48 protein-coding genes and 1 pseudogene (2 of these 49 cut by a window edge) are annotated in these 56,571 nt (G+C 72.6%); 22 read left to right on the top strand and 27 right to left on the bottom strand.

Annotated elements, in window-relative coordinates; translation table 11 throughout:
- The 7 genes and pseudogenes from ACIGQF_RS06305 to ACIGQF_RS06275 form a co-directional block, all read right to left on the bottom strand.
- On the bottom strand, positions 1 to 1,023 hold the 5' end (the start) of the coding sequence (locus tag ACIGQF_RS06305; RefSeq protein WP_399706150.1) for a lipopolysaccharide biosynthesis protein. The gene continues 2,994 nt to the left of window position 1, outside the view; 1,023 of the gene's 4,017 nt are visible here — the first part of the coding sequence; the start codon lies at positions 1,021 to 1,023; its stop codon lies off the left edge, out of view.
- Positions 1,024 to 1,103: 80 nt separating this feature from the next.
- Positions 1,104 to 1,874: a polysaccharide deacetylase family protein gene (locus tag ACIGQF_RS06300; protein WP_399706399.1), complete on the bottom strand. Its 771-nt coding sequence runs from the start codon at positions 1,872 to 1,874 to the stop codon at positions 1,104 to 1,106.
- Positions 1,875 to 2,176: 302 nt separating this feature from the next.
- A pseudogene (locus ACIGQF_RS06295) lies at positions 2,177 to 3,148 on the bottom strand (glycosyltransferase family 2 protein); the annotation flags it as partial.
- Positions 3,145 to 3,966, bottom strand: coding sequence for a glycosyltransferase family 2 protein (locus ACIGQF_RS06290; protein ID WP_399706148.1), 822 nt, complete (start codon positions 3,964 to 3,966; stop codon positions 3,145 to 3,147). The gene ACIGQF_RS06290 and the pseudogene ACIGQF_RS06295, both read right to left, overlap by 4 nt.
- Positions 3,967 to 4,281: 315 nt before the next feature.
- Positions 4,282 to 5,427 carry a GNAT family N-acetyltransferase gene (locus ACIGQF_RS06285; RefSeq protein WP_399706145.1) on the bottom strand — a complete coding sequence of 382 codons (1,146 nt, stop codon included), beginning with the start codon at positions 5,425 to 5,427 and terminating at the stop codon, positions 4,282 to 4,284.
- 2 nt (positions 5,428 to 5,429) lie between these two features.
- Positions 5,430 to 5,843, bottom strand: a complete 414-nt coding sequence (locus ACIGQF_RS06280) for a hypothetical protein (RefSeq protein WP_399706143.1) — start codon at positions 5,841 to 5,843, stop codon at positions 5,430 to 5,432.
- 237 nt (positions 5,844 to 6,080) lie between these two features.
- Positions 6,081 to 7,316 carry a S8 family peptidase gene (locus ACIGQF_RS06275; RefSeq protein WP_399706141.1) on the bottom strand — a complete coding sequence of 412 codons (1,236 nt, stop codon included), beginning with the start codon at positions 7,314 to 7,316 and terminating at the stop codon, positions 6,081 to 6,083.
- A gap of 302 nt (positions 7,317 to 7,618) precedes the next feature.
- Between ACIGQF_RS06275 and ACIGQF_RS06270 the strand changes: the two genes are divergently transcribed.
- Entirely contained in the window at positions 7,619 to 8,425 is an 807-nt protein-coding gene (locus ACIGQF_RS06270) for an SGNH/GDSL hydrolase family protein (protein ID WP_399706138.1), read from the top strand.
- Between the two features lie 48 nt (positions 8,426 to 8,473).
- Here ACIGQF_RS06270 and ACIGQF_RS06265 read toward each other — a convergent pair whose 3' ends face one another.
- Entirely contained in the window at positions 8,474 to 10,309 is a 1,836-nt protein-coding gene (locus ACIGQF_RS06265; RefSeq protein WP_399706135.1) for a serine/threonine-protein kinase, read from the bottom strand.
- Positions 10,310 to 10,654: 345 nt separating this feature from the next.
- Here ACIGQF_RS06265 and ACIGQF_RS06260 point away from each other — a divergent pair, with 345 nt between their 5' ends.
- Positions 10,655 to 10,915, top strand: coding sequence for a hypothetical protein (locus ACIGQF_RS06260; protein WP_030252229.1), 261 nt, complete (start codon positions 10,655 to 10,657; stop codon positions 10,913 to 10,915).
- Positions 10,916 to 11,272: 357 nt separating this feature from the next.
- Complete coding sequence (locus tag ACIGQF_RS06255; RefSeq protein WP_399706132.1) at positions 11,273 to 13,015, top strand: amidohydrolase; 1,743 nt, start codon at positions 11,273 to 11,275, stop codon at positions 13,013 to 13,015.
- 40 nt (positions 13,016 to 13,055) lie between these two features.
- On the opposite strand, the gene ACIGQF_RS06250 is transcribed toward ACIGQF_RS06255, so the two are convergent.
- The 3 genes from ACIGQF_RS06250 to hmgA all read right to left on the bottom strand — a co-directional run bounded on the left by ACIGQF_RS06250 (position 13,056) and on the right by hmgA (position 16,485).
- Positions 13,056 to 14,264, bottom strand: a complete 1,209-nt coding sequence (locus ACIGQF_RS06250; protein WP_399706129.1) for a type ISP restriction/modification enzyme — start codon at positions 14,262 to 14,264, stop codon at positions 13,056 to 13,058.
- Positions 14,265 to 14,381: 117 nt separating this feature from the next.
- Positions 14,382 to 15,131 carry a GntR family transcriptional regulator gene (locus tag ACIGQF_RS06245; RefSeq protein WP_399706127.1) on the bottom strand — a complete coding sequence of 250 codons (750 nt, stop codon included), beginning with the start codon at positions 15,129 to 15,131 and terminating at the stop codon, positions 14,382 to 14,384.
- A gap of 19 nt (positions 15,132 to 15,150) precedes the next feature.
- Positions 15,151 to 16,485 carry a homogentisate 1,2-dioxygenase gene (gene hmgA / locus ACIGQF_RS06240; protein ID WP_399706124.1) on the bottom strand — a complete coding sequence of 445 codons (1,335 nt, stop codon included), beginning with the start codon at positions 16,483 to 16,485 and terminating at the stop codon, positions 15,151 to 15,153.
- A gap of 137 nt (positions 16,486 to 16,622) precedes the next feature.
- Between hmgA and ACIGQF_RS06235 the strand changes: the two genes are divergently transcribed.
- The 6 genes from ACIGQF_RS06235 (at position 16,623) to ACIGQF_RS06210 (ending at position 24,437) form a co-directional block, all read left to right on the top strand.
- Positions 16,623 to 17,228 (top strand): TetR/AcrR family transcriptional regulator, encoded by a 606-nt coding sequence (locus ACIGQF_RS06235; RefSeq protein WP_399706121.1) that lies wholly within the window; start codon positions 16,623 to 16,625, stop codon positions 17,226 to 17,228.
- A 173-nt stretch (positions 17,229 to 17,401) separates the two neighbouring features.
- Entirely contained in the window at positions 17,402 to 18,844 is a 1,443-nt protein-coding gene (locus ACIGQF_RS06230) for a CitMHS family transporter (RefSeq protein WP_399706118.1), read from the top strand.
- 42 nt (positions 18,845 to 18,886) lie between these two features.
- Positions 18,887 to 20,149 carry an MFS transporter gene (locus ACIGQF_RS06225; protein WP_399706115.1) on the top strand — a complete coding sequence of 421 codons (1,263 nt, stop codon included), beginning with the start codon at positions 18,887 to 18,889 and terminating at the stop codon, positions 20,147 to 20,149.
- Positions 20,150 to 20,249: 100 nt separating this feature from the next.
- A complete protein-coding gene (locus ACIGQF_RS06220; RefSeq protein WP_399706112.1) occupies positions 20,250 to 21,668 on the top strand; it encodes an aldehyde dehydrogenase family protein in 1,419 nt (472 codons plus the stop codon).
- A gap of 94 nt (positions 21,669 to 21,762) precedes the next feature.
- On the top strand, positions 21,763 to 22,842 hold the full coding sequence (locus tag ACIGQF_RS06215) for a Zn-dependent alcohol dehydrogenase (RefSeq protein WP_399706111.1): 1,080 nt from the start codon (positions 21,763 to 21,765) through the stop codon (positions 22,840 to 22,842).
- Positions 22,843 to 23,054: 212 nt separating this feature from the next.
- Complete coding sequence (locus tag ACIGQF_RS06210; RefSeq protein ID WP_399706109.1) at positions 23,055 to 24,437, top strand: MFS transporter; 1,383 nt, start codon at positions 23,055 to 23,057, stop codon at positions 24,435 to 24,437.
- Here the strand turns inward: ACIGQF_RS06210 and ACIGQF_RS06205 are convergent.
- Both ACIGQF_RS06205 and ACIGQF_RS06200 read right to left on the bottom strand, forming a co-directional pair.
- The gene (locus tag ACIGQF_RS06205; RefSeq protein WP_399706106.1) at positions 24,412 to 25,416 is read right to left on the bottom strand and encodes an urea transporter; all 1,005 of its coding nucleotides are present in this window, start codon (positions 25,414 to 25,416) and stop codon (positions 24,412 to 24,414) included. The genes ACIGQF_RS06210 and ACIGQF_RS06205 overlap by 26 nt on opposite strands.
- A gap of 139 nt (positions 25,417 to 25,555) precedes the next feature.
- Positions 25,556 to 26,188, bottom strand: coding sequence for a TetR/AcrR family transcriptional regulator (locus tag ACIGQF_RS06200; protein WP_399706104.1), 633 nt, complete (start codon positions 26,186 to 26,188; stop codon positions 25,556 to 25,558).
- A gap of 115 nt (positions 26,189 to 26,303) precedes the next feature.
- Between ACIGQF_RS06200 and ACIGQF_RS06195 the strand changes: the two genes are divergently transcribed.
- Entirely contained in the window at positions 26,304 to 27,461 is a 1,158-nt protein-coding gene (locus ACIGQF_RS06195; RefSeq protein WP_399706101.1) for an acyl-CoA dehydrogenase family protein, read from the top strand.
- A 171-nt stretch (positions 27,462 to 27,632) separates the two neighbouring features.
- Positions 27,633 to 28,262, top strand: coding sequence for a TetR/AcrR family transcriptional regulator (locus ACIGQF_RS06190; protein WP_399706099.1), 630 nt, complete (start codon positions 27,633 to 27,635; stop codon positions 28,260 to 28,262).
- A 7-nt stretch (positions 28,263 to 28,269) separates the two neighbouring features.
- On the opposite strand, the gene ACIGQF_RS06185 is transcribed toward ACIGQF_RS06190, so the two are convergent.
- The gene (locus ACIGQF_RS06185; protein WP_399706096.1) at positions 28,270 to 28,731 is read right to left on the bottom strand and encodes a MaoC family dehydratase; all 462 of its coding nucleotides are present in this window, start codon (positions 28,729 to 28,731) and stop codon (positions 28,270 to 28,272) included.
- A gap of 81 nt (positions 28,732 to 28,812) precedes the next feature.
- On the opposite strand from ACIGQF_RS06185, the gene soxR reads away from it, so the two are divergent.
- Entirely contained in the window at positions 28,813 to 29,319 is a 507-nt protein-coding gene (gene soxR / locus ACIGQF_RS06180) for a redox-sensitive transcriptional activator SoxR (protein WP_399706398.1), read from the top strand.
- Between the two features lie 155 nt (positions 29,320 to 29,474).
- On the opposite strand, the gene ACIGQF_RS06175 is transcribed toward soxR, so the two are convergent.
- Positions 29,475 to 30,839 (bottom strand): OFA family MFS transporter, encoded by a 1,365-nt coding sequence (locus tag ACIGQF_RS06175; protein WP_361563473.1) that lies wholly within the window; start codon positions 30,837 to 30,839, stop codon positions 29,475 to 29,477.
- Positions 30,840 to 31,068: 229 nt separating this feature from the next.
- Positions 31,069 to 31,680: a hypothetical protein gene (locus ACIGQF_RS06170; protein WP_399706093.1), complete on the bottom strand. Its 612-nt coding sequence runs from the start codon at positions 31,678 to 31,680 to the stop codon at positions 31,069 to 31,071.
- A 210-nt stretch (positions 31,681 to 31,890) separates the two neighbouring features.
- Between ACIGQF_RS06170 and ACIGQF_RS06165 the strand changes: the two genes are divergently transcribed.
- The gene (locus ACIGQF_RS06165) at positions 31,891 to 34,710 is read left to right on the top strand and encodes a penicillin acylase family protein (protein ID WP_399706092.1); all 2,820 of its coding nucleotides are present in this window, start codon (positions 31,891 to 31,893) and stop codon (positions 34,708 to 34,710) included.
- Between the two features lie 72 nt (positions 34,711 to 34,782).
- Here the strand turns inward: ACIGQF_RS06165 and ACIGQF_RS06160 are convergent, their stop codons facing one another.
- The 3 genes from ACIGQF_RS06160 to ACIGQF_RS06150 all read right to left on the bottom strand — a co-directional run bounded on the left by ACIGQF_RS06160 (position 34,783) and on the right by ACIGQF_RS06150 (position 38,962).
- Positions 34,783 to 36,111, bottom strand: coding sequence for a serine-threonine protein kinase (locus ACIGQF_RS06160; protein WP_399706090.1), 1,329 nt, complete (start codon positions 36,109 to 36,111; stop codon positions 34,783 to 34,785).
- A gap of 126 nt (positions 36,112 to 36,237) precedes the next feature.
- Positions 36,238 to 37,569: an MFS transporter gene (locus ACIGQF_RS06155; RefSeq protein ID WP_399706395.1), complete on the bottom strand. Its 1,332-nt coding sequence runs from the start codon at positions 37,567 to 37,569 to the stop codon at positions 36,238 to 36,240.
- A 115-nt stretch (positions 37,570 to 37,684) separates the two neighbouring features.
- Positions 37,685 to 38,962 (bottom strand): exo-beta-N-acetylmuramidase NamZ domain-containing protein, encoded by a 1,278-nt coding sequence (locus ACIGQF_RS06150; protein ID WP_399706088.1) that lies wholly within the window; start codon positions 38,960 to 38,962, stop codon positions 37,685 to 37,687.
- A 168-nt stretch (positions 38,963 to 39,130) separates the two neighbouring features.
- Here ACIGQF_RS06150 and ACIGQF_RS06145 point away from each other — a divergent pair, with 168 nt between their 5' ends.
- From ACIGQF_RS06145 to ACIGQF_RS06135, 3 genes are all read left to right on the top strand, one after another.
- Positions 39,131 to 39,904, top strand: a complete 774-nt coding sequence (locus ACIGQF_RS06145; RefSeq protein ID WP_399706085.1) for an SDR family oxidoreductase — start codon at positions 39,131 to 39,133, stop codon at positions 39,902 to 39,904.
- Positions 39,905 to 40,041: 137 nt separating this feature from the next.
- Complete coding sequence (locus ACIGQF_RS06140; RefSeq protein ID WP_399706082.1) at positions 40,042 to 41,703, top strand: AMP-binding protein; 1,662 nt, start codon at positions 40,042 to 40,044, stop codon at positions 41,701 to 41,703.
- Positions 41,704 to 41,747: 44 nt separating this feature from the next.
- Entirely contained in the window at positions 41,748 to 42,341 is a 594-nt protein-coding gene (locus tag ACIGQF_RS06135; RefSeq protein WP_399706080.1) for a TetR/AcrR family transcriptional regulator, read from the top strand.
- 50 nt (positions 42,342 to 42,391) lie between these two features.
- Here ACIGQF_RS06135 and ACIGQF_RS06130 read toward each other — a convergent pair whose 3' ends face one another.
- Entirely contained in the window at positions 42,392 to 43,606 is a 1,215-nt protein-coding gene (locus tag ACIGQF_RS06130) for an acyl-CoA dehydrogenase (RefSeq protein ID WP_399706077.1), read from the bottom strand.
- Positions 43,607 to 43,614: 8 nt separating this feature from the next.
- Positions 43,615 to 44,655, bottom strand: coding sequence for a phosphotransferase family protein (locus tag ACIGQF_RS06125; protein WP_399706074.1), 1,041 nt, complete (start codon positions 44,653 to 44,655; stop codon positions 43,615 to 43,617).
- Between the two features lie 243 nt (positions 44,656 to 44,898).
- Between ACIGQF_RS06125 and ACIGQF_RS06120 the strand changes: the two genes are divergently transcribed.
- On the top strand, positions 44,899 to 45,714 hold the full coding sequence (locus ACIGQF_RS06120; protein ID WP_399706072.1) for an alpha/beta fold hydrolase: 816 nt from the start codon (positions 44,899 to 44,901) through the stop codon (positions 45,712 to 45,714).
- Positions 45,715 to 45,795: 81 nt separating this feature from the next.
- On the opposite strand, the gene ACIGQF_RS06115 is transcribed toward ACIGQF_RS06120, so the two are convergent.
- The 5 genes from ACIGQF_RS06115 to ACIGQF_RS06095 all read right to left on the bottom strand — a co-directional run bounded on the left by ACIGQF_RS06115 (position 45,796) and on the right by ACIGQF_RS06095 (position 48,767).
- Positions 45,796 to 46,140, bottom strand: coding sequence for a DUF202 domain-containing protein (locus ACIGQF_RS06115; protein ID WP_399706069.1), 345 nt, complete (start codon positions 46,138 to 46,140; stop codon positions 45,796 to 45,798).
- Between the two features lie 2 nt (positions 46,141 to 46,142).
- Complete coding sequence (locus tag ACIGQF_RS06110; RefSeq protein WP_399706067.1) at positions 46,143 to 46,553, bottom strand: YidH family protein; 411 nt, start codon at positions 46,551 to 46,553, stop codon at positions 46,143 to 46,145.
- Between the two features lie 10 nt (positions 46,554 to 46,563).
- Positions 46,564 to 47,157 carry an NUDIX hydrolase gene (locus ACIGQF_RS06105; protein ID WP_399706064.1) on the bottom strand — a complete coding sequence of 198 codons (594 nt, stop codon included), beginning with the start codon at positions 47,155 to 47,157 and terminating at the stop codon, positions 46,564 to 46,566.
- A 186-nt stretch (positions 47,158 to 47,343) separates the two neighbouring features.
- A complete protein-coding gene (locus ACIGQF_RS06100) occupies positions 47,344 to 48,108 on the bottom strand; it encodes a glucose 1-dehydrogenase (RefSeq protein ID WP_361563513.1) in 765 nt (254 codons plus the stop codon).
- A 26-nt stretch (positions 48,109 to 48,134) separates the two neighbouring features.
- Complete coding sequence (locus tag ACIGQF_RS06095; protein WP_399706060.1) at positions 48,135 to 48,767, bottom strand: TetR/AcrR family transcriptional regulator; 633 nt, start codon at positions 48,765 to 48,767, stop codon at positions 48,135 to 48,137.
- 273 nt (positions 48,768 to 49,040) lie between these two features.
- On the opposite strand from ACIGQF_RS06095, the gene ACIGQF_RS06090 reads away from it, so the two are divergent.
- Genes ACIGQF_RS06090 through ACIGQF_RS06080 form a run of 3 tightly spaced genes read left to right on the top strand, consistent with a single transcriptional unit; the run spans position 49,041 to position 53,594 of the window.
- The gene (locus ACIGQF_RS06090; protein ID WP_399706058.1) at positions 49,041 to 50,000 is read left to right on the top strand and encodes a hypothetical protein; all 960 of its coding nucleotides are present in this window, start codon (positions 49,041 to 49,043) and stop codon (positions 49,998 to 50,000) included.
- 31 nt (positions 50,001 to 50,031) lie between these two features.
- Positions 50,032 to 51,594, top strand: coding sequence for an APC family permease (locus ACIGQF_RS06085; protein WP_399706055.1), 1,563 nt, complete (start codon positions 50,032 to 50,034; stop codon positions 51,592 to 51,594).
- A gap of 59 nt (positions 51,595 to 51,653) precedes the next feature.
- The gene (locus ACIGQF_RS06080; RefSeq protein WP_399706053.1) at positions 51,654 to 53,594 is read left to right on the top strand and encodes a primary-amine oxidase; all 1,941 of its coding nucleotides are present in this window, start codon (positions 51,654 to 51,656) and stop codon (positions 53,592 to 53,594) included.
- An 82-nt stretch (positions 53,595 to 53,676) separates the two neighbouring features.
- Here ACIGQF_RS06080 and ACIGQF_RS06075 read toward each other — a convergent pair whose 3' ends face one another.
- The gene (locus ACIGQF_RS06075; RefSeq protein WP_399706050.1) at positions 53,677 to 54,081 is read right to left on the bottom strand and encodes a (2Fe-2S) ferredoxin domain-containing protein; all 405 of its coding nucleotides are present in this window, start codon (positions 54,079 to 54,081) and stop codon (positions 53,677 to 53,679) included.
- Between the two features lie 98 nt (positions 54,082 to 54,179).
- On the opposite strand from ACIGQF_RS06075, the gene ACIGQF_RS06070 reads away from it, so the two are divergent.
- Together ACIGQF_RS06070 and ACIGQF_RS06065 are read left to right on the top strand one after the other, a co-directional pair.
- Positions 54,180 to 55,574 (top strand): cytochrome P450, encoded by a 1,395-nt coding sequence (locus ACIGQF_RS06070; RefSeq protein WP_399706047.1) that lies wholly within the window; start codon positions 54,180 to 54,182, stop codon positions 55,572 to 55,574.
- 389 nt (positions 55,575 to 55,963) lie between these two features.
- On the top strand, positions 55,964 to 56,571 hold the start of the coding sequence (locus ACIGQF_RS06065) for an ABC-F family ATP-binding cassette domain-containing protein (protein ID WP_399706044.1). The gene runs 1,036 nt beyond the window's last position; only the first 608 of its 1,644 coding nucleotides appear in the window; its start codon is at positions 55,964 to 55,966; the stop codon falls past the right edge of the window.

Here is a 56,571-nt window from a genome sequence, read left to right as displayed (position 1 = left end):
CGCGCACACGAAGAGGAAGAGGCACACCGGCAGCATGATGCGGGCCATCCGGCGCAGCGCGGCGCGGGTGTTCTCCGCCAGCCGGGCCGGGTCGTGCGAGCCCTCCACGGTCAGCGAGGCGCCCATGTTGATGGCGAGCAGGTTGACCGTGCCGCCGATCGTGGTGGTGATGTAGAAGTACGCGTTGTCGGCCGCGCTGACCTGCGAGGCGACCAGGACGGGTACGAGGTAGACCACCGCGAGCGAGAAGAGGGAGCCGGTGTAGTCGCCGGCCAGGAAGCGGCCCATCTCGTGCAGGGAGGGCGGCCGTGCGGTGTGTGCGGTGGCCGCCTCGTGCCGGGGCACCAGCCGCCGGAACACCAGCCAGCCCAGCGGGATCACGGACACCGCGATGGCCGCGACCCAGGACACGAAGACGCCCGCGGTGGGGATCGCCGCCGCCATGAAGATCAGGAGGCCCAGCTTCACGGTGGAGAAGGCGAGGTTGCCCAGCGGTACCCACACCGCGCTGCGCAGCCCGGTCAGCACCCCGTCCTGGAGCGTCAGCAGCGACCACGCGATCACCGCCACGATGAAGCCCAGGCCGTTCAGCGTGCCGTGCAGGAAGCGGTAGGACGGGCCCCACAGGTCCAGCGTCAGCAGGAACACGCACGCGGCCAGCGCGACGATCACCGAACTGCCCGCGTACGTGCGCAGCACCAGCCGGCCGGTGTGCCGCCCGGCGACCGGGATGAAGCGGGCCAGCGCACCGGTCAGGGTCACCGCGGTCAGCCCGGCCAGCAGCTTCATCGCGGCGATCGCCGCCGAGCCCTGGCCGACCGCGGACTCGGTGTAGTAGCGCGCGGCGACCAGCCAGAATCCGAGGCCCAGCAGCCCGGAGATGCCCGTGTTGAGCATCAGGGCGTAGGCGTTGCGGAAGAGGGGCGTGCCACCGCCCCCGCTCCCGGGGAACCGCAGCTTGCGCCCGCCCGTCGCCCGCTCGTCCTGGGTACGCTCCTCGGTGCGGGTGGTCGTGTCAGACACTGGCTCGGTTCCCTTTCCTGAGGCCCGGCACTGTGTCACCGGGCCCCACTGACGGCCTTTCATCGGCGCTGCGCGCGGGGTCAGTCCCCGGGAGCGCAGCGCCTGATCGCCTGGCGCGATCTGCGGAGCACGGCGTACCCCTTGGTGAGCGCACGGTCCTTGGCGAAGGCGCGCCCGAGGGCCTCTCCGGCGACGATCCGCCGGAACTCCGCCAGTTCCGTGCTGCGCCGCACGGTCAGCCTGCGCAGTGCGTACGGGCCCTGCCGGAAACCGGCCAGGCCGTTGCCGACGGCCAGCGACTGCCGGAAGCCGGCGGCGCGCACCGTCCGCCGCACCCGGCGGTCGGAGTAGCCGTAGGGGTAGGCGAAGGACACCGGGGCCGCGCCCAGCTGCTCGGCGACGATCCCCTTGCAGCGCAGTACCTCGGACCAGAGCGCGTCGTCGGAGAGCTGGTCCAGCTCGGGGTGGGTGTGGCTGTGGCCGCCGATCTCCACGCCGGCGGCGGCCAGCTCCCGTACCTGGTCCCAGCCGAGCATGGTGTCCAGCGCGCCGCCGGCGTCGTACGGGCCGGGCAGCCAGCCGGTCGACACGAACAGGGTGGCCGGGAAGGCGTACTTGGCCAGTACGGGCAGGGCGTAACGGTGCACGCCCTCGTAGCCGTCGTCGAAGGTGATGAGGACGGGGCGGCCGGGCAGCGGGGCGCCCTCCCGCCAGGCCGCTGCCAGGGCCGCGGTGGTCAGCGGGTGGTAGCCCTCGTCGTGCAGGACCGCCATCTGCTCGGCGAACGCGCCGGGGGAGACGGACAGGCCGTGCGTCGCGGGGGCCGGCTTGTGGGCCACCGCGTGGTACATCAGGATCGGCACGGGCTCCGGGGGGTAGGCGGCGGTGTTCACGCGACCGCCCCCTCGCCGCCGTGCAGCACCGTCTCGCCGGGCAGGCCGCCGTCGCCGCGCACCGGCTTCTCGGCCCGCGCGGCCAGCCGTACGGGCTCCACCGGGGGACGGCCGGCGGCGGCCACCGGCTCGGCCGGCGGGCGGTCGGCGGCCACGGGGGGCACGGGAGGACGGCCGGCGGGGACGGGCGCCACGGGCGGGCGTTCCGCCGCCACGGGGTCCGCGCCCCATGCCGCGGTGTCGTCCGGTACGGGCGTCGGCCCCGGCACCGCGGCGATCACGAACGAGCCGCCCGAGCGGCGGGTACGGGCCGTGCCGACCAGATAGCCGCCGGCCGCCGCCGCCACGCCCGCCACGATCGCACCCGCCCGGCCCGCGCCGCCCGGCCTGCGCAGCAGCGCGTCGCGCAGGCCGCGCGCCACCCCCGCCGGCAGGACGCGGGTGGTGTAGCGGCGCTCCGTGGCCAGCCCCTCCTGCGCGCCGACGCTGCGCGCGACCAGGGCCTTGGACAGGCCCTCGGCGTAGGCGCGGGTACGGAAGTAGGAGAAGCGCTCGCGCCCCGCCGGTACCCGGTGGTGGATCACCGAGCGGTCGTCGATGAGCAGGACGGCGTCCGGGCAGGCGCGGGTGAGCCGGATGCACATCTCGGTCTCCTCGCAGCCCAGCGGCCGCTTGTCGCCGTCCCGGCCGATGCCGGTGGCGAACCCGCCGGCGATCTCGAACGCCTCGCGGCGGAACGAGGCGTTGCCGCCGAGGACGTTGCGCACCCGCGTCCGGCCCGGCGGCAGGCCGCGGTAAGTGCAGCCGACGACCCAGTCGAACTCCCGGGGGAACCAGTCGGGGCGGCGCCCGGAGGCCCAGACCGGCTCGGTACGGCCGCCGATGGCCATCACGTCGGGGTCGGCGTAGCCCTCGGCGAAGTGCAGCAGCCATTCGCGTTCGGCGACCGCGTCGTCGTCGAGGAAGGCGATGACCTCGCCGGTGGACTCCGCGACGCCGGTGTTGCGGCCCGCCGAGAGGCCTCTTGGACCGGCGTTCGGCAGCACGCCGATGTCGGTGGCCCCGGCGAACTGCGTGCGCAGCCGGGTGAGCAGGGCCGGGTTGTGGTCGACGACGAGCAGGATCTCGTGTGCCGGGTGGAGCTGGTCACGCACGGAGGCCGCCGCGGCGAGAATGTCGCCCCAGCGGTCCTCGGTGTACACGCAGATCACCACGGAGATGCGGATGCTCAAGACACCTCTCCCGTGATCATCGCGGGGCGCACCGCACGCTTGCGGGTGCCGCGTTCACGCAGGATGACCTTCAGGACGCGGATGCCGTCGCGGACCGCGCGCAGGTTGCTGACGCCGTGGATGCGGTTGTACTCGTGGCTGGGGATCTCCTGGACGCGTAAGCCGGCCTTGACGACGCGGATGTTCATCAGCGTCTCGACCTCGAAGCCCGCGCAGTCCAGCGCGATCTCGTCCAGGCAGTGCCGCCAGAAGGCGTTGTAGCCGTAGCACAGGTCGGTGTAGCGCGCGCCGAACTTGGTGTTGACCAGGGTGGTCAGCACGCGGTTGCCGAGCTTGCGGATCGGCGTCATGTCGTCGGTGCCGCCGCCGTTGGCGAAGCGGGAGCCCTTGGCGAAGTCGGCGCCGCCGACCAGCGCCGAGACGTACGAGACGATCTCGCCGCCGTCGGCCGAGCCGTCCGCGTCGATCATGACGATGATCTCGCCGGTGCACGCCGCGAAGCCGCTGATGAGGGCATCCCCCTTGCCCTTGCCGCGCTGCTTGACGACCGTGACGTCGGGGCGCAGGTCCTGGGCGACCCGCACCGTGTCGTCGGTGGAATTCCCATCCACCAGGACCACTTCATGGATCCAGTCCGGAAGTGTCTTGAAAACGTACGGGAGATTTTCCGCCTCGTTCATCGCCGGAATGACGACGCTGACCGGCGGAGCAATCGCCAGGTGCGATGAAACGGGTCGGTACTGCGCCTGCGCGGGTATCCGCGGGATGGCAGTTTTCGGGTCCGGTTCCGTTTTCGCAGGGCGAAGGAACGAGCTCATGAGTCTGTTTTCCCTCTCGTCCGGTGGACCGCCCACCCCCGGGCGGCCCGGATGTGTATCCGGTTCGAAAAGGGGGTTCACACCCTGTTCAGCACGGCAGGAAACACCGGGCGAACAGAGCGAGCTGGCATGCGTGAATCCGCGGCTCGTCACCCGACGCCGGCAAGCGCGTCGAGCACGGCACCCCCCTACCGCGCTCCGCCCCGGTCCTCGTCGCGGCTTCTGAGCCCTCCCCTAAAGCCGCTGAGTGACGATCCGGTGCGGATGGATTGTACGACGGTATTGATGAATGACACTCTATGGCAAGAGCTGGAACTACATATCCCCTTTTGTCTTTCCGATGGAAATGGAGCGGGCTGTTCCGTGATTTCCGGCACGGATTCGGCCCATCCGTTTGAGCAGCCGGTCGGCTGGTTCGAACAATTCCGGCCGGGTCACCACGGTGTTCCGCAGTGCTTTTACCGGCGCCCGTCGCGCGCGGTGCCCGATCGCCACCGGATGGCGCCGGGTCACCCACCCTTCCGACACCTGGATTTCGCGTGTCTTGAAGGAGTCCTTGTATTCCTTCTCGCCGCGCCCGAGGTCGAGATGGCTCATCCCGTCGGCGGCGGCCCCCTCGGCCATCCGCAGATGCAGGATCAGCCCCGGCGAGAACTTCGCGTACGCCGGGTCGTAGGCGGGGAACCAGCACGCCAGGATCCGCTCGGAGCGCAGTCCGAAGTGCGCGGCGACCGGCCGCTCGCCGGCGTACAGGACCGACAGCACGCCCGCGAACGAGTCGGTGCGGGTGTGGAACAGCTGCTCCACGAGGTGCGTGATCCAGGGCCGGGCGAAGCGGTCGCTGCGTCCCGTTCTTCGGTACTGCGCGGACTTCCAGTCGATGAGCGTCTGCAGGACGGCCGGATCCCGCTCGTCGTGGACGTACCGCACCTCGCCCACGTCCCGCCCGAGCTTGCGCTCCTTGGCGAGCGTGGTGCGGGTGAACTTCGGCGACTGCTTGCGGAGCCGGGCGAGGTAGGTCTCGAAGCCCTGGTCCACGTCGATCACCGGGGACGGGAACGTCTGCAGCGGGTGCTCCTCGAAGGGCTTCTGGCCCTCCACCAGGTGATCGAACTCCAGCACCGCGAGCCCGCAGGCGTACAGCAGCTCGCGCGAGTCCCACTGGAAGCCGGGCCGGTGCACCAGGCCCTGCGCGTCCGAGACGCCCAGGCCGATCGCCCGCCCGACGCCCAGCGCCGTCCGCTGGAAGGGCAGGAAGGCGGCCGGCTCGCCGTCCTCCTCCTTGATCACCGCGATGCGTACGCCTCGGCGGCAGCGGCCCACCGCGAGCGCGAACTCCGGTGCGAGGAAAGGGTTGCCCAGGTCCGGCGCGCCCAGGAGGTGCGCCTGGGACTGCACGGCGGTCCACGCCGCCCGGGCGGCGCCGCTCAGCTCGCCGGGGCGGTACACGCTGATGTCCACGTTCAGTCCGTCCGTGCATCTGGCGCGGACGCCCCCCGGCGCCGCACGCTCGCCAGCAGGAAGATGGTGCCGCTGATCACCGCGACGGCGAGGACCCCGCCGCGCACCGACCAGATGTGCAGCGACAGCATGGTCTGGGCGACCAGCAGATCGACGGCGAAGGCCCCGGTGCCCGCGACCACCGTGCGGCTGAGCGGGTCCAGGCGTCCCAGGGCGGCGGCGAGGGCGGCCGCGGGTGCGGCCAGCAGGAAGAAGAGCGCGAACGGAGCGCGCAGCGGCGAGGCGAGGTCCGCGAGCGCCAGCACGGCACCCACGCCGCCCACCGCGACGGCCGCACCCGCGAGCAGTGGTGTCGACTCCCGTCGTGCCGGTCTGCTGCCGGTGGATCTGTTGCCGTTGATGGTCTTGGTCTGCATTGGCAGCTTTGCCCCCCATAAAGCGGCCTGATGCTCATACGCACCCGATGCCGGGCTTCAATGTGGCGCGCCTGCCGGGTGCGCGTCAAGGTGCACAGAAGGTGTGAACGAGCCACGTCCGGGACGCCGTTCACACCGGGCGTGGCTCGTTCCTGATCGGTGCCGCAAGGCCGCGAAGCAGTCATTCCGATTGCGCTGGAACGATGAAGGGTGGCGGCCGGTCCGTGGTCCCGGAGGCTACGGAACGATCTTCAGAAGCTTGTTCGGCGAGCCGCTGCCCGGAGAGGTGACGACGCCGGAGGTGGCACCGGCGACCAGCGCGCTGGACACGGCCGCGGGCGAGGCGGAGGTGTGCCCGGCGAGGTAGACGGCGGCGGCACCGGCCACGTGCGGGGTGGCCATCGACGTACCGGAGATGGTGTTGGTGGCGGTGTCGGAGGTCCGCCAGGCGCTGGTGATGCTGCTGCCGGGCGCGAACAGGTCGAGACGGGAACCGTAGTTGGAGTAGCTGGCGCGGGCATCGGTGCTGGTGGTGGCCCCGACGGTGATCGCCTCGGGAACGCGGGCCGGCGAGGAGGTGTTCGCGTCCGCGTTGCTGTTGCCCGCGGCGATCGCGTACGTCACGCCGCTGGCGATGGAGTTCTTGACGGCGTTGTCCAGCGCGGTGCTCACGCCGCCGCCCAGTGACATGTTGGCCACCGACGGGCCGCTGTGGTTCTTGGTGACCCAGTCGATACCGGCGACGACCTGGGCGGTCGTGCCGGAACCGGAGTTGTTGAGCACCCGTACGGCGACGATCTTCGCCTTCTTCGCGACGCCGTAGCTCGTGCCGGCCGCGGTGGCCGCCACGTGGGTGCCGTGGCCGTTGCCGTCCTGCGCGACGTTGTCGTTGTCCACGGCGTCGTAACCGTTCACCGCGCGTCCGCCGAAGTCCTGGTGCGTGATGCGCACTCCGGTGTCGATGACGTAGACGGTGGTACCGCTGCCGGCGGTGTCGGGGTACGTGTAGCGCTGGTCCAGCGGCAGATTCGTCTGGTCGATGCGGTCCAGTCCCCAGGACGGGGGATTCGTCTGAGTACCGGTGGCGTGCACCGTGGTGTCCTGGAACACCTGGTCCACGGCCGGGTCGGCGGCCAGGCGTCTCGCCTCCGCCGCCGACAGGTGGGCCGCGTAGCCGTTGAGCGCGGCGGTGTACGTGTGCGTCACGGTGCCGCCGTGCGCGGATATCAGGCGTCTGCCGTCGGCGGACGCGGCCTTGAGGCCCGCGCCCTTCTTGAGCGTGACGATGTAGCTGCCCTGGACGGCGTTCTTCGCGCCGGCGCCGACGACCGTGCCCTCGGCGGGCGCCGCCTGGGCCGGGGCCACGACCGCGCCGAGCGTGACCGCGGCGGTGGCGGTGGTGAGCGCGGTGGCGATCCGGAGCTTGGCCGGGATCCGGCCGAAAACCTTTGCGGTGGTACGCATCACTGCCATGCGAGGGGGTCCTCCTCATCGGTGCGCGTGGTGCGTGCGCATGGGGGGTGGCGCACGGATTCGTGCGCTGCGGGCGGTCCCTGAGGGTGCGTCGGGACCGCCCGGACGAAAGATTCGCCGAGAGGTACTCAAGGATTCAAGAGGACGTGGCTTGATGTCATATGCACGACATAACGCGGCAATCTGCCGTAACGCATGGCCAGTAATGCTCTACGCGAGTAGCAAAGTTGGCATGAACACTTCCGCCTACGCGTCGGTACTGCTACCACAGTTGCGGCAGAGATCCTGCTATTGGAGGTTCCATGAGAGTTTCCAGACGAGCGGGCGTGGTGTCCGCTTTCGTTGCCGCAGCGTCCCTCACGCTCCTCGGTACCGCTCCCGCTTCCTCCGCCCAACTCCCCGCCGCCACCGGCTATGTGGCGCTCGGTGACTCCTACTCCTCCGGCCTCGGAGCAGGCAGCTACGACAGTGGCAGCGGCTCCTGCAAGCGCAGCAGCAAGGCGTACCCGGCGCTCTGGGCCGCCGCGAACTCACCCTCCTCGTTCACTTTCGCGGCCTGCTCGGGGGCCCGTACGGGTGATGTTCTCAACGGTCAATTGGGGGCGCTGAACTCCGGCACCGGCCTGGTCTCGATCACCATCGGAGGCAACGACGCCGGCTTCGCCGACACCATGACGACCTGCGTGCTCCAGTCCGAGAGCACCTGCCTCTCCCGCGTCCAGCAGGCCCGGACGTACATCAACAACACCCTCCCCGGCCAGCTGGACCAGGTCTACAACGCCATCTCGGCGAAGGCCACGGCCGCCAAGGTGGTCGTGCTGGGCTACCCCCGCTTCTACAAGCTGAGCGGCGACTGCATCGCCGGCCTCTCGGAGAAGGAGCGGGCCGCCATAAACGCCGCCGCCGACGACATCAACGGCGTCACCGCCAAGCGGGCCGCCGACCACGGCTTCGCCTTCGGCGACGTCAACACCACCTTCACCGGACACGAGATCTGCTCGGGCAGCGCCTGGCTGCACAGCGTCACGTACCCCGTCGAGGAGTCCTACCACCCGACCGCCGCCGGCCAGTCCAGCGGCTACCTGCCGGTCCTCCGCTCCGCCGCCTGACGCCCACGGGCCCGCCGGAACCCTTCCCCCAAGAGGACGGGCCCTCGCCTAAGAGGACGGGCCCTCGCCGTACGAAGGGGAGCCCTCGCCGTCGGACGGGGGCTCCTCGCCGCCCTGCGGGGGCGAGGGGCCCCCGTCGGCGGGAGGGCTCTCGCTGGTGACAGGCGGGCTCTCGCTGTATGTGGGGGAGGGGCCGGTGTCCGAGGGGGACGGCTCCCAGCCCGTCTCCGTAGGGCGCGGCTCCTCGTACGTCGGACCGGGGGAGGCTCCGCCGCCCGGGGCCTCCCCCTCGCACGTCACGGAGAAGGCGGCATGGCGCGAGGTGACCGTCCGCGCGCCCTTCACCTCCAGCGCGACGCGGCCCGCCCTGGTGCCCTCCGGGGCGTGCGCCGTCTCCGTGTGGCCGACCGTCACCCGCTGTGCCCCGCTCCCGGGGAAGCGGGCCGTCCGCCATGCCCGGTCGGAGCTCCGGCCGCCGGTGTCGGTGTGCCAGCGGTAGGCCACCTCGGCCGGGCCACGGCTGACCGTGATCACCCCGGAGAACGCCGGTGCCGCGTACAGGGGCGGCGGACAGCGCCCCACGTAACTGCCGCGCACGGTCGACACGGAGACCCCGACGGAGACCGCGGGCCCCGTCGTGCGCTCCCCGCCGCCCTGCCGCTCCCCCGAACCGTCCGCCCCGCCCCCGCCGGTCTCCCGTCCCGCGTCCTGCTCGTCCGCCCCCGGCCCGGCGCTCCGGGACGCCGCTGGCCCGCCGGGACCGGGACCGCCGTCCCCGTTCAGCAGCGCCCACGCCGCACCGCCGGCCGCCAGCGCGACGGCCAGCGCGGTCGCGGCCAGGGACGGGACGGAGCGGCGCCGACGGCGCGCGGGGGACGGGGCTGGCGACGGTACGGCAGCCGTGTGCGAACCGTGGACACCCGGCGGAGGCGGCGTCCGGCCGCCCCCGGCCGTACTCGTGCCCCGGGTCGCGCCCGCGCCGCCGCCCGGGCCCGTCGCCGCGATCGTCGGGGAGTACGGGGGAGGCGGCGGGGCGGCCGTCACCGTGGTCGGCTGCCCGCCGCCCGCGACCGCCGCCAGCAGCTCCCCGGCGCCGGCCGCCGGCAGCCGCTCCGCCGGGTCCTTGCGCAGCAGCCCCTCCAGTACGGGCGTCAGCGGGCCCGCCAGGCGCGGCGGCGGCAGCTCCTCGTCCACCACCGCACGCAGCGTGCTCAGCGCGGTGTCCCGGTGGAAGGGCGAGCGGCCCTCCACCGCGGCGTACAGGGTCACGCCCAGCGACCACAGGTCCGACTCCGGGCCGGGCGTCCGGCCGAGCGCCCGCTCGGGCGCGGTGAATTCGGGCGACCCGATCAGCTCGCCGGTCAGGGTCAGCGCGGCCGAGCCCTCGACGGTCGCGATGCCGAAGTCGGTGAGCACCACCCGGCCGTCGTTCGCGAGCAGGACGTTGCCCGGCTTCACGTCGCGGTGCAGGACGCCCGCCGCGTGCGCCACCCGCAGCGCGGCCAGCACCTCGGCACCGATCTCGGCCGCGCGCCGGGGCGGCAGCGGCCCCGCGGTCTCCAGGGTCTCGGCGAGGGAGAGGCCCCGGATCAGCTCCATCACGATCCACGGGCGGCCGCCCTCGGTGACCACGTCGAAGACGGTCACGACGCCGCGGTGCGCGATCCGGGCCGCGGCCAGCGCCTCCCGCTCCAGGCGCGCGTACAGCAACCGCTCCTCGCGCGCGGGAAGTTCGCGGGGCGCCCGGACCTCCTTGACCGCCACCTCGCGGTGCAGCAGTTCGTCCCGGGCCCGCCAGACCACGCCCATGCCGCCGTGGCCCAGTTCGGCCAGCAGGCGGTAGCGGTCCGCCAGTGTCCGTCCGTTCCCCGTACCTGCGTCCATGGCACGAGCCCCCTCGACTCCGCAAATGGAGCGATGTGGGGAAAACGTACCTCTCCCGGGGGCCGTTGCAGCCCCCTCGGCGGCAATCCGGGGACGGCCGGGGCGAGTCGGGGCGGCCGCGGCGGTGACGCTGCGTCATGGGGGGCGCACGCTCGGGGCCAGTGTGTGCTCCCGTACGCCCGCCGTCCCGGGTCGGAGTAGGTGCGGTGCGCTGACGTTCCGTATGGTGTTCGTCAACGCCCTTGCAGGGCAGGTGAATATGGATACCGGGCTGCGCGAAGGGCGCGCGGGAGCGATAGGGTTACCCTGCCCGGGCCGGGTGCCCTCGTACGGGTGGGGAGTGTCATGGAACAGATTGCAGTACGCAGCAGGCCGCGAGTGCCTGCCATCACATGCGGCGGCGCGTCCAGCGCCCGCCTGGACCGCCATCTCGCGGTGCTCGGCGGGCCGGCGATACCGCAGCGTGAGACCGAGGGTGCCACCTCGCTGATGCAGGAGATCACCAAGCGTGACCACGCGCGGACGCGGAAGAGCCGCGGCGCACGGGTGTCGCTCTTCGCTCCGCTGCGCCGGCTGCGCAGGTCGCTCTTCGGCGGTCACGGCTGAGCCGAGCCGTGCCGAGTGGTGTTCCGGTGCGCCTCCTGTGCGCCCCGTCAGCTCCCCGCCGCTGATCCGGCCCCGCCCGCGGGCTGCCGGTCACCCCACGGCCCGGCCATCGCGCCACAGCACCACAGACGTACGCGTCCGCCCCGCTCCCGGTGAGTCCGGTGAGCGGGGCGGACGCGTTCGGCGTTCCCGGTGGCCCGTGCGCGTCCGGCCGGTGGCGACCGGACGAGGTACCGAGGTACCGGCCGGCTCGTTCACTCGTCACGGTGATCCGCGCCGGGCTGTTGACGTGACGATCATTCCGCGCCAGGGTGCAGTCGCTTGCCCCGTACAACCATCCTGCCGCGGGAGGCGCCTGTGTGTGATCTGCATGACGACCACGAGCACAAGCACGACATGGGGGCAGCGGCCCCCGGCGGACTGAGCAGACGCAGGATCGTTCAGCTGCTGGGCGCGGCCGGGGTGAGCACCGCCGCCATGAGCGCGGCGGCCGATCCCGCGATGGCCGCGGCGTCCGACAGGGCCGCCGCCGACCCGGACGGGTACGCACCGCCGAAGGGCCTGGCCGAGGACAGCCCGGCCAAGGCGGCGGCGCTGGCCTGGATCGACCGGCAGCGGGCGGAGATCACCGGCCTGGACGACGAGATCTGGGAGAACGCCGAACTCTCGCTGCGCGAGTGGAAGTCCTCGCTCGCCGAGGCGGACTTCCTCAAGGCCGCCGGCTTCGACGTGGAGTTCGGCACGGCCGGCTTCCCGACCGCCTTCACCGCCACGTTCCGGCACGGCAGGGGCGGCCCGGTGCTCGGCTTCAGCGGCGAGTACGACGCGCTGCCGGGCCTGTCGCAGAAACGGGGCGTGGGCCACCACGATCCGCTGGAGTACGTCCACGACCCCTTCGCGCCCGGCTACGGGCCCGGCCACGGGTGCGGCCACTGCGCCCTCGGGACCGCGGCGGCGGCCGCCGCCGCTGCCGTTGCCAAGGCAGCCGAGGCGCACGGCCTCGACGTCACCGTGAAGTTCTTCGGCTCCACCGCCGAGGAGCAGCTGATCGGCAAGACGTACGCGGTGAGCAAGGGCGTGTACGACGGGCTGGACGCCTTCCTGGACTGGCATCCGTCCACCTCCAACGCCACCGGCTGGGGCTCGTCCACCGCGATGACGGCGGTCACCTTCACCTTCCTCGGCGTGGCCGGCCACGGCGGCACCCCGCTGGGCAACAAGAGCGCGCTGGACGCCGCGGTGATGATGGCGACGATGTCGGAGTTCCTGCGGGAGGAGAACCTCGCGCCCTCCGGCCGGCTGCACTGGGTGATCAACAACGGCGGGGACATCCCGAACGTCACCCCGGAGATCGCGGAGATCTCGTACTACGTGCGCGAGGGCAGCCCGGAGCGGGTGCAGGTGCTGCTCGACAAGGTGATCGAGGTGTCGGAGGCGGCGGCCAAGGCCAGCCGGACCACGGTCCGGCACAGGATCACCTCGGCCTGCTGGAACCAGCTGCCGTCCCGGTCCTTCGCCGAGCTGATGCACGACAACATGCGCACCATCGGCCCGCCCGAGTTCAGCGACGAGGCCCAGCGGCTCGCCAAGGATCTGCAGAAGTCGCTCGGCCTCCCCCAGAAGGGCCTGCACGACGAGATCGGCGAACTGTCCCCGCCCAACCCGGTCTTCATGGGCGGCGGCTCCACCGACGTCGCCGACATCAGCTGGAACGTGCCCACCGTCTCGATGGGCGCGGCCCTCGCGCCCATCGGCACGAAGATGCACACCTGGTCGACGGCCGCCTGCGCCGCGGCGGCACCCGGGCACGCGGCCCTGCTCGCGGCGGCGAAATACCTGGCAGCGACCGCGGTGGACCTGATCACGCAGCCCGCGCGGCTGAAGGCGGTCAAGGACGAGTTCGCCGAGCGGACCAAGGGCGTGCGCTGGAAGACGGCGCTGCCGGACGGCTACGAGCCGCCCATGTACGAGCCGCCCGCCTGGTTCCTGGAGAAGACCGGCCAGTCCTGGCCGCCGCCGAACATCACCTGGCCCCCGAAGCGCGTGGTCAGCCAGGAGACGTTCAGCTCCGTGGGGCCGGACCTGGCGCCGCAGAAGTAGCCGGAGCGCGGCCCGAAGCCCGTCGGGGCGGTACCGCCCGTCAGAGCAGCGCGAACTGGCCTTCGGGGCCCTCCTCGTGGTGATCCAGGACGGAGGCCGGGCGGCGGGCCGCGGCGGGGGCCGGGAGGACGCCGGCGGCGGCCAGCTCCCCGGCGTCGATCAGCGGCGCCGCGTCGAGCGCGGCGGTCAGCCGCTCCTGGTCGGCCAGGACCTCGTCGAGCAGGGCCAGTACCGTGATCAGCTCCAGCAGGTCGGTGGTCCACTCCTGGGGCCAGGCGGCGGGACGCACCGCGTCCAGCGTGCCCGGTTCGACGGCACCGGTGCGCCGCTCGCACCACTCCGCCAGGACGCGGACGCCGCCCGCGTGCGCGTCCCAGGCCGCCGCCGGCACGGGCGAGATGCGGCCCTCGCCGATGAACAGCGCTTCCTCGTCCGGGTCGTAGGAGATCTCCGTGGGCAGTCCGCGCGCGGGCAGCGCGGCCCGGACGTACGGGCGGCGTCCGCCGGGCAGCCGGGGGCGCTCGCCGGCGCCCGCGCCGCGGGTGTGCAGCCGGATCAGCTCGCGTCCCAGCGTCACGGCGCGCGTCCACAGGTCCGGGTCGGCGGTGAGGGGGACGGCGAGGTCCTTGCCGCCCGGCCGGGCTGCGGCGGTCAGGTAGGCGAAGGCGTCCTCGGCGGTGATCGGGTGCCCGAGCCGGTCCCCCAGGAGGCCGAGGAGGCCGGGGGCGAGGTTCGGCTCGGTGCCCCGGGGGCGGCGGTAGAGGGGGCGGACGCGGGCCTGGCGGCCGACCGGCAGCACGGCCGAGACGGTGAGCGCGGGGCCGGGGTCCTGCGGGACGCGGGGCTGCTCGACGGCGAAGAGCTGGTGGTCGTCGGCGACCCGCCACAGTTCGGTGCGGGCCGCGTCGATGAGGCGGTGGTCGGGCAGCAGCCACTGCTGATCGTACGCGCCGTGCCGGACCCGCACCGGCTCCGGGCAGGGCGCCTCGCCGGGGACGAGGCGGGCCAGCCGGCCGGTGGCGGTGGCCTGGCCGGGCAGCTGGCCGACCGCGGTGTCCAGGGTGCGGGCCCTGGACGGACGGAACAGCCGCTCGCGCTCCGCGGCGCCGTCGGCCCGCAGCAGCGCGTCCCAGCGCGCCCGCAGCGACCCGGTGTCCGGGGCCATGATCCAGGCCCGGCCGAGCCGCGGCGCGGCGACGGACCACGGCATCAGGTCGGACAGCAGGGGCACATCCTGCTTCGCCGTCACGCGGCAACCCTCCCGGACGGTTCGGATGACCCGGGCATCGTAACCACGCGCCCGGCACCGCGCGGCGGGCCGCCCGGTACGGCTCCTCCTCGGGACCGGCCCGTCCGGCCCGGCCCCTCAGTCCGCGTCCAGCGTGACCGTGAACGAGAAGCGGTCGCCCCGGTAGTGGATGCGCGCGACGTCGATCACCCTGCCCGCCTCGTCGTAGGTGATGCCGGTGTAGTGCAGGATCGGGCTGAGCAGCGGGACATCGAGGAGCCGCGCGGTCTCCGGCTCCGCGAGCCGCGCCTCGACGGTGTCGGTGATCCGGCTGATCGTCACGCCCACCGAGTCCCGGAGCACCTTCGTCATCGGGTGCCGCTCCAGTTCGGCCGGGTCGATGCGGGCCGCGAGGTCGGGGCGTACGTGGTTGACCGCGTGGTTGGTGGGCTCGCCGGTCCGCTCCTCGCTGCGCAGCCGCCGGTAGAAGCCGGTCCGGTCGAGGCCGGGGAAGTGCTCGGCCAGCTCCGGCGGGACGGGGCCCGTGCCGTGCTCCAGCACCTCGGTGACCATGCCGGACTGCTGGGCCACGATCGCGTCGACCGAGCCCAGCAGCCGGACCGGGGCGCCGCGCCGGGCGGCCGGCTCGATGAACGTGCCGCGCCGCCGGTGCCGGCTGATCAGCCCCTCGGTCTCCAGTTCCTTCAGCGCCTGCCGCATGGTCAGCACGCTCACCCCGTAGTGCGCGGCGAGCGCGTCCTCGGTGGGCAGCCGCAGCGGTGCGTCGGGGTGGCGGCCCAGTATGGAGGCCCGCAGCGACTGCGAGACCTGGTACCACAGCGGGAGCTTGCGGTTCAGGGCGAGCGAGTCGGGCGCGAAGGTCGTCACGGAGTTGTCCCCACTGCGGCTATGAAGAGAAGTGGCGTTCCAGACCCTGCCACACGCCGTCGTAGCCGCTCTGCAGGTGGTCGGCGGTACGGGCCTGCTCCGTGAGCAGCACCGGCCAGCGCGTCTCGAACATGAACGCCAGCCCGTCGTCCACCTTCTGGGGCTTCAGCTCGGCGCTGCTGGCCTTGTCGAACGTGGCGCGGTCCGGGCCGTGCGCGGACATCATGTTGTGCAGCGAGCCGCCGCCCGGGACGAAGCCCCCCTTGCCGGCCGCCTTGGCGTCGTACGCGCCCTCGATCAGGCCCATGTACTCGCTCATGACGTTGCGGTGGAAGTAGGGCGGCCGGAAGGTGTCCTCGCCCACCAGCCAGCGGGGCGCGAAGACCACGAAGTCGACGCCTGCGAGGCCCGGGGTGTCGGACGGCGAGGTGAGCACCGTGAAGATCGACGGGTCCGGGTGGTCGTAGGAGATGGAGCCGATGACGTTGAAGCGGCGCAGGTCGTAGACGTACGGGGTGTGGTTGCCGTGCCAGGCGACGACGTCGAGCGGGGAGTGGCCGTAGGTCGCCGACCAGAGGTTGCCGCAGTACTTGTTGATCACTTCGTGCTCCCCGTCGGCGTCCTCGTACGCGGCGACGGGCGCGAGGAAGTCCCGGGGGTTGGCCAGCCCGTTGGCGCCGATCGGGCCGAGGTCGGGAAGCTGGAAGGGGCGGCCGTAGTTCTCGCAGACGTAGCCGCGGGCCGTGGTCTCCAGCGGTACGACGCGGAAGCGCACGCCGCGGGGGATCAGCGCGATGTGCCCCGGCTCGGCGGCGAGCAGCCCGAACTCGGTGTGCAGCAGCAGCCCGCCGTGCTCCGGGACGATGAGCAGTTCGCCGTCGGCGCTGCTGAACACCCGCCGTTCCATGGGGGCGTTGGCGTGGTACAGGTGCACGGCCATGCCGGTGCGCTGCGTCACGTCGCCGTTGCCGCCGAGCGTCCACAGTCCTGCGACGAAGTCGGTGCCGGGCGGGGGCTCGGGGAGCGGGTTCCAGCGGAGCCGGTTGGGGTCCGGCTCGGTCGCGGTGAACGGGGCGCCCCGTACGCCGCCGTTGTCCGTCCGCACGAAGGGCGGGTGGGCGGCCGAGGGGCGGATGCGGTAGAGCCAGGAGCGGCGGTTGTGGGCGCGCGGCTCGGTGAACGCGCTGCCGCTCAGCTGCTCGGCGTAGAGGCCGAGCGGGGCGCGCTGGGGGGAGTTGCGGCCGAGGGGCAGCGCGCCGGGCACGGCCTCGGAGGAATGCTCGTTGCCGAAGCCGGGGGAGTGGTTCAGCCCCTGTGCCGTCTTCCGCGCCTGCTCGCCGACCGTGCCTGTCATCGCGTGCTCCCGCCGCTCAGGGACAACCTCAGGGAATCCTGTGCAAGACAATAGGATTGGTGGCGGGGGCCGTCAACGGGGCGCCCGGGGGACGCGCCGCGGGGCGCGGTAATCCGGCCGGAGGGCAGGATGGGTACGTGGATACCCCGTCACTCCGCCGCGCCCCGGTCCAGCGCCGCAGCGCGGAGCGCCTGACCCGCATCCTCGACGCCTGCGCCGAAGTCCTCGACGAGCAGGGGTACGAGGACCTGAGTACCCGCGCGGTGGCGGCCCGCGCCGAGGTGCCCATCGGCTCCGTCTACCGCTTCTTCCCCAACAAGCGCGCGATGGCCGAGGCGCTGGCGCTGCGCAATCTCGACGGGTACACGGACCGGGTCACCGCCGGGCTGGCAGCGGCCGGCGACCGGCTGGACTGGCGGTACGCCATGGACGTGGTGGTCGACGAGTACCTCGCGATGAAGCGGTCGGTGCCCGGTTTCGCGCTGGTGGAGTTCACGGTGCCCGCACCGCAGGCCACCCGGGAGGCGAACCACCGGGTGGCGGACCGGCTGCTGGCGCTGCTGGCCGGGCCGCTCGGCCTGGACCCGGCCGACGCGCGGCTGCGGACCGCGTTCCTGGTGGGCGTGGAGGCGGCGGACGCGCTCGTGCAGCTGGCGTTCCGGGTCGCGCCCGAGGGGGACCCGGCGATCGTCGCGGAGACCAAGGAGCTGCTGCGGGCGTACCTGGGGCGGGTGCTCGACTGAGCCGGTCCGGGTGGCCGCTCGGTGCCCTCCGGGTGGCATCCCCGTATTGACCTGGGGTTTTGCTCGTATTGCTCGCACGTCAAGGTCTTGTTAACAAAAGTTGGCCGCCCCTAACGTCGCCTCGACCGCCACCCCCCTGGCAGGTGTTCAAGGGCGAACGTGAGGTACCCCCAATGCTGACAATCCTCGGGTTTGTCATGATTGCCACCTTCTTGGTGCTGATCATGATGAAGAAGATGTCGCCGATGGCGGCGCTCGTGCTCATACCGGCGCTGTTCTGCGTCCTGGTCGGGCAGGGCGCGAACCTCGGTGACTACGTCATCAAGGGCATCGGCGATCTTGCGCCGACCGCCGCGATGCTGATGTTCGCGATCATCTATTTCGGCGTGATGATCGATGTCGGCCTCTTCGACCCGATCGTCCGGGGCATCCTGAAGTTCTGCAAGGCCGACCCGGTCCGCATCGTCGTCGGCACGGCCCTGCTCGCGGCGATCGTCTCCCTCGACGGGGACGGCTCCACCACCTTCATGATCACCGTCTCGGCGCTCTACCCCCTCTACAAGCGCCTGAAGATGAGCCTCGTGGTGATGACCGGTGTCGCCGCCACCGCCAACGGCGTGATGAACACCCTGCCCTGGGGCGGCCCCACGGCCCGCGCCGCGACCGCGCTCAAGCTGGACGCCGGCGACATCTTCATCCCCATGATCCCCGCGCTGGCCACCGGCCTGCTCGCCGTCTTCGCCCTGGCCTACGTCCTGGGCCGCCGCGAGCGCAAGCGGCTGGGCACCCTCACCCTGGGCGAGCCGGGCAGTGCCGAGGCCGTGGCCGTCGAGGAGATCACCGAGAAGGAGACCGAGCAGGTCCTCGTCGGCGCGGGCGCCGGCACCAAGGGCGGCGCCACCGGCCGCGCACTGCACGCCGGCGGCGGCTCCGCCGGTACCGCCGGCACCGGCCACGGCCCGGCGGCCGAGGAGTTCCAGGGCCTGGACCCGCACCGCGCGACCCTGCGCCCCAAGCTGTACTGGTTCAATGCCGCGCTCACCGTCGCGCTGCTCACCCTGCTGATCATGCAGGTGATGGACATCCCGGTGCTGTTCCTGCTCGGCGCGGCCATCGCGCTCACCGTCAACTTCCCGCACATGAAGGACCAGAAGGCGCGCATCGCCGCACACGCCGAGAACGTCCTGAACGTCTCCGGCATGGTCTTCGCCGCCGCCGTCTTCACCGGCGTGCTCACCGGCACCGGCATGGTCGAGCACATGGCCCGCTGGCTGGTCAGCAACGTGCCCGACGCGATGGGCCCGCACATGGGCCTGGTCACCGGCATCCTCAGCATCCCGCTGACCTACTTCATGTCCAACGACGGCTTCTACTTCGGCATCGTCCCGATCCTCGCCGAGGCCGGCGCCGCGCACGGCGTCTCCTCCCTGGAGATCGCCCGCGCCTCCCTCGTGGGCCAGGCCCTGCACATGTCCAGCCCGCTCGTCCCCGCCGTCTACGTCCTGGTCGGCATGGCCAAGGTCGAGTTCGCCGACCACACCAAATTCACGGTGAAATGGGCCGCGCTCACCTCCCTGGTCGTACTCGGCGCCGGCCTGCTGTACGGGATCATCTAGGGAGCCCCGACGGAACGGCACGCGAACGGAAACCACCGACTCATGAACGCTCCGACGCCCGGCAGGGGCTGGCTGCTGCGCCTCGTCCTCACCTTCGCCTTCGCGCAGACGGCGGTGAGCATGGCGCGGCCCGCCGTCTCCTACCGGGCGCTCGCGCTGGGTGCCGACGAGACGGCCGTCGGCGTCATCACCGGTGTGTACGCGCTGCTGCCGCTGCTCGTGGCCGTACCGCTCGGCCGCCGTACCGACCACGGCCGCTGCACGCCCCTGCTGATGGCCGGCGTCGCGCTCATCACCGGCGGCTGCGCCCTGAGCGGCGTGGCCGGCTCGCTGCCCGCGATGGCCGCGTGGAGCGGCGTCATGGGCCTCGGCCACCTCTGCTTCGTGATCGGTGCCCAGTCCATCGTCGCCCGGCGCAGCGCGCCCGACGAACGCGACCGCAACTTCGGCCACTTCACCATCGGCGCCTCGCTCGGCCAGCTCATCGGCCCGATCGGCGCCGGACTGCTCATCTCCGAGCACGACGGCGCGATGGCCCGCACCAGCGCCACGGCGCTGCTCGTCTCGGCCGCCGCCGCGGCCTGCGCCTGCACCGCCCTGTGGCGGCTGGAGCGGCGGGACGCGAATCGCGGGGGAGGGGCGGCGAGCGCCGCCGGCGGCCGCGTACCGGTCCTCGGCATCCTGCGTACGCGCGGGGTCACCGCCGGCATCTTCATCAGCCTCTCGGTGCTCTCCGCGACCGACATCCTCACCGCCTACCTGCCGGTCGTCGGCGAGGCCCACCACATCGCGCCCGCCACCATCGGCCTGCTGCTGAGCCTGCGGGCCGCGGCGACCATCGCCTGCCGGCTGGTGCTGACGCCGATGCTGCGGTTCCTGGGCCGTACCGTGCTGCTGACCACGACCTGCGCGGCGGCCGCCGTCCTGTGCGCGGCCATCGCCGTGCCGCTGCCGGTCTGGGCGCTGGCGCTCGTCCTGGCCGTGCTGGGCTTCTGCCTCGGCGTCGGACAGCCGTTGTCCATGACCACCGTCGTCCAGGCGGCGCCCGACGACGCGCGCTCCACGGCCCTCGCGCTCCGCCTCACCGGCAACCGTCTCGGCCAGGTCGCGGCGCCGGCCGGTGCCGGGCTCGCGGCCGGGGTGGCCGGTGCCGCGGCGCCGTTCGTGCTGCTCGGCGTGCTCCTGCTGGGGTCGGCAGCGGTCGCGCTGCGGGCGCCGAAGGAGGCGGGCGGCGCCCGGCGCAGGGCCGGAACGGTAGGCCGGTCCGATTCGCGGAAGGCCTCCTCGGGCAGAAGCGGCGCGTGATGCGCCGCACCCCCGATGGGGGTGGCGCCCCGCAAACTAGCACCGATAGTTTGTGGGGCGCGACGCATGGCCCGCACCGAACCGCACCGGAGGACGCCAGATGAAGGCACACGACGGCATGTACATCGACGGAGCCTGGCGGGACGCGGTGGGCGACGGCACCATCGAGGTCCGCAACCCCGCCGACGAGCAGGTGATCGCCACCGTTCCGGCCGGTACCGCCGCCGACATCGACGCCGCCGTACGCGCGGCGCGCGCCGCACTGCCCGGCTGGCGCGCCACCGCCCCCGCGGAGCGCGCCGCGAAGCTCACCGCGCTGGTCGAGCAGCTCAAGGCGCACGCCGAGGAGATCGCCGCGACCATCACCGCCGAGCTGGGCTCGCCGACGGCCTTCGCCACGAACGTGCAGACCGCCATGCCCATCGCGGTGACCGCCTCGTACGCCGAACTCGCCGCCGAGTACTCCTTCGAGGAGCAGCTCGGCACCTCCACCGTGCTGCACGAGCCGGTCGGCGTGGTCGGCGCGATCACCCCGTGGAACTACCCGCTGCACCAGATCACCAACAAGGTCGCCCCGGCGCTCGCCGCGGGCTGCACCGTCGTCCTCAAGCCCGCCGAGGACACCCCGCTCACCGCGCAGCTCTTCGCCGAATGCGTGGACGCGGCCGGCCTCCCGGCCGGCGTCTTCAACCTGGTCACCGGCCTCGGCACGGTCGCGGGCCAGGCGCTGGCCGAGCACGAGGGCGTGGACCTGGTCTCCTTCACCGGCTCCACCGCGGTCGGCAGGAAGATCGGTGCGATCGCCGGCGGCGCGGTCAAGCGGGTGGCCCTGGAACTGGGCGGCAAGTCCGCCAACGTCATCCTGCCCGGCGCCGACCTCGCCAAGGCGGTGAAGGTCAACGTCGCCGACGTGATCCGCAACTCCGGCCAGTCCTGCAACGCGCTGACCCGCATGCTGGTCCACGAGGACCAGTACGAGGAGGCCGTGACGCTGGCCGCCGAGATCGTCGCCAAGTACCTGCCCGGCGACCCGAACGACGACGCGAGCCGGCTCGGCCCGGTCGTCAACGAGAAGCAGCGCGACCGCGTCCGCGGCTTCATCACCAAGGGCCAGGAGGAGGGCGCGCGGCTGGTCGCCGGCGGCGCCGAGGCCCCCGAGGGCCTGGAGAAGGGCTACTACGTCCGGCCCACCGTCTTCGCCGACGTCACCCCGGACATGACCATCGCCCAGGAGGAGATCTTCGGTCCGGTGATCTCGATCCTGAAGTACCGCGACGAGGACGAGGCCGTGGAGATCGCCAACGGCACGGTCTACGGCCTCGCCGGCGGGGTCTGGGCCGCGGACAAGGAGACCGCGGTCGCCTTCGCCCGGAAGCTGGACACCGGCCAGGTCGACATCAACGGCGGCCGCTTCAACCTCCTCGCGCCCTTCGGCGGTTACAAGCAGTCCGGCGTCGGCCGCGAGCTGGGCCCGCACGGTCTGACCGAGTACCTCCAGACCAAGTCGCTCCAGCTCTGACCTGATCCGACCGGGGCGCCGGCCCGGCCGGCGCCCCGCCCGCCACCCGCAGTTCCCGCCCGTACACCGCACTCCCCACCGAGGAGACCGCACCGTGGTCCGCGCTGCCGTACTGCCCGCCGTCAACGCCCCGCTGGAGATCGCCGAGATCCAGCTGCCCGACCCCGGACCCGGCCAGGTCCGGGTCAAGCTCGCCGCGGCCGGGGTGTGCCACTCCGACCTGTCACTGTCCAACGGCACCCTCAAGCAGCCGGTCCCCGCGGTGCTCGGCCACGAGGGCGCGGGCACCGTCACCGCCGTCGGAGACGGCGTCACCGGCCTCGCGCCCGGCGACCGGGTCGTCCTCAACTGGGCCCCGTCCTGCGGCGACTGCCACTTCTGCGGGCTGGGCGAGGTGTGGCTGTGCGCCAACTCGGCAGCGGCGGCCGCGAAGCCGTACGCCACGCGGGCGGGCGGCGGCGAGCTGTACCCGGGCCTGGGCACGGCCGTGTTCGCCGAGGAGACGGTGGTCGCGGCCCACGCCGCGCTGCCGCTCCCGGAGGGCGTGCCGCTCACCGAGGCCGCGCTCCTCGGCTGCGCGGTCCTCACCGGCTGGGGCGCGGTCCACCACTCCGCACAGGTGCGCACGGGCGAGTCGGTCGTGGTCTTCGGCGTCGGCGGGGTGGGCCTCGCGACCCTCCAGGCCGCGCGGATCGCGGGCGCGGGCCGGATCATCGCCGTGGACGTCTCCCCGGCGAAGGAGGAGCTGGCGCGCGCGGCGGGTGCCACCGACTTCCTCGTCGCCGCTGACGACACGGCGAAGTCGATCCGCAAGCTCACCGGCGGCATCGGCGCCGACGTGGCCCTGGAGTGCGTCGGCCGCGCCGACACGATCCGCACCGCCTGGTCCTCGACCCGCCGTGGCGGCCGTACGACCGTCGTCGGCGTCGGCGGCCAGGACCAGCAGGTGACCTTCTCGGCCCTGGAGCTCTTCTACTTCGGCCGCACCCTCTCCGGCTGCGTCTACGGGAACAGCGACCCGGCCAAGGACCTGCCGGTCATCGCCGAGCACGTACGCAGCGGCGCGCTGGACCTCTCCGGGCTGGTCACCGAGCGGATCGGCCTGGAGGGCATCCCCGCCGCCTTCGACGCCATGCTCGCGGGCAAGGGGGGCCGCGCGCTGATCGTCTTCTGAGGGGCCGACGCCCACCGCCGAGCCCCCCGGAGCGCCGCGCCCCGGGGGCCTTCGGGCTGCCCGGAAGCCCCTCGCCGACCTGGGCAAAGGCTCACCCATGCAGGCGTAAAAACTGCTGTTGCGCGGACCGTTGACCCCGTACCAGCCGGTCGGTACGGTCACCCGCAATCACGGCGCCGCCCCCCTTCCCGCACCCCTCGGAGCGTGCACGCATGGACACGGCCTCCTCCGCGACACCGAGCACCACCCCGCAGCCCACCGCCCGGCACCGCCGCAAGGTGGCCACCGCGGCCGCCCTGGCGTCCGCCGTCGAGTGGTACGACTACTTCGTCTTCGGCATCGCCGCGGCCCTCGTACTGGGCCACTCCTTCTTCCCCTCCGGCAGTCAGGTCGCCGGCGTGCTCGCCGCGTTCGCGACCTTCGCCGTCGGCTTCCTCGCCAGACCCATCGGCGGTGTGATCGCCGGCCAGCTCGGCGACAAACGCGGCCGCAAGCCGATGCTCGTCCTCGCACTGACCCTGATGGGCATCGCCACCACCGGCATCGGCCTGCTTCCCACGTACGACACGATCGGCATCGCGGCCCCGGTCCTGCTGGTGACGCTGCGCATCGTGCAGGGCATCGCGGTCGGCGCCCAGTGGGGCGGCGCGATGCTGATGGCGACCGAGTACGCCCCCGAGGGCAAGCGCGGGCTGTACGGCTCGCTCGTGCAGCTCGGCGTGCCGATCGGCGTGGTGACCGCCAACAGCGTCTTCCTGGTGGCCGGCGCGGCCGTCGGCGACGAGGCGTTCGCCTCCTGGGGCTGGCGGCTGCCGTTCTTCGTCGGCGTGCTCGTCCTGATCCTCGCCTGGTACATCCACACCCGTGTCGAGGAGACCCCGGAGTTCCGGGCCGCCGAACGGCAGCTGGCCGCCGCCGAGAAGCAGGCCGACACCCAGCGCTCGCCACTGCGCTCGATCCTCCGCCACCACCTCGGCACGGTCCTGCTGGCGGGCGGTTCCTTCGCGGTGAACACCGCGACGTTCTACATCCTGATCACCGGCGTACTGGACTACGCGACCCGTGAACTGGACATGCAGCGCACGGCCGTACTGACCGTCTCCCTCCTGGTCAGCCTCACCCAGCTCGCCCTGATCCCGGCCGCGGCCGCGCTCTCGGACCGGATCGGCAGGCTGCGCGTCTACACCCTCGGCGCGATCGGACTGCTGGTCTGGGCGGTGCCGATGTTCCTGCTGATCGACACCGCCTCGCTGGTGTGGCTGGCCGTCGGCACGTTCGTCACCAGCTGCTTCCTGAGCATCATGTACGGGCCGCAGGCCGCGCTGTTCGCCGAGCTGTTCTCGGCGGAGATGCGCTACACCGGGGCCTCGCTCGGCTACCAGATCAGCGCCGTCCTGGGCGGCGGCCTCGCGCCGTTCCTCATGGTCCTGCTGCTGGAGGCGAGCGGCACCTCGATGGCGGTCTCCGGTTACATCATCCTGCTCTCGGTGGTCGCGCTGGCCTCCATCGCGGTACTGGCCAAGCGCGCCCGGCGGGCGGCCGCCGAGGAGGCAGCCGCCGCCGGCCCGGCTACGCGGCCGCAGCCGGCGGAGTAGCGCGGCCCGGCGCCGCGGCGGCTTCCGGCGCGCCGGCCTTCCGCAACCGGGGGAAGGCCGGCACCGCCACCAGGAACGCCAGCGTGGTCAGCACGAAGGGCCAGGTGAAGGTGTGGCCGCCGGACGGCGCGAAGAGCGCGGCGGTCGCCGAGGTCAGGATGGTCGCGGCGGCCGCACCGGTCACCGCGTACGCCAGCGACCAGCCGCCCGCGGAGAGGAAGACCCCGCCCAGCGCCATCGTGACGAGCACCGCGTTGTATCCCATCCCGCCGTCGGCGATCTGCGACGCGGGGGCGCCCAGCAGCCAGCTCGCCACGATGCCGACCACGCTGCCCAGGCAGGCCAGTGCGCCCAGCCGGCGGTCGGCGACGAAAATGCCGAGGAGGAAGAGCGCGCCGACGTACCACTGCGGCATGAAGAAGATCTGGGCGATGTTCGAGAAGAACGCGTGCCACAGGTCGGTCCAGGAGAGCGAGGTGCGGCCGACTGCCGGGCGGGCGAGGGCGGCCAGTCCGCCGTCGTGGTGCCAGGTGCGGGTGAAGCCGGGCGCCGCGATGGTCATGGCGCTGGCGGAGAGGCAGTACGGCAGGGTCAGCGTGGGGAGGTTCCAGGGGCGCAGCAGCGTCCCGATGGCTCCGGTGAGCACGGTGACGACCACGCAGCCGCCCGCCGCCAACAGCGCGGTGGAGAGGTGGTCGGCGCCCAGGAACGCGGCGAAACCCACCGCCACCAGGCAGGAGTTGAAGCCTTCCAGGCCCGCGGTGACCCGGTCGCGGGCCACCCCGAGGACCTGCGCCGTGGCGGTGCCCAGTGCGGTGCCGCACAGTCCGTAGACGCCGTACTCCCAGCCGGCGGCGCTGAGCGCGACGGTGAAGACGAGGCCGGCGAGCGCGCTGGGCAGGAAGTCGACCTGTGCCTGGCCGCGCAGCACGCGCACCACGAAGGCGTAGTACCGCCGGTCCGTTATCGGCTCCTGCACGTGGGTTCTCCTGTCGCGCGCACTACGTCACGGGCGTCCCGGATATTACATGCGTGTTACAAATAGATGACAGGGGAGGTCGGCGAATGCCGCGGACGGGTCCGGCCGGGAGGTCGGCGAACGCCGTGTACGGGTCCGGCTAGGAGGCCGGCTGGAACTGCAGGGCGAGGCCGTCGACCAGCGCCTGCAGGCCGGACTCGAAGGCGCCCTCGTCGACCTGCTGCTGGTGTTCGGCGAGCAGATGGGCCTGGCCGAGGTGCGGGTAGTCGGCCGGATCGTATGCGGCCGCGTCGTCGACGAAGCCGCGCGCGAAGGACCCCAGCGCGGAACCCGCGACGAAGTACCGCACCATCGCGCAGACCTTGGTGGCCTGGGCGGGCGGCCAGCCGGCCTCGACCATGCCGCCGAACGCCTCGTCGGCCATCTTCAGGCCCGCCGGGCGGCGGCCGGGGCCCTGGGCGAGGAACGGCACGAAGTTCGGGTGCGCGGCGAGCGCCGCGCGGTAGGAGCGGGCCCACTCCACCAGGCCGCGCCGCCAGTCCCGGTCCGGGCCGAACCCGGAGACGTCGACCTTGGCGATCACCATGTCCGCCGCGGCGTCGAGGATCTCGTCCTTGGTCGTGAAGTGGTTGTAGAGCGAGGGGCCGCTCACCCCCAGTTCGGCGGCGAGCCGCCGCGTGGACAGCGCCTGCAGCCCTTCCTCGTCGATGAGCGCGAGGGCCGCCGTGACGATGCGCTCACGGTTCAGCAGGGGCTTGCGGGGTCGGGCCATGACGCACATAGTAGAGGCTGCCGCCGAAAAACTAGCAGTGATAATTAAGGCGCGGGCGTCCGCACGGGCACCGCCGCCGTCGCCCCCACTGCCACCGTTCAGAGGAAGACGCATCATGAACCTCGAACTCACCGAGGAGCAGGCCGCCGTCCGGCAGCTCGCCAAGGACTTCGTCGACCGCGAGGTCGCCCCGCACGCCACGGAGTGGGACCGCGCCGAACAGGTCGACCGCTCCCTCGTGAAGACCATGGGCGACCTGGGCTTCCTCGGCCTGACCATCCCCGAGGAGTACGGCGGTTCGGGCGGCGACCACTTCGCGTACGCGCTGGTCACCGAGGAGTTGGGCCGGGGCGACTCCTCCGTGCGCGGCATCGTCTCGGTATCGCTCGGTCTGGTCGGCAAGTCCATCGCCGCCTGGGGGAGCGAGGAGCAGAAGCAGGAGTGGCTGCCCCGGCTCACCTCGGGCGAGGCCATCGGCTGCTTCGGCCTCACCGAGCCCGGCACCGGCTCCGACGCGGGCAACCTGACCACCCGTGCCGTCCGTGACGGTGACGCCGGGGACTGGGTGATCAACGGTACGAAGATGTTCATCACCAACGGCACCTGGGCCGACGTGGTGCTGCTCTTCGCCCGCACCGGCGCCGAGCCCGGCCACAAGGGCGTCAGCGCCTTCCTGGTGCCCACCGACACCCCCGGCCTCTCCCGCCGGGAGATCCACGGCAAGCTGGGCCTGCGCGGCCAGGCCACCGCCGAGCTGGTCCTGGAGGACGTCCGGGTGCCGGCCTCCGCGATGATCGCCCCCGAGGGCAAGGGCTTCTCCGTCGCCATGTCCGCGCTGGCCAAGGGCCGGATGTCGGTCGCCGCCGGCTGCGTGGGCATCGCCCAGGCCGCGCTGGACGCGGCGGTCGGCTACGCGACCGAGCGCGACCAGTTCGGCAAGACCATCGCCCACCACCAGCTCGTCCAGGAACTGCTCAGCGACATCTCGCTGGACGTGGACGCGGCCCGGCTGCTGACCTGGCGGGTCGCCGACCTCATCGACCGCGGCGAGCCGTTCGTCACCGAGGCGTCCAAGGCCAAGCTGTTCGCCTCCGAGGCCGCGGTGCGCTGCGCCAACAACGCCCTCCAGGTCTTCGGCGGGTACGGCTACATCGACGAGTACCCGGTCGGCAAGCTGGTCCGCGACGCCCGCGTGATGACGCTCTACGAGGGCACCAGCCAGATCCAGAAGCTGCTCATCGGGCGCGCGCTGACGGGTGTCTCGGCGTTCTGAGCGGACGGTGGCACGTACGGTACGTACGCGCACCCACGGGCCCGGCACGGTCTTCGGAGGGCCGGCCGGGCTCTCGCACGCTAAGCGCTTGCTCAGTTCTGCGGGTATGGTGTTCGATCTGATGGCCCCGCCGCGGACGGACCGCGGCGGACCGCGGGATCGGAGTGCGCGATGGGTGCCGAGGCGGAGCGGACGGACCAGGTCGCCGAGGAATGGGCCGGCGTGGCCCCGGACGCCGCCCAGCGGCTGGTCGGAGCGGCCGTCGAGGCGTTCGCCGAGCGCGGCTACCACGCCACGACCACCCGCGACATCGCCGGGCGGGCCGGCATGAGCCCGGCAGCGCTCTACATCCACTACAAGACGAAGGAAGAGCTGCTCTACCGCATCAGCGTCACCGGCCACGAACGGGCGCTGAAGATCATGGCGGCCGCGGCCGGAGCCGAGGGCACCGCCGCCGACCGGCTCTGCCGCGCGGTACGCGCCTTCGCCAGCTGGCACGCCGAGCGGCACACCACGGCCCGCATCATCCAGTACGAGCTGAAGGCGCTCGGCGAGGAGCACTACACCGAGATCGCCGACCTGCGGCGGCAGACCGACCGGCTGCTGCGGGAGATCATCCAGGACGGCACGGACGCCGGGGAGTTCTCCGTGCGCGACGTGCCCGGCACGACGCTGGCGGTGCTCTCGCTCTGCGTGGACGTCGCGCGGTGGTTCACCGCGGACGGCAAGCGCACGCCCGACCAGGTCGGTGAGCTCTACGCCGACCTGGTGCTGGGCATGGTGGGCGCGCGCCGCCCGTAGCGCAGCCCTACAGGTAGAAGCGGCTGACCGACTCCGCGACGCAGACCGGCTTGTCGCCGCCCTCGCGCTCCACGGTCACCGTCGTGGTGAGCTGCACGCCGCCCGCCACCTCGGCCACCTCGGCGATCTTCGCGGTGGCGCGCACCCGCGAGCCGACCGGCACGGGGGAGGGGAAGCGCACCTTGTTCGTGCCGTAGTTGATGCCCATCTTGACGTTGTCGACGCGCATCAGCTGCGGTACCAGCGCGGGCAGCAGCGACAGCGTGAGATAGCCGTGCGCGATCGTGGTGCCGAACGGACCGGCCTTGGCCTTCTCCTGGTCGACGTGGATCCACTGGTGATCGCCGGTGGCGTCGGCGAACAGGTCGATCCGCTTCTGGTCGACCTCCAGCCAGTCGCTCGGGCCGAGTTCCTCGCCGACCGCTCCACGCAGCTCGTCCAGCGAACCGAACACTCGGGGGTCTGCCATGTCCGTATGCCTCCTCATCGACTAAGCGCTTGCTCAGCTTGCTGTGCGGAGGCTCCGCTGTCAACGGACCGGCCGGTTAGGCTGGCGGACGTGCCCCAGCTATCCCGTCAGCTCACCGTCGGCCAGCTCGCAGCGCGCAGCGGCGCCGCCGTCTCCGCCCTGCACTTCTACGAGTCCAAGGGCCTGATCAGCAGCACCAGGACCGCGGGCAACCAGCGCCGGTTCACCCGCGACACGCTGCGCCGGGTCGCCTTCGTACGGGCGGCGCAGCGCGTCGGCATCCCGCTCGCCGTCATCCGGGAGGCGCTCGCCGAACTGCCGGAGGAGCGCACCCCCAACCGTGAGGACTGGGCCCGGCTCTCCGAGGCCTGGCGCGGCGAGCTGGACGAGCGCATCGGCCAGCTCCTGGAGCTGCGCGACCGGCTGACCGACTGCATCGGCTGCGGCTGCCTCTCCCTGGAGAAGTGCACGCTCTCCAACCCGTACGACGAGCTCGGCGAACAGGGGCCGGGCGCGCGGCGGCTGCGGGTCGACCGGGCGGTGCGGGAGCGGGACGACGCCGGCGCGTGCGCCCGGCCGGGCACGTGACCGTCATGCGCCAGCCCGTGAACGGCTGACGCATGACCGGTCGTGTCAGCCCGTGAACAGCTGCGTCATCTTGAGCGCCAGCTCGTACAGCCCGTAGGCGAAGGGCAGTCCGACCCACAGCCAGGCGAGGGCGAGCAGGGCGCGGCGGCGGCCGGTCACAGGGCGGCTCCTTCTTCCCGTTCCTCCTGGCTCCGCGGCTCCACCGGTTCGTGGTGGCGCGGATGCACCGGCCGGATCAGCTCGTTGGCGACGAAGCCGATCACGAGCAGGCCGATCATGATGAAGAACGATGTGGTGTAGAGGTCGGGACCGTGGTGCCCGGCGGCGTGCCGGGAGTCCGCGATGGCGTTGACGATGAGCGGGCCGAGGACGCCGGCGGTGGACCAGGCGGTGAGCAGCCGGCCGTGGATCGCGCCGACCTGGTACGTGCCGAAGAGGTCCTTCAGGTATGCGGGGGCCGTGGCGAAGCCGCCGCCGTAGAAGGACAGGATGACCGCGGCGCAGGCCACGAAGAGCGGCTTGGACGCGTCGCCGGTCGTGGCCAGGACGAGGTAGAGCAGGGCGCCCACGCCGAGGTAGAGGCGGTAGATGTTCTTCCGGCCGACCAGGTCGGAGGTGGTGGACCAGGCGAACCGGCCGAGCATGTTGGCGAGCGAGAGCAGGCCCACGAAGCCGGCCGCCGCGGCCGCGCTCACGGGCGTCGAGGTGTCCGCGAAGAAGTCGGCGATCATCGGCGCCGCCTTCTCCAGGATGCCGATGCCGGCCGTGACGTTCATGCAGAGGATGACCCACAGGCACCAGAACTGCGGGGTGCGCAGCGCGTTGCGGGCGGAGACCTGTGCGGTGGTGACCAGGGCGCGCGGCGCGCTCCCGGCGGGCGCGGCGCCCGGGGGCCGCCAGTCGTCCGGCGGTACGCGGACCAGCAGCACGCCCAGCGACATGAAGACCGCGTACACCAGCCCCATCACGAGGAACGTCTGCGCGATGCCGGCGGAGTCGGTGCCCAGCGCGTCCAGCAGCCCGCTGGACCAGGGGGAGGCGATCAGGGCGCCGCCGCCGAAGCCCATGATGGCGATGCCGGTGGCCATGCCGGGGCGGTCCGGGAACCACTTGATCAGCGTGGAGACCGGGGAGATGTAGCCGATGCCCAGGCCGATCCCGCCGATGAAGCCGTAGCCGAGGACGACGAGCCAGTACTGGCCGGTGGCGGCGCCGAGCGAGGCGACGAGGAAGCCGGAGCAGAAGCAGACGGTGGAGACGAGCATCGCCCAGCGCGGCCCGCGCCGTTCGACGAGCGTGCCGCCGAACGCCGCCGACAGGCCGAGCATCACGATGGCGAGCTGGAAGGGGAGCGCGGAGGCGGTGCCGGAGAGTCCGAGGGAGGACTCCAGGGGCGGTTTGAACACGCTCCAGGCGTAGGCCTGGCCGATGGCGAGGTGGATGGCGAGCGCGGCCGGCGGTACGAGCCAGCGGCTCCAGCCCGGCGGGGCGACGGTGGCGGAACGGGCGAGCGCGAGCATGCAGGTGAACGTAGTGCCGCCCGGCGAGCCAGGGGAAGATCTCGTCAAAGAATCAACCAAAAAAGCCCGTCCGGTGCGGCGGGAAAAGGGCACCGGCGGGTCCCCCGTGCCCGGTGCGGCCGTGCCGCGTCGGCCCTTCGGGTCCCCCGTCCCGAAAGCGGCTCCCCGGTGCGTCCCGCGCGGTGATCCGTGCGAGGGCGTGCGGCGACGGCAGCGGCGGGTGCGCCGCTCAGGCCGCCGCGAACGCGCGCTCCGTGCGTGCCCGGCGGGCCGCGGAGAGCGTCGCCGCCGTGAGGACCGCGGCCGGGGTGACCACGCCGCACTCCTGGCAGACCGGTCCGGTCATCGGGCGCTCGGCGTCGGTCTGCCAGACGAACCGGTGGCCGCCGCACACCGGGCAGTCCTCGCGTGCCCGGCCCGACTCCATGGCCGCGATCACCCGGCGCAGGACGTCCGCCAGCCGGGCGGTGGGGTGCCGGTCCGGGGACTCGCACGGCACGATGTCGCACCCTCCCCAGGTGCGCAGGTGCCATTCGTGCAGGGCACCCGGCTGCCGGATGCCGTCGTGCTTCTCGCGCCGCCTGCGGGCGGCGAAATCCTCTTCGTACGCGAGCCAGAGGTTACGTGCTTCCTCCAGTTCCGCCAGGGCGGCCACGAGCCGGCCCGGGTCGGGGTTGCGGTCCTGCGTCCCGATGCCTGCGCGGGTGCACAGATGGTGCCATGTCGCGCGGTGCCCGTACGGGGCGAACCGCTCCAGGCACTTGCGCAGTGCCGTCCGCCGCTGAGTCGCGACGAGACGGGGGTTGCGGACCTGTTCGGCGAGAGCTCTGAAACCGGCCATTTCATCCCACCTCCGTGGGGAGGACCCGACTGGACATGGAATGGACGTAGCGGACCGCCGTCCGGATCCATCGAACTGACGTGCCCATTCGGCGTGTTGGCCATGTGTCGTAAGGGGTCTGTGGGTTGAAGGAAAGTTGACTGTTGTTCATCTTCCGTCGCGCCTTTACCGCCGGTAACCTCCTGCGCACCCGCCTCCCAAGGAGCAGGAATGCGACGACGTACCGGAAGGCGCGCCGCTGCCGCCCTGGCAGCAGTGTTCGCCCTGGGCGCCAGTGCCCTGGCGCCCCTCCCCGCCGCGGCGGCCACCGCGGACCCCGCCCCCGCCGACCACTGCAAGGGCCAGTGCGCCGACATCCTGCCGCCCGGCGAGAACGGCAACGCCACCCTCGCCGAGGTCCTCGGCAACAAGGTCTTCGGCACCCGCCCGGCCCACGCCTCCGACCAGCTCGGCCCCTACGACGCGCTGAACGGCGGCCACCAGTCGCTCACCGACGACACCCTGAAGAACTTCTTCAACGACGCCTCCTTCGGCGTCCCCGAGGACCAGGTCGGCAAGGTCACCTCGCCCCGCGACGACGTCACGATCACCCGCGACAAGAAGACGGGCGTCCCGCACATCAAGGGCACCACCCGCTACGGCACCGAGTACGGCGCGGGCTACGCCGCCGCCCAGGACCGGCTGTGGCTGATGGACCTCTTCCGGCACATCGGTCGCGGCGAGCTGACCTCCTTCGCCGGCGGCGCGCTCGCCAACCAGGGCCTGGAGCAGGAGTTCTGGCCGAAGGCCCCGTACACCGAGCAGGACCTCAAGGACCAGGTCGAGTCCATCCGGAAGAACAACGGCCCGCGCGGCGAGCAGGCCATGGCGGACGCCCAGGCGTACGTCGACGGCATCAACGCCTACCGCGAGAAGTCCAAGAAGGGGCGCTACTTCCCCGGCGAGTACGTGCTCACCGGGCACGTCGACGCGATCACCAACGCCGGGGAGATCAAGCCCTTCGAGCTGACCGACCTGATCGCCCTCGCCTCCGTCGTCGGCGGGCTGTTCGGCAACGGGGGCGGCGGCGAGGTGCCGCAGGCCCTCGCCCTGCTCTCCGCCCAGCAGAAGTACGGCGTGGAGAAGGGCACCGAGGTCTGGGAGTCCTTCCGGGAGCGCAACGACCCCGAAGCGGCCATGACGCTCCACGACGGCCAGTCCTTCCCGTACGCGGCCAAGCCGAAGAACGCCAAGGGCACCGCCCTGCCCGACCGCGGCTCGGTCACCGCCGAACCGCTGGTGTACGACCGGACGGGCGCGGCCACCGCCAAGAGCGACCCGCCGCAGGCCGAGGTGAAGACCCCGAAGAAGCTCAAGCCCATGAAGGGCGTCTTCAAGGACGGGGTGCTCCCGAAGGGCAGCTTCGACGCCACCCAGCACCGCGGCATGTCCAACGCCCTGCTGGTCTCCGGCAAGCACACCGCCTCCGGCAACCCGGTCGCCGTCTTCGGCCCGCAGACCGGCTACTTCGCCCCGCAGCTGCTGATGCTCCAGGAGATCCAGGGGCCGGGCATCAGCGCCCGCGGTGCCTCCTTCGCGGGCGTCGGCATGTACGTCCAGCTCGGCCGCGGCCAGGACTACGCCTGGAGCGCCACCTCCGCGAGCCAGGACATCACCGACACCTACGCCGTCGACCTGTGCAACACCGACGGCTCGGCGCCGAGCAAGGACTCCACCGGCTACCGCAAGGACGGCACCTGCGTCCCCATGGAGAAGCTGGAGCGCAGCAATTCCTGGAAGCCGACCGTCGCCGACCCCACCGCCGCCGGGTCCTACCGGATGCAGGTCTACCGCACCGACTTCGGCGTCGTGACGCACCGCGCGACCGTCGACGGCAAGCCCGTCGCCTACACCGCGCAGCGCTCCACCTACCGCCACGAGGCCGACTCCATCATCGGCTTCCAGATGTTCAACGACCCGTCCTACGTCAAGGACGCGAAGTCCTTCCAGCAGGCCGCCCAGCACATCGGCTACGCCTTCAACTGGTTCTACGCCGACTCCAAGGACATCGCGTACTACAACAGCGGCCTGAACCCCGTCCGCAACCCGGACGTCGACCCGTCCCTCCCCGTCCGCGCCGAGAAGGCGTACGAATGGCAGGACTGGGACCCGAAGGCCAACACCTCGGCCTACACCCCGCCCTCGCAGCACCCGCAGTCGGTCGGCCAGGACTACTACATCTCGTGGAACAACAAGCAGGCCAAGGACTACGACTCGGCCGGCTTCGGGAACGGGTCCGTGCATCGCGGCAACCTGCTCGACGACCGGGTCAAGGAACTGGTCCAGGAGGGCGGCGTCACCCGCGCCTCCCTCACCCGCGCGATGAGCGAGGCCGCAGTCACCGACCTGCGCGGCGAGGACGTGCTGCCGGAGCTGCTGAAGGTGCTGCGCTCGGCTCCCGTCGACGATCCGAAGATCAAGACGGCTGTCCAGCAGCTGGACGCCTGGCGCAAGGACGGCGCGCAGCGCCGCGAGACCACCCCGGGGTCCAAGACGTACGCCCACTCCGACGCCGTACGGATCATGGACGCCTGGTGGCCCCTGATGATCGAGAAGGCGTTCAGGCCCGGCCTCGGCAACGGCCTCTACGACGCGCTCAAGGCCAACATCACCGTCGACGAGTCGCCCTCGGCCGGCCACGGCCCGACCGGCAGCCACGCCGGCTCCGCCTTCCAGTACGGCTGGTGGTCCTACGCCGACAAGGACCTGCGCGCGGTCCTCGGCGAGAAGGTGCGCGGCGGACTGGCCGACCGGTACTGCGGCAGCGGTGACCTGAGCGCCTGCCACGACACCCTCGTCGACACGCTGCGCGAAGCGGCCGGGAAGACCGCCGAGCAGGTCTACCCGGGCGACGACTCCTGCAAGGCCGGCGACCAGTGGTGCTCCGACGCGATCATCCAGCGCGCCGTCGGTGGCATCACCCACGACCCCATCAGCTGGCAGAACCGGCCCACCTACCAGCAGGTGGTGGAGTTCCCGAGCCACCGATAGGTGGTCCGGGCGAGCGGCACGGTGCGCGGAGCTGTGGGGGCTCCGCGCACTGTGCCCGGCTGTGCGCGCCGTTCAGTCGCGGCCGATCCGGCCCGCCTCCAGCACCACCCGGGCCAGTTCCGGGTGGCAGATGTCGCTGTGCGCGCCGGCCGGCGGCCCGCCGCGCCGGACCACGGCCGAGGCGTCCACGCTCACGCAGCCCGCCGCCGGCACCGCCTCGCCCAGCCGGATCCGCCGCGCCCCGTCCACCGCCTGGATGCCGTGGAAGCCGATGGCGCCCCAGCGGTCGAACAGGCCCAGGAAGCTCGTCGCGTCCCCCGCCATCTTCGACGCCAGCGGGTAGAACGTGCCGAGCGCGTCGTCGTGCGAGGAGTGGCAGGCCACCAACGGGCCGTCGATGCGTTGCTGCACGCCGTTCAGCGCACCGGAGCGGTCCCGGTCGAACGGGAGCCGCGCGGCGAACGTGTAGTGCGAGAACGCCCCTTGCAGCAGCGTCACCGACTTCACGTTCCGTGCCCCCGACGGCATCCCGCTCAGCGCGTACGAGACGAGCCGGGCACCGAAGGAGTGGCCGACCAGGTGCACCCGTACCGCCGGCGCGCCGTCCGCCAGTTTGCCCAGCACCGGGCCCAGCCCCAGCCGGCCCACCGTGCCGGAGCGCCGCTTCATGGCGTAGTAGCCGCCCTGCCGCAGCATTTCGTGCGCGCCGTTCCACAGCCGGGTCAGCCCGCCGCCGAACAGCGGCTGCCGCTCGGCGTCCACGGCCTCGCCCGGCCACACCCCGGCGCCGGCCGACCGCAGCGCCGCCGTGAGTACCTCGCAGACCTCCAGCGCGTCGTCGGTGAGCATGCCCGGCGTGCCGTCCCCGCTGTCCGCGCCGTACCGGAGGTCGGGACTGTCTTCCGGAACCGCGATCAGCTCCCGCACCAGCCGCGCGAACTCGTCGAACGCCGAGCGGGCGTCGGGCCGTTCCGCCAGCAGCTGCGCGATCCGGTCCAGTACCACCTCCCGGCCGGGGAAGGCCACCGCCAGCTGCCGCCGCAGGGAGTCCGTAAGCTCCGGCTCGGGCGCGGCCGCGGCACGGGCGGTGGCGCGGGCCTGTGACGAGGGATCGAAGTCGGGGATCGGCTCGTCGGTGAAGCGCAGCGCCGGCCAGAGCACGCCCACGTACCCCACCCGGGCCCGCCCGTCCACCAGCAGCTCGGGGAAGGGCTCGAAGAACCGTGTGTACAGGCGCGTGGCCATCGACCGGTCGTTGTTCCACCCGTGCGAGAACACCACGAGATCGGTCAGCCGCTCCCGTACCGCGCCCGCCAGCAGCGCGTCCCGCTGCCGCCGCTCGACGTCTCCGTCGGCGTCAAATGTGAGTTCCCAGTACGGCCGCACCCCGACACCCGCCATGACGACCCCTTTCGCTGCCGCTCGTGCAGCGATCGTCCTGCGCAACGGCCGTCACCGCCATACGCAGGACGACGGAGGCGGGTGTCCTACCGGAAGCCGGGGGCGGCGCACCACCGGGCCCCCGGGTCAGGCGAGTTCGCGCTCCCGGGTCTCCGGCAGCGCCAGGACACACAGCAGGGAGACGACGGCCATCGCGGAGACGTACCAGCCGACGGAGGAGGAACCGAAGGCGGACTGCAGGCGGGTGGCGATCAGCGGGGAGACCGCGCCGCCGAGCACCCCGCCGAGGTTGTACGCGAGCGAGGCGCCGGAGTAGCGCACCTTCGTGCCGAACAGCTCGGGCAGGTACGCGCCCATCGGCCCGTAGACCACGCCCATGCAGAACAGCGCGCCGCCGAGGGCCAGGGCCACCAGCACCGGCGACCCGGTGTCCAGCAGCGGGAAGAGGATCAGGCCCCAGACGGCCGCGAGACCGCAGCCGGCCAGGATCAGCTTGCGGCGGCCGGCGCCGTCGGAACGGGTGGCGGCGAGCCAGGTGCCGGCGGCCAGGAAGAGGCAGGCCACGAGGGAGAGCCCCAGCATGGTGCTGCGGGAGACGCCGAGCGTGCCGGTGGCGTAGGAGAGGCAGTACGTCGTCGCGGTGTAGAACAGCCCGTACGCGATGATCATGCCGCCCGAGCCGAGCAGCAGCTCGCGCCAGTGCCCGCGGATCACGTCCAGGGTGGGGACCTTGCTGGCCTCCTGTTCGTCCATCACCTTCGCGAAGACCGGCGTCTCACTGATCTTCAGCCGGACGAACAGGCCGACGGCGACCAGCAGGAACGACAGCAGGAACGGGATGCGCCAGCCCCACGACCGGAACGCCCCGTCGGCCAGGGACGAGGAGAGCAGCCAGAAGATGCCGGTCGCGGCGAAGAACCCGACGGACGGCCCCAGTTGCGGGAAGGCGGCGTACAGGCCGCGGCGCTTCTTCGGGGCGTGCTCGACCGCGAGCAGCGCCGCGCCGCCCCACTCGCCGCCCAGCCCGATGCCCTGCACGAAACGCAGCAGGATCAGCAGGATCGGCGCCCAGATGCCCAGCGTGGCGTAGCCCGGCAGCAGACCGACGAACGCCGTGGACAGGCCCATCAGCAGCAGCGAGACGACCAGTACGGACTTCCGGCCCACCCGGTCGCCGAAGTGCCCGAAGACGATCGAGCCGAGCGGCCGGGCCGCGAACGCCACCGCGTAGGTGGAGAAGGAGGCCAGGGTCGCGTTGACCGGGTCCAGGGTCGGGAAGAACGCCTGGTTCAGTACGAGCGCGGCCGCGGTCCCGTAGATGTAGAAGTCGTAGAACTCGATGGCCGTGCCGATGAACGAGGCCACGGCCACCCGCCGCAGGCTCTCCGGACTGCCGTCGGGCGCGGCGGCGCCGGCCGTGGTCTCTTCTGCTGTCGCTTCGCTGTGCACGAGCCGCATGCTCACGGTCGTTGTACTGGGCAGTCAATAGGTGGGACATGTGGTCTCGGTTGCTGAGACGGCCGCCGGACGGCTTCCCGCCCGGCCCGCTCAGTGGTACGGCAGTGACGCGCTCTCAGCGGTAGCGCAGGTAACGCGCCCGCAGCGCGCGGAACTTCGCCAGCTCCGTCTGCCAGGCGCCCACCACCTCGGCCGTGCCGGCGCCCGCGTCGATCATCGTGCGGACCCTGTCCGTGCCGGCCAGCCGGTCGATGCCGTGGTCCGCCCGCCACGCGAAGTCCTGCCATGCCTTCTTCGCCGTCACCAGCAGCGCGATGCCGGTGCGCACCGGGTCGAACGCCGCCCGGTCCTCCACGTGCAGCTGCACCCCGCCGATCGTCTTCCCCTGGAACTTGGAGAAGGTCGGCGCGAAGTACGCCTCCCGGAACCGGACGCCGGGCAGCCGCTCCGCGTTGGCCGCCGCCGCCCACTTCCGGTCGATGCCCTCGGCGCCGAGCAGCTCGAAGGGGCGGGTGGTACCGCGGCCCTCGGAGAGGTTGGTGCCCTCGAAGAGACAGGTGCCGGAGTAGACCAGTGCGGTGTCGGCGGTGGGCATGTTGGGGCTGGGCGGCACCCACGGCAACCCGGTCGCGTCGAAGAAGTCGCCGCGCCGCCAGCCCTTCATCAGCACGGTGTCCAGCCGCACCTTCTTGCCGGCCGCCGCGGGCACGAACCGGTCGTTGAACAGCAGCGCCAGCTCCGCCACCGTCATCCCGTGCGCCTGTGCGATCGGCTCCCGGCCCACGAACGAGGCGTACTTCTTGTCCAGCACGGGGCCGGTGGCGGACCGGCCGGTCACCGGGTTCGGCCGGTCCAGCACCACGAAGCGCTTGCCCGCCACGGCCGCCGCCACCATGCAGTCGTACAGCGTCCAGATGTAGGTGTAGAAGCGCGCGCCGACGTCCTGGATGTCGAAGACCACCGTGTCGACCCCGGACTCGGTGAAGATGTCCGCCAGCGCCTTCCCGCTCTTCTGGTACGTGTCGTACACCGGCAGCCCGGTCGCCGGGTCGTCGTGCTTGCCCTCCGAACCGCCCGCCTGCGCCGTGCCGCGGAAGCCGTGCTCGGGCCCGAAGACCGCGGTCAGCCGCACCCGCTCGTCCCCGTGCATCACATCCACGATGTGCTCGACTTCCGGGGTGACGCCGGTCGGGTTGGTGACCATGCCGACCTTCTGCCCGGACAGCAGCGCGTAGCCGTCGGCCGCGAGCAGGTCGAAGCCGGTCCGTACGCGGTGGCCGTGGCCGCGTGGCGCCGCCGCGGGGGATAGCGCGGCGGCCGGGCCGGCGCTCGCCGCCGACGCGGCACCCACCGCGCCGGTGACGGCCAGCAGGCTTCTTCTGGACAGGGACATGCGCACACCTCCGGGATCGGAATTTGTGTGCCCTGCACGCTAATGCGCCGGGCCGCCCGCCGCCGGGGTATTGCCCCGTACGGCTGCGCCCCGGGGGCTTCCGCAGCGACATACCGACTGGTTAGTCTGCCTGCTGACCGTGGTGCCGGCGAGGCGAGGGAGAGACGAGTGGAAGCCGTGCGGGACAAGGCCGTCGTGGTGACGGGAGCGGGCGGCGGCATCGGCGCCGCGCTCGCGGCCCGCTTCATCGCCGAGGGCGCCCGGGTCGTCATCAACGACCTCGACAAGGAGAAGGCCGAGCGCACCGCCGCCGAGCTGGGCGCGATCGCCGTCCCCGGCGACGCCTCGGCCGTCGTCCCGGCCGCCCGCGAGGCCCTCGGCGGCCGCATCGACATCTTCTGCGCCAACGCCGGCGTCGGTACCGGCGGCGGCCCCGAGGCCCCCGACGAGGACTGGCAGCTGGCCTGGGACGTCAACGTCATGGCCCACGTACGGGCGGCCCGCGCGCTCATACCCGAGTGGCTGGAGCACGGCAGCGGCCGGTTCGTCGCCACCGTCTCGGCGGCCGGCCTGCTCACCATGATCGGCTCCGCGCCGTACAGCGTGTCCAAGCACGCCGCGTACTCCTTCGCCGAGTGGCTCTCGCTCACCTACAAGCACCGCGGCATCGACGTGCACGCCATCTGCCCGCAGGGCGTCCGCACCGACATGCTCGCGGGCACCGGCTCCGCCGGCGACCTCGTCCTCACCCCCGGCGCCATCGAGCCCACGGCCGTCGCCGACGCGCTCTTCGACGCCATCGCCGAGAACCGCTTCCTGGTCCTGCCGCACCCTGAGGTCGCCGGCTACTACGCGACCCGCGCCGCCGACCCCGGCCGCTGGCTGGGCGGCATGAACCACCTCCAGCGCAAGCTCGAAGCCGCCGAGGACGCCGGCGCCTGAGCGGCACGGACCACCACCCACCCGTACGGCACGGCGGGGACGGCCGCGCCGTACGGGACGCCGGGGCCCGGCCGCAGGGCGCGCCGGACCCGCGTTCCGCCCCCCCCGGGACCAGAAGAGAGAAGGGCCGCACGCCGATGACGTCGTACCAGGACATGCCGTGGCTGTCGCAGCTGAACGAGGCCCAGCGCGCCCCCGTGCACCCACACCCCTCCACGCTGCACGCCTTCCGGGACGCGGCCCGCCGGGTCCCCGACCGGACAGCCCTGGCCTACTTCGACGGCCGGCTGTCCTACGCCGAGACCGACGCGCTCTCCGACGGCATCGCAGCCCACCTCGGCGACCGGGGCTTCCGGCCCGGCGACCGGGCCGCGATCATGCTCCAGAACACCCCGCACTTCGTGCTCGCCCTCTTCGGCGTCTGGAAGGCCGGCGGCATCGTCGTCCCCGTCAACCCCATGTACAAGTCCGCGGAGATGACGCACGTCCTCACCGACGCCGAGGTCACCGCCGTGATCTGCGCCGACCGCACCTGGGACGGCTTCCTGCGCGACACCGCGGCGGCCGCGCCCTCCGTACGCATCGCGCTGACCGCCTCCGAACGCGACCTGCAGACCAGAGACGACGCCCGTGTCCTGCGCGGCGAACGGCTCGGCCCGCGCGAGGGCGCCGACGACCTGCTCACCGCGGCCCGGGAACACGCCGGCCGCGGCCCCGCCGCCGGCACCCCCGAACCCACCGCCGACGACATCGCGCTGATCAGCTACACCTCGGGCACCAGCGGCACGCCCAAGGGCGCCACCAACACCCACGGCAACATCGCCTACAACGCCGAGCGGCAGCGCACCGGCCTCGGCCTCCCCGACGGCGCCACCTACTTCGCGCTCGCCCCGCTCTTCCACATCACCGGCATGGTCTGCGAACTGGCCTCCTGCGTCACCGGCGGCGGCACCCTCGCGCTCGCCTACCGCTTCGAGGCCGGCGTCGTCCTGGACGCCTTCCTGGAGCACCGCCCGGCCTTCACCGTCGGCCCGTCCACCGCCTTCATGGCCCTCATGGCCCACCCGGACGTCTCCCGCGACCACTTCTCGTCCTTCGCCACCCTCGCCTCCGGCGGCGCGCCGCTGCCGCCCGCGCTGGTGGAGAAGTTCCGTGCGGAGTTCGGCCCGTACATCCGCAACGGCTACGGCCTCACCGAGTGCACCGCGCCGTGCGCCAGCGTGCCGCCGCACCTGGAGGCCCCGGTCGACAAGGTCTCCGGCACCCTCGCGGTCGGCGTCCCCGGCCCCGACACCGTCGTACGGATCATCGACGACCAGGGCCGGGACGTGCCCTTCGGCGAACAGGGCGAGATCGCCGTACGCGGCCCCCAGGTCGTCCCCGGCTACTGGCGCCGCCCCGACGCCACCGCTGAGGCGATACCGGAGGGCGAGCTGCGCACCGGCGACATCGGCTTCATGGACACCGACGGCTGGCTGTACGTCGTCGACCGCAAGAAAGACATGATCAACGCGTCCGGCTTCAAGGTCTGGCCGCGCGAGGTCGAGGACGTGCTCTACGGCCACCCCGCCGTCCGCGAGGCCGCCGTCGTCGGCGTTCCGGACGCCTACCGCGGGGAATCGGTCAAGGCGTACGTCAGCCTGCGTCCCGGCCAGTCCCCGGCCCCCGACGAACTGGCCGCCTACTGCAAGGAACGGCTGGCCGCGTACAAATATCCCCGGGCGGTCGAGGTCCTGCCGGAGCTGCCGAAGACCACGAGTGGGAAGATCCTCCGACGGGAGCTGCGGGACCGCGGCTAGCCTCCACAGCACGCGAACAGTACGGAGAAGGACAGGTGAGGGCGATGGCCGGCACGACGGACGGGAGCACGAAGCCCGTGGCACAGCGGCTGCTGGCCACCGCCACCCGGCTCTTCGCCGAGCAGGGGTACGACCGGACCTCGGTCCAGGAGATCGTCGAGGCGGCGGGCGTCACCAAGGGCGCCCTGTACCATTACTTCGGCTCCAAGGACGACCTGCTGCACGAGGTCTACGGCCGGGTGCTCCGCCTCCAGCAGGAGCGCCTGGACCACTTCGCGAACGCCGACGCGCCGGTGGAGCAGCGGCTCCGCGAGGCCGCCGCGGACGTCGTCGTCACCACCATCGAGAACCTCGACGACACGAAGATCTTCTTCCGCTCCATGCACCAGCTCTCGCCGGAGAAGGACAAGCAGGTGCGCGCGGAGCGGCGCCGCTACCACGAGCGCTTCCGCGCGCTGATCGAAGAGGGCCAGGAGGCGGGCGTCTTCACCGCCGACGTCCCGGCCGACCTGATCGTGGACTACCACTTCGGCTCGGTCCACCACCTCGGCACCTGGTACCGCGAGGGCGGCCCGCTCACCCCGAGCCAGGTCGCCGACCACCTGGCGGATCTGCTGCTGCGGGCGCTGCGGCCGTAGGGGCGAAGAAGCGCCCCCACGTCCGGCGTGGGGGCGCTTCCGTATGCGAACTACAGGTACTTCTTGATCTCCCGGCGGGCCAGGGAGCGCTGGTGGACCTCGTCCGGGCCGTCCGCGAGGCGGAGGGTGCGGGCGCCGGCCCAGAGTTCGGCGAGCGGGAAGTCCTGGCTGACGCCGCCCGCGCCGTGCAGCTGGACGGCCTGGTCGATGATGTCCACGACCGTGCGCGGCGTGGCGATCTTGATGGACTGGATCTCGGTGTGCGCGCCCTTGTTGCCGACCGTGTCCATCAGCCACGCGGTCTTCAGGACGAGCAGCCGGAGCTGCTCGACCGCGACCCGCGCGTCCGCGATCCAGTTGTGCACGACGCCCTGCTGGGCGAGCGGCTTGCCGAAGGCGGTACGCCCCACCGCCCGCTTGCACATCAGCTCGATGGCCCGCTCGGCCATGCCGATCAGCCGCATGCAGTGGTGGATGCGGCCCGGGCCGAGGCGGGCCTGCGCGATGCCGAAGCCGCCGCCCTCCTCGCCGACGAGGTTCGACGCCGGGACGCGTACGTTCTCGAACAGCACCTCGGCGTGGCCGCCGTGGTAGTGGTCCTCGTACCCGTAGACCTGCATCGCGCGCTTGACCGTCAGGCCCGGCGTGTCGCGCGGCACGAGGATCATCGACTGCTGGCGGCGGATGTCCTCGCCGTCCGGGTCGGTCTTGCCCATCACGATGAAGATCTGGCAGAGCGGGTTCATCGCGCCGGAGATGTACCACTTACGGCCGTTGATGACGTAGTCGTCGCCGTCCCGCGCGATGTGCGTCTCGATGTTGGTGGCATCCGAGGACGCGACCTCCGGCTCGGTCATCGCGAACGCGGAGCGGATCTCACCGGCCAGCAGCGGCTGCAGCCACTGCTTCTTCTGCTGCTCGTTGCCGAACTGGGTGAGTACCTCCATGTTGCCGGTGTCCGGCGCCGCGCAGTTCAGCGCGGTCGGCGCGAGCTGCGGGCTGCGGCCGGTGATCTCGGCGAGCGGCGCGTACTGGAGGTTGGTGAGCCCGGCACCGTACTCCGCGTCGGGGAGGAAGAGGTTCCACAGGCCCTGCTTGCGGGCCTCCGCCTTCAGCTCCTCGACGATCGCCGGGGTGTCCCACGGCGAGGCGAGTTCGGCCCGCTGCTCGTGCGCGACCTGCTCGGCCGGGTACACGTGCTCGTCCATGAACGCGAGCAGCTTCGCGCGGAGTTCCTCGGTACGGGCGTCGAATGCGAAGTCCATGAGCGGCCTCAGCCTTCCTTCACGGCGGACAGGGTGGACAGGGTGCGGTGGCCGTTGTCGATGAAGCGCGGCACGACCTCGCCGATCCGGTCGAAGCCCGCGCCGACGGTCTGGCCGAGCGTGTACCGGTAGTGGATGCCTTCGAGGATCACCGCGAGCTTGAAGTACGCGAACGCGGTGTACCAGGCGACCTGCGAGACGTCGCGCCCGGAGCCGGCTGCGTACCGCTCGATCAGCTCGCCCGGTTCGGGGTGCCCCGGGGCGCTGCGGGTGGTGGTGACGGGCGAGTCGGGCGACTCCTCCTGCTCGCTGTACATGGCGAGCAGGCCGAGGTCGGTGAGCGGGTCGCCGAGCGTGGACATCTCCCAGTCCAGCACCGCCGCGATCCGGTCGTCCGCGCCGACCAGGACGTTGTCCAGGCGGTAGTCACCGTGCACGACGGCGGGCGCGGGGGAGGCGGGCAGCTTCCGGCCCAGCGCCTCGTGCAGCTCGTCGATGCCGGGCAGTGCGCGGTTCTTGGACGCGGCGAGCTGCTTGCCCCAGCGGCGCAGCTGCCGCTCCAGGAAGCCGTCGGGCCGCCCGAAGTCGCCCAGCCCCACCGACGCCGGGTCGACGGCGTGCAGGTCCACGAGGGTGTCGACGAGGCGGAGCACGATGTCGCGGGTGCGCCCGGGGCCGAGCGGCCGCAGCTGCTCGGCCGTGCGGTACGGCGTCCCCTCGACCAGCTCCATGACGTAGAAGGGCGACCCGATGACCTCCTCGTCCTGGCACAGGAGCAGTGTCTCGGGCACCGGCACCGGGGTATCGTGCAGCGCGCTGATCACCCGGTGCTCGCGGGCCATGTCGTGCGCGGTGGCCAGGACATGGCCGAGCGGCGGGCGGCGGACCACCCAGCGGCCGGTGCCGTCGGTGACGCGGTACGTGAGGTTGGACCGGCCCCCCTGGACCAGCTCGGCGCTCAGCGGGCCCGCGACCAGGCCCGGGCGTTCCCGGTCCAGGTGGGCGCGGAGCCGCTCCAGGTCGAGGCCGGGCGGGTTGTCCTTGCTCATCGTGCGCCTCCGTCTGCCGGTCGGTGGAGTGTGACCGTCCACGATCATGCCGACTAGTCGGTATGGCGTCCAGAGGGCGACGCGAACACGTTGCGCGGCGGGGGTGTTCCGCGCGTCACATGCGGCGCTCGGGCGGGTCGGGGGAAGGGAGGACCGGCGGTCCCTCGGTCGCGTCGGAGGAGGGGGCGGTCCGCGCCGGAAAATGGGATGCGGTGACGGACAGTGACGAGGATCATCGGTCGCATGACCGAACTGCGCGTTCTCGCCCCCGACGGCGTCCCGCTCTCCGCCGTCGACGACGGGGGCAGCGGGCCCACCGTGCTCGTCGTTCATCCGGGCGGCCGGGGCCCCGAGTCCTGGGACGAGGTCGCCCGCCTGCTGACCGACGGCTTCCGGGTGGTCCGCATACGCCGCCGGATCTACGCGCCCGGGGTGCGCATCGGCCGCGGCCACTCGATGGCGGTCGAGGCGGCCGATGTGCTGGCGGTCGCCGAGTCGCTGGCCGCGGACGGGCCCGTGCTGCTCGTCGGGCACTCCTCGGGTGCCGTGGCCGCGCTGGAGGCCGCGCTCCGCGACCCGTCCCCCTTCGCCGGGGTGGTCGCGTACGACCCGCCGATACCGACCCGGTCGCCGCTCGTGGGGGAGGCGGGACCGCGGGCCCGTGCCGCGCTGGACGCCGGCGACCCGACGGAGGCGATACGCATCCACTCGCGCGCGATCACCGGCATGCCGGCCGAGGCGGTCGAGGAGATGCTCAAGGACCCCCGCGTGCAGGCGCTCATCGCCACGCATGCCGAGGCGCAGATCGTCGAGGACGAGATCATCGACGCGCTCGGCCTCGGCGTGGACCGGTACGGCGCGCTCGGGCTGCCGGTGACCCTGCTCCAGGGCGAGCAGAGCTTCCCGCACCTGCGCGAACGCGTGGCCGACCTGGCGGCCGTCCTGCCGGACGCCCGTGTGGTGACCCTCGCGGGCCAGGGCCACGGCGCGAACGCCACCGCACCCGAGGCGCTGACGGAGGAGATACGCAGGGCGGCGAAGGGGGCTTTTGGGGGGTGAGGGGGCTTATGGCCGGGATCGGGGCTGGACCTCCCAGGGCCGCGGTTCTGCGGCGCCCGCCGTTCTGCGGCCCCCGCGGCGCTACAGCGTGATCGCCGCGCCCAGACCCACCAGGATCAGCGTGCAGCCGGTCGCCAGCAGTGCCGTGCGGGTGCCCATGGTCCGGGGCGGTCCCGCCGACGCGGGGGCGGCCAGCCGGCGCATGCGCGTGTGCGCGGCGGTGAGGAAGGCCAGCCCGGCGAGGACCAGCAGCGCGACGAGGACGACCTCCGCCGCGGTGGGCTCGCCGGTGACCAGCACCTGACGCCAGGCCAGTACCACCGCCACCGCGCACGACAGCGTCGTACGCCGCCACGCCATCCGGGTCCGCTCGGGCTGCAGGCCGGGGTCCCTGACCGGCGCCGGGCGTTCCTCCGCACCGCTCATCGTCAGCGCGTCCAGCCCAGCAGCACGACCACCGCGATGGCCACCGCCAGCAGCCCGACGCCCGCGCCCAGCAGCGCCGGGAAGCGCGAGGCCGGCAGGTCCTCGCCGCGCCGCATCGCCCGCTCGCAGCGCACCCAGTGGTTGACCGAGCGCACGGCGCACAGCGCGCCGCCCGCGAGCAGCGCCACCGTGAACACCGTCCGTACCGTCTGGTGCAGCGACGGCAGGAACTGGTCGACCGCGAAGCCGCCGCCGATCAGCGCGAACGCGGTACGCAGCCAGGCCAGGAAGGTGCGCTCGTTGGCGAGCGAGAAGCGGTAGTCGGGGGTGGTGCCCTCGCTGCGGAGCCGCCCGGGCGCGAACCACAGACGCAGGTCGGCGGCGAGCGCCCGCACGCGGTCCGTGAAGATCATGAGGCGTACCCTATCCGGCGGCCGGCCGCCCGGCGGCCTCCCGGTCGCGAGGCCGCCCGGCGGCCTCCCGGTCGCGCAGCCGCCGGAACGCCTCCAGGCCGTCCGGCACCCACTCCCACTCCGGCAGCCGGGCCGCCAGCTCCTCCGCCGTGAGGAACGCGTGCCAGGCCACCTCCTCCGTCTGCGGGGCGACCGGCAGCGTGCAGCGCACCTCATAGACCGCCGACCACCAGGTGTGCTCCGGCGTCTCGTAGAGGAACTTGAAAAGCGGTTCGGGGCGGGGGAGTCCGGTCACGCCCAGCTCCTCCTCCGCCTCGCGCAGCGCCGCGTCGTCGTAGGACTCGCCCGCGCCGACCACGCCGCCGACGAACATGTCGTAGTGCGAGGGGAAGACCAGCTTCTGCGCGGTGCGGCGGTGCACGAAGATCCGGTCCTGCGCGTCCCGGGCGAGGATGAAGGTGCAGCGGTGCCGCAGCCGGCGCGCGTACGCCTCACCGCGCGGGGCCTGCCCCACGACCCGGTCGTGCTCGTCGACGATGTCGAGGATCTCGTCGGCGTTGAGCGGCTGCTGCGGTCCGGTCCCGTCCGGCTGCTGATCGGTCATGGGGCCATGCAATCAGACGGCCGACGGCCGACGGCCGACGGCGGGCGGTCGGCGGCGGGGCGGTGCAGCGGGCCACCGCCCCGCCGGGTCCCGCGAGCCCGCCGCCTCTCCGCGTGCCGCACCGGGGCCCCGCCGGGCGTCGCATCGGGCGCCCGGCCGAGTGCCCCACCGGCCGCCCGGCCCGCCTCACTGCCCCATCACGTACTTCACCGTCGGCCCGGTGGTCCAGCCGCCGTCCACCGCGAGTTCGGCGCCGGTCACGTACGACGCGGCGTCGGAGAGCAGGTAGACCACCGCGCTCGCGATCTCGTGCGGCTCGCCGACGCGGCCCATCGGGGTGTTGGGGTAGTTGCCCTCGCCCTGCTGGATGCCGACGCCCGCCGTCATGGGGGTGTACGTCATGCCCGGGTGCACGGAGTTGACGCGGATGCGGTCCGTGCCCAGCTCCACGGCGGCGACCTTCGAGAGGCCGCGTACGCCCCACTTGGAGGCGCCGTAGCCGCCGGTCATCGCGAGGCCCATCAGCCCGGCCGCCGAGGAGATGTTGACGATGGAGCCGGCGCCGCGCTCGCGCATCAGCGGGATGACGGTCTTCATGCCGATGAAGACGCCGGTGAGATTGATGTCGATCACCTTGCGGAAGAAGTCGACCGAGATGGTCTCCAGCGGCTGGCCTGTGGATATGCCCGCGTTGTTGACCAGCCCGTCGAGGCCGCCGAACTCCGCGACCGCGAAGTCCGCCACCCGCTGCCAGTCCTCCTCGGACGTCACGTCGTGGACGAGGAAACGGGCCCGGTCGCCCAGCGCCGCCGCGGTGGCCGCGCCCTCCTCGGCGAGCACGTCGGTGAGGACGACGCGCGCGCCGGCCTCGACGGCCTGCTTCGCCGCCTCGGCGCCCAGCCCGCGCGCGCCGCCGGTGATGAGGATGGTCCTGCCGGTCAGATCGGTCATCGTGCACTCCTGTGTCGGGGAGCGGGTCACCCCTGCTCCGGGGCGGGGGCGCGCAGCAGCGCCACCGTGGTCGTGACGAGGTCGGCGAGGAAGACGGGCTCCGTGGTGAGCGGACGCGCGCCGTCGAGGTACTGCCGGGCCCGGTCGGCGAGCGCCGCGCCGATCAGCGTCAGCGCCAGGTCCGTACGCTCCAGCCGGACCGGTTCGGGCAGCTCCGCCGCCGCGAGGGCGGCCTCGATCCGCTCGATCAGCCGCCAGTACGCGGTGCCCGCCAGCGTGGGGTGCGGCGTCCGGGTACGGATGCCGCTCTCGTGGCTGAGCTGCGCGGAGATCCGCAGGCAGCGCAGTCCCCGTACGTCGCTCAGCTGGGTCGCCTCGGCCGTGACCAGCGCGCGGACCAGGTCCTCCAGGCCCGGGTCCGGCAGCTTTTCCAGGACGGGCGCCAGCGCCGCCTCCGTACGCCCCAGCCGGCCGGCCATCACCGCGTCCAGCAGGCCCGCGCGGGACCCGAAGTGGTACTGCACCGCCGACGGGTTGCTCTGGCCGGCCAACCGCACGATGTCGCGGGTCTGGGCGCCGTCGACGCCCTGCGCCGCGAAGATCTCCTCCGCGGCGCGGATCAGCTTGTCCCGGGTCTCGGTGCCCGCCGTTCTCGCCATGGCCTCCATATTAATACTCGCCATTATTAATTGCGCGAGGGTGGGAGGCGGAGGGTGTGAGAGGGGGGACGTGGCTGCCATGGAGTGCTGCCGAACGGGCGTTGTCCGTGGGGGTGTTGGTGTCCACGAGGTCACTCGGGCGGGGGTTGACGGAGACCCCTGGGGGCCGGTTTGCTGTCTGTGATCACCCCGTGTCGATCCGTTCATCAAACCTGCACATGTCCGCCCCGCGCGGGGTTCCGGAGGGAAGAGCGCCGTGGAGAGACGCCTGGTATGACTCCACCGCCCCCACCCCCACCTCTGGGGCGCCCCCGCCGCAAGGACCCCGCCGCGGTCCGTCCCGCGCTCGACGACGCCGAGCTGGCCGCGGCCCTCGACGCCCTCGCGCAGGGCCGCTGGATCGTCGCCCGCTCCCTCCTCGCCGCGACCGGCACGGACTGGGACCGCCGAGGCCACCGCCTGATGGCGCTCGGCGCCGCCCGTACCGGCGCCGTCTGGGCCCGCGAGTGGCAGCTCGCCGAGCCCGACAGCCCCGACGCCGCCGCCTTCGTCGCCGCCGCCATGGTCCACCGGGCGCTGCGCGGCGGGGAGCCCGCCGAGATCGCCCGCGAGAGCTGCCTGACCGCCGCCCGGATGGCGCCCGCCGACCCCACCCCCTGGCTCGCCGCGCTGCTGCTGGCCCGCGCCACCGGCACCCCCGACGCGCGCGAGCACGCCTTCGACCAGGTGCGCGCCCGGCATCCCGGCCACCACCACGCCCACCACCTCATGGCCGCCTGCCTCGCCGAACACCAGCAGGGCGACACCGACGACCCGCTCCACCAGGTCTACGACTTCGCCGCCTGGGCCGTCGAACAGGCTCCCGCCGACTCCCCGCTGGCCGTCCTGCCCGTCGTCGCGCACGCCGAGCGGTACCGCGTCCTGGCCGCCGCAGGGCTGGAGCCCGCCGACCCGGTGGCGTCGGGCCACTGGGCCACCCGCCGCGCTCGCCAGGCCATGAAGACCGCCTTCGACTGGTGGCTGGAGTGGGAGGGCGACTCCGGCCACCCGCGCGGCAAGGTCGACCTGAACTTCCTCGCCCACGCCAAGTTCTGCGAAGGGCGCCTGGCCGAGGCCGCGGCCCTCTTCCACCGCATCGGCCCGTACGTCACCGCCGAACCGTGGAGCTACCCCGACCGCGACCCGGCGCGCGCCTTCAGGGCCGCCCGCGACACCGCCCTGCGCACCACCTGATCCCGCCGTCCCCCGAGAGGACCGTTCCGCCATGCCGACCGGCAGTACGCACGAGATCAGCACCTTCAAGGGACAGGAACGCGCCCTGCGCGCGGGCCGCATCGGCACCGCCGGGCTCCTCCTGTCCGTACTGGCCGCCAGCGCCCCGCTGATGGTCGTGGCCGGCGTCATGGCCACCACGTACCAGGTCATGGGCATCGTCGGGCAGCCGCTGCTGTTCGTCATCCTCGGCGTCGTGATGGCGCTGTTCAGCGTGGGCTACGCCGAGATGAGCCGGCACGTGCACAACGCGGGCGCCTTCTACGCCTACATAGCCAGGGGGCTGGGCGGCACCGCGGGCGCCGGCGCGTCCTTCGTGGCGCTCGCCGCCTACTGCGCCCTCCAGGTCGGCATCTACGGCATCTTCGGCTTCGAATTCGCCGCGCTGCTCGGCACGTTCTTCGGCATCACCATCGTGTGGTGGGTCCCCGCCCTCCTCGCCGTCCTGCTCACCGGCGCCCTCGGTGCCCTGAAGATCGATCTCAACGCCCGAGTGCTCGGCGTCCTGCTCCTGATCGAGGTCGCCCTCATCGTTGTCTTCGACCTCGCGTTCGCCACGCAGCCCGGCCCGCAGGGCCTCTCCCTGCACGCATTCGACCCCGCGACGCTCGGCGGCGCGGGCCTCGGCACGGCCCTGTGCTTCGCCGTCGCCGGCTTCCTCGGCTTCGAACAGGCCCCGGTGTACGCCGAGGAGACCAGCCGGCCCCAGACCGTCGTGGCCCGCGCGATGTACCTCGCCGTCGGCTTCTCCGCGGTCTTCTTCGCCCTCAGCTCCTGGCTCATCGGCGTGGCCACCGGGCCCGACCGTGTCGTGGCCGCCGCCGGCAAGGAGGGCCCGGGCCTGATCTTCGCGCTCGCCGAGCCCTGCCTCGGCGGCGTGTTCACCGACGTCCTGCACGTCTTCTTCGTGACCGGCATCTTCGCCTCGATGCTCAGCTTCCACAACGTCGTGGCCCGCTACGCCTTCGCCATGGGCCGCGAGGGCCTGCTGCCCGCGCCCCTCGGCCGCACCTCCAAGGCCAGCGGTGCCCCGGCCCTCGGATCGCTCCTGCAGACCGTCGTCTCGCTCCTGGTCGTCGTGGCGTTCGCGGTCACCGACCGGGCACCGGCGGGCGACCCCACCACGCCCGTCCTGCGGCTCTTCACGTGGGGCGGCAACCTCGGCGCCCTCGGGGTCATCGCCCTGATGGCCACCGCATGCGCGGCGGTCATCGCCTTCTTCGTACGCCGCGGCGCGGGCCGCGCCCAGGCCGGCCGGCTCACCGCTGCCGCCGTCGCCGGACTCGCCCTGCTGGTCGTCCTGGTCTACGCGGTCAAGGACTTCGGCGTCCTGGTCGGCGCCGGGGCGGGCTCCCCGCTGAACTGGCTGCTGCCCGCCCTCATGGGGCTTGCCGCCGTCGCCGGACTCGTGCACGGGCGCGTACTGCGTGCCGTCCGCCCCTGGGTGCACGCCCGGATCGGCCTGGGCAACGAGGCGTTCCAGCTGGAGAAGGCGGCCACCGCCGAACCCGGGCCGCACCTCGGAACCGCCGTACGGGAGGACAACCGCCGATGACCGCCGCAGCCGTACAGGACGAGGCCGCCGATGACCGCCGTAGGGCAGGAGAACCGCCGATGACCGCCGCAGCCGAAGCCCCCGCCGAGGTCCGGCACCCGCTCGACCCGCTCACCGCGCACGAGATCGACACGGCGCGCGAGGTGCTGACCGCGTCCGGCCGGGCGGGCGGCACGACCCGCTTCCCCCTCGTCCTCCTCGACGAGCCGGACCGGCACACCGTCTCCGCGCACCGCCCCGGTGACCCCGTCGTACGGCGGCTCCGCGTCACCCTCCTGGAGCCCGCCACCGGGGAAGCCGCGGAGGCCCTCGTGGACCTCGCGGCGCGCGCCCTCGTGGCGTACCGCCCGCTGGACCCGGTGGCCGACGGGCAGCCGCCGCTGCTCTTCGAGGAGTTCGACCGCTGCGACGAGGTCGTCAAGGCCGACGCGGGCTGGCGCAAGGCCATGGCCGACCGCGGCATCACCGACCTGGACCTGGTCATCGCGGCCCCGCTGGCCGCCGGGAACTTCGGCAGGCCCGAGGAGACCGGCCGGCGCATGCTGCGCTCGCTGACCTTCCTGCGCTGCTCGGAGTCGGACAACCCGTTCGCGCACCCGGTCGGCGGCCTCGTCGCCGACGTGGACCTCACCGAGGGCCGCGTCCTCCGCCTGATCGACACCGGCGCCGTCCCCGTGCCCGCCGAATGCGGCCGCTACGAGGCGGAGTTCAGCGGCCCCGCCCGTACGGACCTGAAACCGCTGGAGATCACCCAGCCCGAAGGGCCCTCCTTCACCCTGGAGGACCACGTCCTCACCTGGCAGAACTGGCGCCTGCGGCTGGACTTCAACGCCCGCGAGGGCCTGGTCCTGCACGAGATCGGCTACCGCGACGGCGACCGCCTACGGCCCGTACTGCACCGCGCCTCGCTCGCCGAGATGGCCGTGCCGTACGCCGAGCCGGACCCCGCGCGCAACTGGGTCTGCTACCTCGACGTCGGCGAGTACACCCTCGGCCGGAACGCCAACGCGCTCCGTCTGGGCTGCGACTGTCTCGGCGAGATCCGGTACGTCGACGCCGTCGTGGCCGGCGACACCGGGCACCCCGAGACGCTGCCGAACGCCATCTGCCTGCACGAAGAGGACCACGGCCTGCTCTGGAAGCACACCAACATGTTCGACGGCTTCACCGCCGACAGCCGCCGCTCCCGCCGCCTCGTCCTCTCGTACATCGCGACCCTCGGCAATTACGACTACGGCTTCTACTGGTACCTCTACCAGGACGGCACGATCGAGTTCGAGGTGAAGTCCACCGGCCTGGTGCAGACCTCCGCCTCCGAACCCGGTACGGAGTCGCCCTACGCCACCGAGATCGCGCCCGGCCTCCAGGCGCCGTACCACCAGCACCTCTTCTGCGCCCGGCTGGACCCGGCCGTCGACGGGCACGCCAACACCGTCGAGGAGGTCGACGTCGTCCCGCTGCCCATGGGCCCGGACAACCCGAACGGCAACGCCTTCACCGTCCGGGCCACGCCGGTCACCGACTCCGGGGACGGCGGCCGGCTCGCCGACCCGGCCGCGGGGCGCCGCTGGCGGATCACCAACCCGGGCTCCCGCAACCGCATGGGGCAGCCCGTCGCGTACACCCTCCAGCCGCAGTCCGGGCCCACGCTGCTCGCGCGGCCGGGCTCACCGGTCGCGGCCCGCGTCGCGTACGCCACCAAGCACCTGTGGGTCACCGCGGGCCGGCCCGAACGGCGCTACCCGGACGGCGACTACCCCAACCAGCACCCGGGAGGCGCGGGCGTCAGCGCCTGGAGCGCGCCGGGCGAGTCCCTTTCGGACACCGCCCTCACCCTCTGGCACACCTTCGGCCCCACCCACCTGCCGCGGCTGGAGGACTGGCCGGTCATGCCCGTCGACCGCTGCGGGTTCACCCTCAGGCCGACCGGCTTCTTCGACCGCAATCCGGCGCTGGACCTGCCGCGGGAGGGCGGGGGAGAGGGCCACTGCCACGCGTGAGGCGGCTTCCGGGCGGGACGGGGCCGGCACCGGCGCGGCGGCCCCGGACGGGCCGCACGCGCCCGTGGGGCCGTTCCCGCCGTCAGCCCGGCAGGCCCTCGCTGACGCGGCGGGAGACCTTGATCGCGTAGAGGTCGAGGATGCCGGGCGGCTCGGCGATGCCCGGGCCGCCCGCCCGGATCCACGCCGCGATGTCCGCCAGCGCGTCGTCGTCGTTGACCAGGCCCAGCCATACGGGCCGGCCGCCCGCCGCGCGCCCCTCGGGCGACGGCTGGACCACGACCACGTTCGCCTGGTCGCAGACGTCCAGGCACTCCGAGGCGCGCACCGGGGCCGCGCCGTCCAGCGCCGCGCGCAGCCGCGGGATCTGCCCCGCGTGGTCGACGCCGGGGATCTTGCTCGCGTCGCCGCAGCAGCAGCCGCGGCACACCGTGACACGGCAGGAGGCGGCCCGGTCGGCGGGTCGGCGGGAACGCTTGTTGATCACCGGTCCATCGTACGGGGCACCGGGGCCGGTGCGAACGGCCCCCGTGTGGGGCCCTCAACTCGTCGTATCGAGACGGGCTTTGGGGTAGGGCCCGGGGTATGAATGCCACCACTGACCATGATGCGCACACCGCTGCGGGCCCCGTAGCGGCGATACCCGGACCCAAGGGGCTGCCGCTCCTCGGGGCGATGTTTGAACTCCAGCAGGACTCCCTGGGGGCCTTCCTCCGGGCCCGCCGCGACCACGGTGACGTGGTGCGGATCTCGGCCGGCCCGCCCGGACTGCGGACCGTTGTCCACGGCGTGTTCTCCGCCGAGGGCGTGCAGCAGGTGCTCGGCACGGAGGCCGCGAATTTCCGCAAGGACAACCCCTTCTACGCAGAGGTCCGCGCCGCCTTCGGGAACGGCCTGCTGACCAGCCAGGACGCCGACTATCTGCGGCAGCGCCGGCTGGTGCAGCCGCTCTTCACCAAGCGCCGGGTCGACGGGTACGCCGACGCCATCGCCCAGGAGGCCGCCGCGGTCGTCGAGCGCTGGCGCGCTCGGGACAGCGTCGACCTGGTCGGCGAGATGAGTCGGCTGGCCCTGCGGACGGTCGCGCGCATCCTCTTCGGCGCCGATGTCGAGGCCGCCGTCGAGGTCATCCACCGTTCCTTCCCGGTGATCAACGACTATGCGCTGAGCCGCGCGTACGCGCCGGTGAACCTGCCGCGCGAGTGGCCGACGCCCGGCAACCGCCGCGCGATGGCCGCGATCCGCGAGGTGTACGCGGTCTGCGACCGGATCATCGCCGAGCGCCGCGCGGCACCCGACGGCCCCGCGGGCGACGACCTGCTCACCCTTCTCGCGCAGGCGGGCAGCGAGGAGGACGGCAGCCTGGACGCGACCGAGATCCGCGACCAGGTGCTGGTCTTCCTGCTCGCCGGCCACGAGACCACCGCGACCTCCATGGCCTTCACCCTCCACCTGCTCTCCCGCCACCCCGAGGAGCGGGCACGTGCCCAGCGGGAGATCGACGAGGTGCTGGGCGACCGTGCGCCCACCGCCGCCGACCTGGAGCGGCTGCCGTACCTGACGCGGGTGCTCAAGGAGGGCATGCGGCTCTACCCGGCCGCTCCCGTGGTCGGCCGCCGGGCCGTCGCGGACACCGAGATCGGCGGCTACCGCATCCGGGCCGGCTCGGACGTCGTGGTCGCCCCCTGGGTCACGCACCGCAACCCGGACCTGTGGGAGGACCCGGAGCGCTTCGACCCCGATCGGTTCACGCCCGAGCGGTCGGCCGGGCGGCACCGCTACGCGTGGTTCCCGTTCGGCGGCGGCCCGCGGGCCTGCATCGGCCAGCATTTCTCGATGCTGGAGTCGGTCCTGGCGCTGGCGACGCTGCTGCGCGCCTACGACCCGGAGGCCGCCGACGACGCCGAGGTGCCGGTCGGCGCGGGCATCACCCTGCAGGCCAAGGGCCCGGCGCGGGTCCGCCTGCGGCCGCGCGCGTAACTCCGCGGCCGCCCTCGCCGCCTCCCGGCGAGCGTCGTCCCGCCGGGCGCGCGGAAACCGTTCCTCGCTAACGCTACGAAAATAGCGTTTGCGTTTTCGTCGCGCTCGGCGTAGCGTCATTTCCGGCCCCATTGCCGTCGATTGGAGAAGGCCGTTGCTCGTCTGAGGTCCTGAGACGCCGCGCTGATCCCAGCGCACCGTGAACCGACCTCGGCGTGCCATCGTGCCCACGACGGCCGACCAGCCGCCCCGCGTACGCGGACATGTACGCGGAATGCGTACGACAGCTCCGTACGCGTCCTCGGTGGCCGGCACCTCACGGTCCCCCGCTTCAGCGGTGTCTCCCTGCGCTGTTCCTCATCAGCCCACGCCCGCTCCAGGAGACCTGTATGTCTACGAACGACCGTTCCGGTCGCGCCGCCTCCGTCGTCTGCACCGGCCTGACCTTCGCCTGGCCCGACGGCACACCAGTCCTAGACGACTTCCAGCTCACCGTCGGCCCCGGGCGTACGGGCCTCATCGGCCTCAACGGCGCCGGAAAATCCACCCTGCTCAAGCTCCTCGCCGGTGAGCTCAGCCCCACCGCGGGCAGCGTGAAGAGCACCGGCGACATCGGCCACCTCCCGCAGAACCTCACCCTGGACGCCGCCCTTCCCGTGGACGAGATCCTGGGCATCGCCCGCACCCGCGCCGCGCTGCACGCCATCGAGGCAGGCGACGCGAGCGAGGAGCACTTCACCGCCGTCGGGGACGACTGGGACGTCGAGGAGCGCGCCCGCGCCACCCTCGACCAGCTCGGCCTGGACGGCATCGAGCTGGACCGCACCCTCGGCGAGGTCTCCGGCGGCGAGTCCGTACTGCTCCGGCTGGCCGCCCTGCTGCTGCGCCGCCCCGACGTGCTGCTGCTCGACGAGCCCACCAACAACCTCGACCGCCGCGCCCGCGCCCGGCTGTACGAAGCGGTCGCGCGCTGGTCCGGCGTGCTGGTCGTGGTCAG

The organism is Streptomyces sp. NPDC053560, assembly GCF_044544605.1.
Taxonomy (GTDB): Bacteria; Actinomycetota; Actinomycetes; order Streptomycetales; family Streptomycetaceae; genus Streptomyces.
The sequence above is the reverse complement of the archived record's forward strand: the minus strand, read 5'-3'. Positions and strand labels throughout refer to the sequence as shown.

Bases quoted from the DNA above. Each gene is read 5' to 3' on its own strand.
- ACIGQF_RS06300 (WP_399706399.1), bottom strand. From the start codon at position 1,874: ATGTACCACGCGGTGGCCCACAAGCCGGCCCCCGCGACGCACGGCCTG.
- ACIGQF_RS06290 (WP_399706148.1), bottom strand. From the start codon at position 3,966: ATGAGCTCGTTCCTTCGCCCTGCGAAAACGGAACCGGACCCGAAAACT.
- ACIGQF_RS06280 (WP_399706143.1), bottom strand. From the start codon at position 5,843: ATGCAGACCAAGACCATCAACGGCAACAGATCCACCGGCAGCAGACCG.
- ACIGQF_RS06275 (WP_399706141.1), bottom strand. From the start codon at position 7,316: ATGGCAGTGATGCGTACCACCGCAAAGGTTTTCGGCCGGATCCCGGCC.
- ACIGQF_RS06270 (WP_399706138.1), top strand. From the start codon at position 7,619: ATGAGAGTTTCCAGACGAGCGGGCGTGGTGTCCGCTTTCGTTGCCGCA.
- ACIGQF_RS06265 (WP_399706135.1), bottom strand. From the start codon at position 10,309: ATGGACGCAGGTACGGGGAACGGACGGACACTGGCGGACCGCTACCGC.
- ACIGQF_RS06260 (WP_030252229.1), top strand. From the start codon at position 10,655: ATGGAACAGATTGCAGTACGCAGCAGGCCGCGAGTGCCTGCCATCACA.
- hmgA (WP_399706124.1), bottom strand. From the start codon at position 16,485: ATGACAGGCACGGTCGGCGAGCAGGCGCGGAAGACGGCACAGGGGCTG.
- ACIGQF_RS06230 (WP_399706118.1), top strand. From the start codon at position 17,402: ATGCTGACAATCCTCGGGTTTGTCATGATTGCCACCTTCTTGGTGCTG.
- ACIGQF_RS06225 (WP_399706115.1), top strand. From the start codon at position 18,887: ATGAACGCTCCGACGCCCGGCAGGGGCTGGCTGCTGCGCCTCGTCCTC.
- ACIGQF_RS06220 (WP_399706112.1), top strand. From the start codon at position 20,250: ATGAAGGCACACGACGGCATGTACATCGACGGAGCCTGGCGGGACGCG.
- ACIGQF_RS06210 (WP_399706109.1), top strand. From the start codon at position 23,055: ATGGACACGGCCTCCTCCGCGACACCGAGCACCACCCCGCAGCCCACC.
- ACIGQF_RS06200 (WP_399706104.1), bottom strand. From the start codon at position 26,188: ATGGCCCGACCCCGCAAGCCCCTGCTGAACCGTGAGCGCATCGTCACG.
- ACIGQF_RS06195 (WP_399706101.1), top strand. From the start codon at position 26,304: ATGAACCTCGAACTCACCGAGGAGCAGGCCGCCGTCCGGCAGCTCGCC.
- ACIGQF_RS06190 (WP_399706099.1), top strand. From the start codon at position 27,633: ATGGGTGCCGAGGCGGAGCGGACGGACCAGGTCGCCGAGGAATGGGCC.
- ACIGQF_RS06185 (WP_399706096.1), bottom strand. From the start codon at position 28,731: ATGGCAGACCCCCGAGTGTTCGGTTCGCTGGACGAGCTGCGTGGAGCG.
- ACIGQF_RS06175 (WP_361563473.1), bottom strand. From the start codon at position 30,839: ATGCTCGCGCTCGCCCGTTCCGCCACCGTCGCCCCGCCGGGCTGGAGC.
- ACIGQF_RS06170 (WP_399706093.1), bottom strand. From the start codon at position 31,680: ATGGCCGGTTTCAGAGCTCTCGCCGAACAGGTCCGCAACCCCCGTCTC.
- ACIGQF_RS06165 (WP_399706092.1), top strand. From the start codon at position 31,891: ATGCGACGACGTACCGGAAGGCGCGCCGCTGCCGCCCTGGCAGCAGTG.
- ACIGQF_RS06160 (WP_399706090.1), bottom strand. From the start codon at position 36,111: ATGGCGGGTGTCGGGGTGCGGCCGTACTGGGAACTCACATTTGACGCC.
- ACIGQF_RS06155 (WP_399706395.1), bottom strand. From the start codon at position 37,569: ATGCGGCTCGTGCACAGCGAAGCGACAGCAGAAGAGACCACGGCCGGC.
- ACIGQF_RS06150 (WP_399706088.1), bottom strand. From the start codon at position 38,962: ATGTCCCTGTCCAGAAGAAGCCTGCTGGCCGTCACCGGCGCGGTGGGT.
- ACIGQF_RS06140 (WP_399706082.1), top strand. From the start codon at position 40,042: ATGACGTCGTACCAGGACATGCCGTGGCTGTCGCAGCTGAACGAGGCC.
- ACIGQF_RS06135 (WP_399706080.1), top strand. From the start codon at position 41,748: ATGGCCGGCACGACGGACGGGAGCACGAAGCCCGTGGCACAGCGGCTG.
- ACIGQF_RS06130 (WP_399706077.1), bottom strand. From the start codon at position 43,606: ATGGACTTCGCATTCGACGCCCGTACCGAGGAACTCCGCGCGAAGCTG.
- ACIGQF_RS06125 (WP_399706074.1), bottom strand. From the start codon at position 44,655: ATGAGCAAGGACAACCCGCCCGGCCTCGACCTGGAGCGGCTCCGCGCC.
- ACIGQF_RS06120 (WP_399706072.1), top strand. From the start codon at position 44,899: ATGACCGAACTGCGCGTTCTCGCCCCCGACGGCGTCCCGCTCTCCGCC.
- ACIGQF_RS06115 (WP_399706069.1), bottom strand. From the start codon at position 46,140: ATGAGCGGTGCGGAGGAACGCCCGGCGCCGGTCAGGGACCCCGGCCTG.
- ACIGQF_RS06110 (WP_399706067.1), bottom strand. From the start codon at position 46,553: ATGATCTTCACGGACCGCGTGCGGGCGCTCGCCGCCGACCTGCGTCTG.
- ACIGQF_RS06105 (WP_399706064.1), bottom strand. From the start codon at position 47,157: ATGACCGATCAGCAGCCGGACGGGACCGGACCGCAGCAGCCGCTCAAC.
- ACIGQF_RS06100 (WP_361563513.1), bottom strand. From the start codon at position 48,108: ATGACCGATCTGACCGGCAGGACCATCCTCATCACCGGCGGCGCGCGC.
- ACIGQF_RS06095 (WP_399706060.1), bottom strand. From the start codon at position 48,767: ATGGCGAGAACGGCGGGCACCGAGACCCGGGACAAGCTGATCCGCGCC.
- ACIGQF_RS06090 (WP_399706058.1), top strand. From the start codon at position 49,041: ATGACTCCACCGCCCCCACCCCCACCTCTGGGGCGCCCCCGCCGCAAG.
- ACIGQF_RS06085 (WP_399706055.1), top strand. From the start codon at position 50,032: ATGCCGACCGGCAGTACGCACGAGATCAGCACCTTCAAGGGACAGGAA.
- ACIGQF_RS06080 (WP_399706053.1), top strand. From the start codon at position 51,654: ATGACCGCCGCAGCCGAAGCCCCCGCCGAGGTCCGGCACCCGCTCGAC.
- ACIGQF_RS06070 (WP_399706047.1), top strand. From the start codon at position 54,180: ATGAATGCCACCACTGACCATGATGCGCACACCGCTGCGGGCCCCGTA.